The organism is Anaeromyxobacter sp. SG66, from assembly GCF_022690805.1.
GTDB lineage: Bacteria > Myxococcota > Myxococcia > Myxococcales > Anaeromyxobacteraceae > Anaeromyxobacter > Anaeromyxobacter soli.
In genome coordinates, this window is sequence record NZ_JALCZC010000021.1 from 1 (window position 1) to 57228 (window position 57228).

Annotated in this window: 46 protein-coding genes (1 of these 46 only partly in view); 25 read left to right on the forward strand and 21 right to left on the reverse strand. The window is 72.8% G+C overall.

Annotated elements, in window-relative coordinates:
• Positions 1 to 142: 142 nt before the first annotated feature.
• From MNZ39_RS08615 to MNZ39_RS08635, 5 genes are all read right to left on the reverse strand, one after another.
• Positions 143 to 688 carry a hypothetical protein gene (locus tag MNZ39_RS08615; protein WP_242337397.1) on the reverse strand — a complete coding sequence of 182 codons (546 nt, stop codon included), beginning with the start codon at positions 686 to 688 and terminating at the stop codon, positions 143 to 145.
• On the reverse strand, positions 685 to 1797 hold the full coding sequence (locus MNZ39_RS08620; RefSeq protein WP_242337399.1) for a CarD family transcriptional regulator: 1113 nt from the start codon (positions 1795 to 1797) through the stop codon (positions 685 to 687). The genes MNZ39_RS08615 and MNZ39_RS08620 overlap by 4 nt, the downstream gene beginning before the upstream one ends.
• 181 nt (positions 1798 to 1978) lie before the next feature.
• Positions 1979 to 2821, reverse strand: coding sequence for a CDP-alcohol phosphatidyltransferase family protein (locus MNZ39_RS08625; RefSeq protein ID WP_242337401.1), 843 nt, complete (start codon positions 2819 to 2821; stop codon positions 1979 to 1981).
• Between the two features lie 63 nt (positions 2822 to 2884).
• Positions 2885 to 3733 carry a site-specific DNA-methyltransferase gene (locus tag MNZ39_RS08630; RefSeq protein ID WP_242337403.1) on the reverse strand — a complete coding sequence of 283 codons (849 nt, stop codon included), beginning with the start codon at positions 3731 to 3733 and terminating at the stop codon, positions 2885 to 2887.
• A 73-nt stretch (positions 3734 to 3806) separates the two neighbouring features.
• Positions 3807 to 5564, reverse strand: coding sequence for a PQQ-dependent sugar dehydrogenase (locus tag MNZ39_RS08635; protein ID WP_242337405.1), 1758 nt, complete (start codon positions 5562 to 5564; stop codon positions 3807 to 3809).
• A gap of 127 nt (positions 5565 to 5691) precedes the next feature.
• On the opposite strand from MNZ39_RS08635, the gene queG reads away from it, so the two are divergent.
• The 3 genes from queG (at position 5692) to MNZ39_RS08650 (ending at position 8329) form a co-directional block, all read left to right on the forward strand.
• Positions 5692 to 6714 (forward strand): tRNA epoxyqueuosine(34) reductase QueG, encoded by a 1023-nt coding sequence (queG, locus tag MNZ39_RS08640; protein WP_242337407.1) that lies wholly within the window; start codon positions 5692 to 5694, stop codon positions 6712 to 6714.
• A 167-nt stretch (positions 6715 to 6881) separates the two neighbouring features.
• Complete coding sequence (locus tag MNZ39_RS08645) at positions 6882 to 7298, forward strand: energy transducer TonB (RefSeq protein ID WP_242337409.1); 417 nt, start codon at positions 6882 to 6884, stop codon at positions 7296 to 7298.
• Positions 7299 to 7414: 116 nt separating this feature from the next.
• Entirely contained in the window at positions 7415 to 8329 is a 915-nt protein-coding gene (locus MNZ39_RS08650; RefSeq protein ID WP_242337411.1) for a folate-binding protein YgfZ, read from the forward strand.
• A 48-nt stretch (positions 8330 to 8377) separates the two neighbouring features.
• On the opposite strand, the gene MNZ39_RS08655 is transcribed toward MNZ39_RS08650, so the two are convergent.
• Both MNZ39_RS08655 and MNZ39_RS08660 read right to left on the reverse strand, forming a co-directional pair.
• On the reverse strand, positions 8378 to 8596 hold the full coding sequence (locus tag MNZ39_RS08655) for a hypothetical protein (RefSeq protein ID WP_242337413.1): 219 nt from the start codon (positions 8594 to 8596) through the stop codon (positions 8378 to 8380).
• Positions 8596 to 9087: a peroxiredoxin gene (locus MNZ39_RS08660; RefSeq protein ID WP_242337415.1), complete on the reverse strand. Its 492-nt coding sequence runs from the start codon at positions 9085 to 9087 to the stop codon at positions 8596 to 8598. The genes MNZ39_RS08655 and MNZ39_RS08660 overlap by 1 nt, the downstream gene beginning before the upstream one ends.
• Positions 9088 to 9212: 125 nt before the next feature.
• Here MNZ39_RS08660 and msrB point away from each other — a divergent pair, with 125 nt between their 5' ends.
• Positions 9213 to 9635 carry a peptide-methionine (R)-S-oxide reductase MsrB gene (gene msrB / locus MNZ39_RS08665; protein ID WP_242337417.1) on the forward strand — a complete coding sequence of 141 codons (423 nt, stop codon included), beginning with the start codon at positions 9213 to 9215 and terminating at the stop codon, positions 9633 to 9635.
• A gap of 55 nt (positions 9636 to 9690) precedes the next feature.
• Here msrB and MNZ39_RS08670 read toward each other — a convergent pair whose 3' ends face one another.
• Both MNZ39_RS08670 and MNZ39_RS08675 read right to left on the reverse strand, forming a co-directional pair.
• Positions 9691 to 9867 (reverse strand): FmdB family zinc ribbon protein, encoded by a 177-nt coding sequence (locus MNZ39_RS08670; RefSeq protein ID WP_242337419.1) that lies wholly within the window; start codon positions 9865 to 9867, stop codon positions 9691 to 9693.
• A gap of 103 nt (positions 9868 to 9970) precedes the next feature.
• Positions 9971 to 10384 carry a hypothetical protein gene (locus MNZ39_RS08675; RefSeq protein WP_242337420.1) on the reverse strand — a complete coding sequence of 138 codons (414 nt, stop codon included), beginning with the start codon at positions 10382 to 10384 and terminating at the stop codon, positions 9971 to 9973.
• 120 nt (positions 10385 to 10504) lie between these two features.
• Between MNZ39_RS08675 and MNZ39_RS08680 the strand changes: the two genes are divergently transcribed.
• From MNZ39_RS08680 to MNZ39_RS08690, 3 genes are read left to right on the forward strand one after another with little or no spacing between them, the layout of a single operon-like run.
• A complete protein-coding gene (locus tag MNZ39_RS08680) occupies positions 10505 to 10945 on the forward strand; it encodes a hypothetical protein (protein WP_242337422.1) in 441 nt (146 codons plus the stop codon).
• A 19-nt stretch (positions 10946 to 10964) separates the two neighbouring features.
• Positions 10965 to 11993 carry a zinc-binding dehydrogenase gene (locus MNZ39_RS08685; RefSeq protein ID WP_242337424.1) on the forward strand — a complete coding sequence of 343 codons (1029 nt, stop codon included), beginning with the start codon at positions 10965 to 10967 and terminating at the stop codon, positions 11991 to 11993.
• A gap of 26 nt (positions 11994 to 12019) precedes the next feature.
• Entirely contained in the window at positions 12020 to 12448 is a 429-nt protein-coding gene (locus MNZ39_RS08690; protein WP_242337426.1) for a hypothetical protein, read from the forward strand.
• Positions 12449 to 12469: 21 nt separating this feature from the next.
• On the opposite strand, the gene MNZ39_RS08695 is transcribed toward MNZ39_RS08690, so the two are convergent.
• Positions 12470 to 13402 (reverse strand): zinc metalloprotease HtpX, encoded by a 933-nt coding sequence (locus MNZ39_RS08695; RefSeq protein WP_242337428.1) that lies wholly within the window; start codon positions 13400 to 13402, stop codon positions 12470 to 12472.
• 138 nt (positions 13403 to 13540) lie between these two features.
• Here MNZ39_RS08695 and MNZ39_RS08700 point away from each other — a divergent pair, with 138 nt between their 5' ends.
• From MNZ39_RS08700 to MNZ39_RS24355, 3 genes are all read left to right on the forward strand, one after another.
• Entirely contained in the window at positions 13541 to 15670 is a 2130-nt protein-coding gene (locus MNZ39_RS08700) for a DNA topoisomerase VI subunit B (RefSeq protein ID WP_242337430.1), read from the forward strand.
• A gap of 9 nt (positions 15671 to 15679) precedes the next feature.
• On the forward strand, positions 15680 to 16783 hold the full coding sequence (locus MNZ39_RS08705; RefSeq protein ID WP_242337432.1) for a DNA topoisomerase IV subunit A: 1104 nt from the start codon (positions 15680 to 15682) through the stop codon (positions 16781 to 16783).
• Positions 16784 to 16877: 94 nt separating this feature from the next.
• Positions 16878 to 17009 carry a hypothetical protein gene (locus MNZ39_RS24355; protein ID WP_255821210.1) on the forward strand — a complete coding sequence of 44 codons (132 nt, stop codon included), beginning with the start codon at positions 16878 to 16880 and terminating at the stop codon, positions 17007 to 17009.
• Between the two features lie 94 nt (positions 17010 to 17103).
• On the opposite strand, the gene MNZ39_RS08710 is transcribed toward MNZ39_RS24355, so the two are convergent.
• Complete coding sequence (locus MNZ39_RS08710) at positions 17104 to 17946, reverse strand: 3'-5' exonuclease (RefSeq protein WP_242337434.1); 843 nt, start codon at positions 17944 to 17946, stop codon at positions 17104 to 17106.
• Between the two features lie 56 nt (positions 17947 to 18002).
• The gene (locus MNZ39_RS08715; protein WP_242337436.1) at positions 18003 to 19103 is read right to left on the reverse strand and encodes a cytochrome-c peroxidase; all 1101 of its coding nucleotides are present in this window, start codon (positions 19101 to 19103) and stop codon (positions 18003 to 18005) included.
• A gap of 136 nt (positions 19104 to 19239) precedes the next feature.
• On the opposite strand from MNZ39_RS08715, the gene MNZ39_RS08720 reads away from it, so the two are divergent.
• Entirely contained in the window at positions 19240 to 19491 is a 252-nt protein-coding gene (locus MNZ39_RS08720; protein ID WP_242337438.1) for a DUF6132 family protein, read from the forward strand.
• A gap of 21 nt (positions 19492 to 19512) precedes the next feature.
• On the opposite strand, the gene MNZ39_RS08725 is transcribed toward MNZ39_RS08720, so the two are convergent.
• The 3 genes from MNZ39_RS08725 to MNZ39_RS08735 all read right to left on the reverse strand — a co-directional run bounded on the left by MNZ39_RS08725 (position 19513) and on the right by MNZ39_RS08735 (position 23574).
• Positions 19513 to 20691 carry an acyltransferase gene (locus MNZ39_RS08725; RefSeq protein ID WP_242337483.1) on the reverse strand — a complete coding sequence of 393 codons (1179 nt, stop codon included), beginning with the start codon at positions 20689 to 20691 and terminating at the stop codon, positions 19513 to 19515.
• A 270-nt stretch (positions 20692 to 20961) separates the two neighbouring features.
• Positions 20962 to 21990, reverse strand: a complete 1029-nt coding sequence (locus MNZ39_RS08730) for a CxxxxCH/CxxCH domain-containing protein (protein ID WP_242337440.1) — start codon at positions 21988 to 21990, stop codon at positions 20962 to 20964.
• Positions 21991 to 22200: 210 nt separating this feature from the next.
• Positions 22201 to 23574 carry a CxxxxCH/CxxCH domain-containing protein gene (locus tag MNZ39_RS08735; protein ID WP_242337442.1) on the reverse strand — a complete coding sequence of 458 codons (1374 nt, stop codon included), beginning with the start codon at positions 23572 to 23574 and terminating at the stop codon, positions 22201 to 22203.
• Positions 23575 to 23916: 342 nt separating this feature from the next.
• Here MNZ39_RS08735 and MNZ39_RS08740 point away from each other — a divergent pair, with 342 nt between their 5' ends.
• From MNZ39_RS08740 to MNZ39_RS08760, 5 genes are all read left to right on the forward strand, one after another.
• Positions 23917 to 24138 (forward strand): hypothetical protein, encoded by a 222-nt coding sequence (locus MNZ39_RS08740; protein ID WP_242337444.1) that lies wholly within the window; start codon positions 23917 to 23919, stop codon positions 24136 to 24138.
• Positions 24139 to 24204: 66 nt separating this feature from the next.
• Positions 24205 to 25419: a DUF1015 domain-containing protein gene (locus MNZ39_RS08745; protein ID WP_242337446.1), complete on the forward strand. Its 1215-nt coding sequence runs from the start codon at positions 24205 to 24207 to the stop codon at positions 25417 to 25419.
• A gap of 80 nt (positions 25420 to 25499) precedes the next feature.
• The gene (locus MNZ39_RS08750) at positions 25500 to 26027 is read left to right on the forward strand and encodes a GbsR/MarR family transcriptional regulator (protein ID WP_242337448.1); all 528 of its coding nucleotides are present in this window, start codon (positions 25500 to 25502) and stop codon (positions 26025 to 26027) included.
• Between the two features lie 91 nt (positions 26028 to 26118).
• Positions 26119 to 27033 carry an SDR family oxidoreductase gene (locus MNZ39_RS08755; RefSeq protein WP_242337450.1) on the forward strand — a complete coding sequence of 305 codons (915 nt, stop codon included), beginning with the start codon at positions 26119 to 26121 and terminating at the stop codon, positions 27031 to 27033.
• 40 nt (positions 27034 to 27073) lie between these two features.
• Entirely contained in the window at positions 27074 to 27424 is a 351-nt protein-coding gene (locus MNZ39_RS08760; protein ID WP_242337452.1) for a hypothetical protein, read from the forward strand.
• Between the two features lie 114 nt (positions 27425 to 27538).
• Here the strand turns inward: MNZ39_RS08760 and MNZ39_RS08765 are convergent, their stop codons facing one another.
• The 3 genes from MNZ39_RS08765 to MNZ39_RS08775 form a co-directional block, all read right to left on the reverse strand.
• Positions 27539 to 28087, reverse strand: a complete 549-nt coding sequence (locus MNZ39_RS08765) for a TlpA disulfide reductase family protein (RefSeq protein WP_242337453.1) — start codon at positions 28085 to 28087, stop codon at positions 27539 to 27541.
• Positions 28088 to 28130: 43 nt separating this feature from the next.
• Positions 28131 to 28499 (reverse strand): response regulator, encoded by a 369-nt coding sequence (locus tag MNZ39_RS08770; RefSeq protein WP_242337455.1) that lies wholly within the window; start codon positions 28497 to 28499, stop codon positions 28131 to 28133.
• 93 nt (positions 28500 to 28592) lie between these two features.
• Entirely contained in the window at positions 28593 to 29108 is a 516-nt protein-coding gene (locus tag MNZ39_RS08775) for a TspO/MBR family protein (RefSeq protein ID WP_242337457.1), read from the reverse strand.
• A gap of 188 nt (positions 29109 to 29296) precedes the next feature.
• On the opposite strand from MNZ39_RS08775, the gene MNZ39_RS08780 reads away from it, so the two are divergent.
• Positions 29297 to 30823 carry an ATP-binding cassette domain-containing protein gene (locus MNZ39_RS08780; protein ID WP_242337459.1) on the forward strand — a complete coding sequence of 509 codons (1527 nt, stop codon included), beginning with the start codon at positions 29297 to 29299 and terminating at the stop codon, positions 30821 to 30823.
• A gap of 21 nt (positions 30824 to 30844) precedes the next feature.
• Here the strand turns inward: MNZ39_RS08780 and MNZ39_RS08785 are convergent, their stop codons facing one another.
• Positions 30845 to 32119 carry a 4Fe-4S dicluster domain-containing protein gene (locus tag MNZ39_RS08785; RefSeq protein WP_242337461.1) on the reverse strand — a complete coding sequence of 425 codons (1275 nt, stop codon included), beginning with the start codon at positions 32117 to 32119 and terminating at the stop codon, positions 30845 to 30847.
• A 247-nt stretch (positions 32120 to 32366) separates the two neighbouring features.
• On the opposite strand from MNZ39_RS08785, the gene MNZ39_RS08790 reads away from it, so the two are divergent.
• Entirely contained in the window at positions 32367 to 33944 is a 1578-nt protein-coding gene (locus MNZ39_RS08790; RefSeq protein ID WP_242337463.1) for an aromatic amino acid hydroxylase, read from the forward strand.
• A gap of 12 nt (positions 33945 to 33956) precedes the next feature.
• Here MNZ39_RS08790 and MNZ39_RS08795 read toward each other — a convergent pair whose 3' ends face one another.
• Positions 33957 to 34457 carry a bacteriohemerythrin gene (locus MNZ39_RS08795; protein WP_242337465.1) on the reverse strand — a complete coding sequence of 167 codons (501 nt, stop codon included), beginning with the start codon at positions 34455 to 34457 and terminating at the stop codon, positions 33957 to 33959.
• Between the two features lie 151 nt (positions 34458 to 34608).
• A complete protein-coding gene (locus tag MNZ39_RS08800) occupies positions 34609 to 35703 on the reverse strand; it encodes a rhomboid family intramembrane serine protease (protein ID WP_242337467.1) in 1095 nt (364 codons plus the stop codon).
• A gap of 414 nt (positions 35704 to 36117) precedes the next feature.
• On the opposite strand from MNZ39_RS08800, the gene MNZ39_RS08805 reads away from it, so the two are divergent.
• From MNZ39_RS08805 to MNZ39_RS08835, 7 genes are all read left to right on the forward strand, one after another.
• Positions 36118 to 37395: a hypothetical protein gene (locus tag MNZ39_RS08805; RefSeq protein ID WP_242337469.1), complete on the forward strand. Its 1278-nt coding sequence runs from the start codon at positions 36118 to 36120 to the stop codon at positions 37393 to 37395.
• 17 nt (positions 37396 to 37412) lie between these two features.
• Entirely contained in the window at positions 37413 to 48329 is a 10917-nt protein-coding gene (locus MNZ39_RS08810) for a SpvB/TcaC N-terminal domain-containing protein (RefSeq protein ID WP_242337471.1), read from the forward strand.
• A gap of 474 nt (positions 48330 to 48803) precedes the next feature.
• Positions 48804 to 49721 (forward strand): peptidyl-prolyl cis-trans isomerase, encoded by a 918-nt coding sequence (locus MNZ39_RS24895; protein WP_242337473.1) that lies wholly within the window; start codon positions 48804 to 48806, stop codon positions 49719 to 49721.
• Between the two features lie 207 nt (positions 49722 to 49928).
• Positions 49929 to 54911, forward strand: coding sequence for an Ig-like domain-containing protein (locus tag MNZ39_RS08820; protein ID WP_242337475.1), 4983 nt, complete (start codon positions 49929 to 49931; stop codon positions 54909 to 54911).
• Between the two features lie 22 nt (positions 54912 to 54933).
• Entirely contained in the window at positions 54934 to 55983 is a 1050-nt protein-coding gene (locus tag MNZ39_RS08825) for a dickkopf-related protein (protein ID WP_242337477.1), read from the forward strand.
• Between the two features lie 554 nt (positions 55984 to 56537).
• Positions 56538 to 56861 carry a hypothetical protein gene (locus MNZ39_RS08830; protein ID WP_242337479.1) on the forward strand — a complete coding sequence of 108 codons (324 nt, stop codon included), beginning with the start codon at positions 56538 to 56540 and terminating at the stop codon, positions 56859 to 56861.
• 169 nt (positions 56862 to 57030) lie between these two features.
• Positions 57031 to 57228, forward strand: the start of a protein-coding gene (locus tag MNZ39_RS08835; protein WP_242337481.1) for an RHS repeat domain-containing protein. Its footprint extends 3240 nt past the window's final position; 198 of the gene's 3438 nt are visible here — the first part of the coding sequence; it begins with the start codon at positions 57031 to 57033; the stop codon falls past the right edge of the window.

The window sequence follows — 57228 nt, forward strand, 5'->3', positions numbered from 1 at the left end:
GGGCGCCGAAGGCGCGGAGCCGAGCGGAGAGCGCGGCGAGGCTCCGCGCGGCGCTCTGCACGCCGGCGCGCGCGAGGCGGCGCGCGAGGCCGGCGCCGCCGCTGCCCGGCGTGTTCGGGTCCGGGGTCACGCTGGCGCTGGGCTACGTCTTCGCGAGGCGGATGCGGCGCTCGCTCTTCTCGCGGCAGAACGTGTCGAGATCCATCTCGGGGTTCGCCGGCAGCGCGGGCGACCACGACGGGTGCATCGCGCACTTCGCGTCGTAGCAGTGGTGCAGGTCCCAGAGGTGCCCGATGGCGTGGATGGCCTCGCGGGCGAGCCGACGGCGCCACGTCTCGATGGACGCCTCGGTGACGCCGCGCTCGGGCAGCTTGGAGGTGGTGATCACCGCGCGCTCACCGCCGTACTGGGAGAACCCCCAGCACGGGGGCTCGCCGAGCGGGCCGGGCGGGAGCGCGAGCGGGGCGCTGGTGATGTACAGCACCTTGTCGTCGGCGAAGGTCCTGACCGGCGCCACGTCCTGCAGGAACCTCACGGCGTCGAGCCGGCCGTCGTCCATCTCGGCGTCGCGCGGCACGGGGCGATCCCCGGCGTGCTCGGTGCCGAGGCCGAAGGCCCGGTAGAGCGTGGCCGTGAGAAACGCCATGTCGGCGGGGTCGATCTTCTCGAGCGTGACGACGCGGATCACTTCTTCTTCCCTCCGCGCTTCGCCGCGGGCTTCGGGGCCGTCTTCTTCGCCGCCGGCTTCTCCGCCTTCTTCGCCGGCGCGGCGGCCTTCCGGGCGGCGGGCTTCTTCGAGGGCTTCTCGACCTTGGCCGGCTTCTCCGCCTTCCGGCGCGGCTCCTTCGCGGCGGCGTGCTTCGCCTCGCGCTTCTCGGCCTTCGGCGCGGGCACCTTGGGCGCCGCCGCCTTGCGCGCCTTCCTCGGCGCGGGCTCCTCCTCGGTCTCCTCGGCCTCCGGCGTTGCCTCGGCCCCTTCAGCGGCGCTCTCCGCGGGCGCCTCGCCTTCGGCTTCGCCCTCCGCGCCCTCGGCACCCTCGGCGCCTTCGCCCTCGGCGGCCTCGCCCTCCGGGACGGCGGCGAGCGCCTCGCCGAGGTCGAGGTCCCCGAGCCCGAGATCGCCGAGCCCGAGATCCTCGATGCCTTCCTCCTCGGTCGTCGCAGGGCGGCGGCGCTTCGGGCGCGACGGCAGCAGGACCGGCGTGGGCGGCGGCTTCAGGTCGAACTTCACCCCCGCCGGCGGCATGAGGGCGTAGTCGATGTAGTCCTCCGCGAGCGCGGGCGGGACGCCGAGCGAGACGGCGACCTCGTGCACGAGCAGGTGGCGCGCGTTGTCGTACTGCTCGCGCTCCTTGGCGGGCAGGGGGCGGATGCGCGAGAGCGAGTGGAGCCCCTTCACCACCTCGGCCACGCCGAGCACGCCGCCGGCGATGAGCCGGTCCGCGTTGTCCCGATGGCGGACCTTCCAGTCGAGCTCGGGGTCCTCGAACTGCGCGGCCAGGAAGTGAAAGACGCCCTCGATCTGCTCGCCCGTGGCGACGCGGCGAAGCCCGATGGACGGGACCTTGTTCTTCGGGACGAGGACCGCGGCGCCGTCCTCCTCGCGCCGCATCCGCACGAGCTGCAGCTTCTGCCCGGCGATGTCCTTCTCCTCGACCCCCACGACCTCGCAGACCCCCTGGTTCGGGTAGACCACGCGGTTGCCGGGCTGGAGCTCGGCGGCGTCGGCGATCACGCCCTCCACGGCGGGGAGCTGCTCGCGCTGCTCGTCGGGGTGGCGGGGGGGCGGGCCTCTCACGGCTTCCCCTCCTACCATGCGACCCGGGGAGCGGCAATCGCCGCGCAGCGGGCATCCAAGGGTGTGAAATCGGAGGTCGGGCGCATCGAACGTGCGAGCGGCGCGCCTGCGGGCGGCGCCGACTCGTGCAGTCCGATCTTAACGACGCCGCGCGGCGACGGCCGTCAGCGAGGCGGGGGGGCTACCGCGCAGCCTTCTTGCGGCGAGCGCTCTCGAGGCCGAACACGTCGGCCAGCCGGAAGGGCGGCTTCGCGGGGGTGGGGTCCTGCACGCGCAGCGCGTGGTAGATGGACCACGTCCGGCGGATGGCGGTGAGCGTGGTGAGCACCGCGAGCACCGCGAGGGCCAGCGAGACGACCGTCCGGCCGGCGCCGGCGCCGAAGGAGAGGTCGAAGATCGGCGTGAGCGCGCACGGAATGCCGGTGAGCACGATCCGCTCCGGCCGCTGCATCCCGCCCACCTTGACCATGTCGCCGGCGTTCACCGCCTCGCCGCGCGCCCGCGCGTACGAGACGACGGTCGAGGCGCCCGCGGCGAGCAGCGCGGCGAAGAGCACCCAGGAGTCCCGGTAGGCGACCGCGAGGCCCCCGAAGAAGAACAGCTCTCCGACCCGATCGAGCGTGGAGTCGAGGAACGCGCCGGCCCGGCTCACCCGGCCGGTCGCCCGCGCGACGCGCCCGTCGATGAAGTCGAAGCTCGAGCCGAAGAGGAAGACCCAGCCGCCCAGGGAGAAGTGGCCGAACGCGATGAGCACCGCGGAGACGGCCACGACGACCGTGGCCGCGGTGGTGATCGCGTCGGGGGAGATCCGCAGCCGCAGGCAGAACCGCTCGATCGGCGTCCAGAGCCAGATCCACCACTCCTGGAAGAGCTTCGCGAGGATCGTTCGCTCGCGGTTCTCGATGTAGGCCTCGCGCTTGCGCCCGAAGATCGCCGCCTTGATCGAGTAGTAGACGAGCGTGGAGAACAGGAACGCGACGAGCCCCAGGAGCGGAGCGAGGGCCTCTACCGCGGAAGGCGTCACGGGCGACAATTTATCCACTGGAAGGAAACCTGCGTCGAGACCGCGAGGGGCGCGCAGTCTACCTCATTCCGGGTCGAGCTGGGCAGCGCGCATTCGCCGGGCCGCCAGGTCGATGTAGGTCGGGTCGCGCTCCAGGCCGAGAAAGCGGCAACCCGCCTGGACCGCGGCGACGCCCGTGGTGCCCGAGCCCGAGAACGGATCGAGGACCAGATCGCCGGGCGCGGCGCTCGAGGCGAGCACGCGCTCGAGGAGCGTGAGCGGCTTCTGCGTCGGGTGGCGGCCGTGCACCTTCTCGCGCGGGCCCGGCGTGGGGACGCTCCAGACGACCTGCTCGCCCTCGGGCTGCGGCATCTGCCAGAGGTCCCGCATCTGCTTGCCGCCGTTCTCCGCCTTCATGGCCTTGTAGTTGAAGCGGTGGCCGAGCGGGCGCGTCTTCATCGGGCTCGCCCAGAGGAGGATCTCGGTGGAGTGGGTGAAGAAGCGGCAGGCGAGGTTCGGCGAGGCGTTCGGCTTGTACCAGGTGATGGTGTTGAGCAGGTGGTAGCCGATCTCCTGCATCGCGAAGCCGATCGAGAAGATCACGTGCTGCGTGCCCGAGACCCACAGCGTGCCGCTGGGCTTGAGGACGCGGCGCACGGCGGTGAGCCAGCGCGTCTGGAAGGCGTGATCCTCGACGACTCCGCGCGAGGCGTCCCAGCCCCCCTTGTTCACGCTCGTCCGGCGCCCGCTCTGGCAGGTCGTCCCGCCGTTCGAGAGCATGTAGGGCGGATCGGCGAACACGACGTCCACCGAGTGCGGCGGCAGCGCCTCGAGCGCCTCGATGCAGTCCCCCTGCACGAGCGCCCACCCCTTCCCCTGCTCTGCCGTGTTCGGCAGACCGTCCCACGCATGAAGCGCCAGCCGTCGAGCCATATCCACGAATCGTAGGGCCGCCGATCGATATCGCCAGTTTTCGGCCACACCCAGGGTTGATCGGCGCGCGCCCTCACCGCGCCCCGACGTGGACGATCCGCCAGATGGTCCCGTTCCCGTCCTCGCTGACGAGGAGCGCGCCGTCCCGCGCGACCGCCACGCCGACGGGCCTGCCCCACACGCGCGCGTCGTCCACGACGAAGCCGGTGAGGAAGTCCTCGTACTCGCCGGCCGGCACGCCGTCCCGGATCGGCATTCGCACGACCTTGTAGCCGGTGCGCTCGCGGCGGTTCCACGAACCGTGGAGCGCGACGAAGGCGTCTCCCGTCCACGCGTCCGGGAAGCGCGCCGCCGCGCCCTGCGGCGCCTCGTAGAACGCGAGCCCGAGCGCCGCGGAGTGCGCCTGGAGCAGGACGTCGGGCACCGTCGCCTTGCTCGCCAGGTCGGGGCGCGCGCCGCGGTGGCGCGGGTCCTCGTTCTGGCCGAGGTACAGCCAGGGCCAGCCGTAGAAGGCGCCCTCGCGGACGCGCGTCACGTAGTCGGGCACGAGGTCGTCGCCGAGGCCGTCCCGCTCGTTCACCGTGCACCAGAGATCCCCGGTGCGCGGGTGGACGGCGAGGCCGACGCAGTTGCGCAGCCCGGTCGCGAAAGGCCGCCGGTTCCGGCCTTCCGCGTCGAAGGCGAGCACGTCGGCGCGCCACGTCTCCTCTCCCCACGCGGCGCCGAGCCCGTGCTCCGCCTCCCACGCGCGGAGCGCCTCCGGCGTCTTTCTCGGGAGGTCCTCCGCGACGTTCGACGCCGACCCCACGGACACGAACATGCGCCGCCCGTCCGGCGAGAACGCGACGTCGCGCGTCGTGTGCCCGCCGTCCGTGTCCGCGAGGCGCGGCACGATGGTCTCCGGCCGGCCGCGCGCCGTGAGGTCGCCGCTCCGGTACGGGAACCGCACGACCGCGTTCTCGGTCGCGACGTACACCCAGCGCGGCTCCGCGCCGGGAGGGTGGAAGGCGATCCCGAAGGGACCGTCGAGATCCGACGCGAACACCTCGACGCGCTCCGGCCGCGCCGCGCCCTGCGCCGCGCGTATGACCCGCACGCGGCCCGCGGCGGTCTCCGCCACGAACAGGTCGCCGTTCGGCGCGACGCGCAGGAGGCGCGGGCCCTCGAGCCCCTCCGCGAACCGCTCCACGGCGAAGCCGGACGGTGCCCGCAGGCGCGCGTCCCGGGGCGGATCGACGACGCGGGGCGGCCGGCGCGCCGACGGGGTCGCGTTCGGGCGCGGCAGGCGGTCGGCCGTGAGGCGATGGCGGACGCCGGGCGCGTCGCCGCGCCAGTCGCCGCTCGGCGCCGCCTGCGGCGTCCGACCGGCGCCCGCGTCCGGAGGCGCTGGCGCGGGCGCGCCCGAGGCGGACTCCGCGGAGGGCGCGGCCCGTTCGCGGCGAGCCGAGAGGGTCGCGAGGTACGCCACGAGGTCGCGCCGGTCGCGCGCGCCCGGCGTCGCGAGCGACATGGTCGTCCCGCCGACGAGCTTTCCCGGCGCGGCGAGGTACCGGTCCAGGGTGCGCGCGCTCCAGGTGAGCCCGCGCGCGCCTGCGTCTCGCAGCCCGTGCGAGAACCCGAACCCGGGCGCGGAGCCCGCGCGGCGCCCGACGACGCCTTCGAGGTCGGGTCCCCGCCCGCCGCCCTCGCCGTGGCAGAGCGCGCAGCGCTCCCGGAAGAGCGTCGCCCCGCGCGCAGCATCCCCGGGCGGGCGCGCGCCGCGCGCCGCGAGCGGCACGGCGAGGAGGACGGCGAGGAGCGGGAGGGCGTGGCCCGGGCGCACGGAGCTCATGCCGAGCGTACTAACGGGAGGAGCAGGGGCGGCCAGGTTCGGGCGGGCCGCGCCGTCGAGGTGCCGATCGCGGAGGCGGCCGCGCGGCTGTCGAATCCGCGCCGTGAACGGGCTAAGAAGGACCCGCGTGAGCGCTCCCCTCGATGCAGCCGCGGTGAAGGAGGCCGCCCGCCGCTGCGGCTTCGCCGCCTGCGGGATCGCGCGCGCGGAGCGGCTCGATCCGGGGCCGCTCGACCGGCTGCTCGCCATGGGGGGCGAGGCCGACATGGCGTGGCTCGGGACGCAGCGGGAGGAGCGGCTCGACCCGTCGCGCCTGCTGCCCGGCGCACGGAGCGTCGTCGCGCTCGCGCTCGGCTACGACGGCGCAGGCGCCGAGCCGCCGCCGGGGGCGGGGGAGGTGGCACGCTACGCGCGCGGCCGCGACTACCACGCCGTCATGAAGAAGAAGCTCAAGCACCTCGTCGCGGAGCTGCGCGCGGCCGATCCCGACGTGCGCGCGTTCGCCGCGAGTGACGTCGCGCCCGTGATGGAGAAGGCCTGGGCGGAGCGGGCCGGGATCGGCTGGGTCGGCAAGAACGGCTGCCTCATCACCGAGCGGCACGGGAGCTGGGTGCTGCTCGCCACGGTGATCCTCGATCGTGAGCTCGCGCCCGACCCGCCGCACCCGGAGCGCTGCGGCACCTGCGAGGCGTGCCTCCCGGCCTGTCCCACGGAGGCGATCCCGCAGCCCGGGCTCGTGGACGCGCGCCGCTGCATCTCGTTCTGGACCATCGAGCGCCGCGGCGCGATCCCCGACGCGCTGGCCGGGCAGTTCGGGCGCTGGGTGTTCGGCTGCGACGCGTGCCAGACGGTGTGCCCGTGGAACCGCCACGCGCAGCCGGCGGTGGACCCGGACCTCGCGCCGCGGCCGGAGCAGGCCGCGCTCGCGATCGACGACCTCCTCGCGCTCACCGAGGAGGAGTACCGTCGCCGCTTCTACGGCACCTCCCTCGCGCGCGCCCGCCACGACGGCCTCGTGCGGAACGCGCTCCTCGCCGCCGGGCGTGAGGGCGACCCGCGCCGCCTCGGGGCCGTCCGGGCGTGGCTCTCGAGCCCGCACGAGGGCGTCCGCGCGGCGGCGCGCTGGGCGCTCGAGGCGCTCGGCGGGTGAGCGGCGTGCGGCCCGCGGCGGCCGGATGGTCGAGCCTCCGATGTGCTCGCGGGCGTCCTCCTGACCGTGCGCGGGCGAGCCGCCGCGCGACACCGCCCCGAGGGAACCCGAGTCGCCGTGTCACATGGCCCGCGGCAGAGCGTCGGGTACTGCAGGAGGGAAGGAACATGACGCTCTCACCGAAGCTCGCGCTCGCGGCGTTGCTGTACTCGGGAGTGGCCGCCGCGGCGCCGCAGATCTCGCTGTCTCGCCCCGTGGAGCAGCGCCCGGGCTGTCTCGCCGACGAGGTGCGCATCCCGAGGGGGCTCGTGGCCTTCCTGCCGGACCAGACCACGCTCGACTTCACCGTGACGCACGACGGGAAGATCGAGGGCGTCACGTCGGACGCGCGCGCCGGGCGCGAGGCGCTCGACACGCAGTTCCGCGGCGCGCTCTCGCGCTGCACCTGGACCCCCGCGACGGACCTCGCCGGCGTCCCGGTCACGCGCCGCGTGAGCGTGCCGATCCGCTTCGAGAGCCCGCAGGGCGGACCGCTCGTCGCGAGCGTCGGCGCCTTCACGCCGGTGGCCCTCGCCTCGCGCTGAGCGCCGCGTCCGCCCGCCCGGGGAGGGTTGCGAGGCCCGGCTTCGCGAAGGCCGCTCCGCGGGCGCGACGGGACTCGGCCTTGAGCGCCGCCCCCCGGGACGCTATTCGTTCGGGCGTGACGACGCTCTCAGAGAAGCTCCGGGCGGCCCGCGAGACGTGGGCGGTCGGGCCGGTCGAGGCGCGCGCGCTCGTGCGCGCGACCGGCAAGGACGCGAAGGACTACCTGCACCGGATGTCCACGCAGGACCTGAACCGGCTACGGCCGGGCGAGTCCGCGTACTCCACGTTCCTCAACGCGAAGGGCCACCTCCTCGCGGAGGGGCACGTGCTCGCGCAGGAGGAGGGGCTCCTCCTCGACCTCGCCCCGCAGGCGCTCCCCGACGCGCTCGCCCACCTCGAGCGGCTCGTCATCATGGACGAGGTCGTGTTCGAGGACCTCTCGTCGGCGCTGCGCGTCGTGCCGGTGCTCGGGCCGGAGGCGGCGCGCCGGGTCGAGGGGCGCGCGCCGGGAGCGCAGCGGCTCGCGCACGATCGGCGCGGCACGCCCGGCGTCGACGTGATCCTCCCGCCGCAGGAGGCCGAGGCGCTGCGCGCGGAGCTCGTCGCGGAGGGCGCGGTGGCGCTCGAGGACTCCGACCTCGAGGCGCTCCGCATCCTGGGCGGCGTCCCCCGGTTCGGCGCCGACGTGGACTCGACGCGCCTGCCGATGGAGGCCGGGCTCACGCGCGCGGCGATCTCGTTCACGAAGGGCTGCTACATCGGCCAGGAGGTCGTGCTCCGCGCGACCGCCCGCGGCCACCTCCAGCGCGGCCTCGTGCAGCTCGCCTTGCCGGCGGGCGCCGGCCCCGGCACGAGGCTCACCGCCGCGGGCCAGGAGGTCGGCGTCGTGACGAGCGCCGCGGACACGCCCGAGGGGCGCATCGGCCTCGGCTACCTGCGCCGCGCGCACTGGACGTGCGGTGCGGCCGTGGACGCCGGCGGCGAGCCGGCGACGGTGCGGCGGGTCCTCGTCGAGGAGCCGGAGCTGTAGTCCACGGGCCCCGTGCAGCTCGCGACGGTGCTGCGCGAACGGCGCTCGTCACGCCTCGGCGACGGGGATCTCGGGTCCGGCCGGGCGGTCCTGGCGCGAAGGCAGCGAGTCGATGTCCTTGCGGACGGCCTCGATCTCCTGCTTCAGCTCCGCGCGTACGGAGCGGATCTCCGAGCGCACGTCCTCGAAGGTGTAGCGGATCTCCTCGGGCGAGATGCCGAGGAGGCGGCGGCGGAGGTCGCGGACCAGCACGTCGAGGAGCTTCATCACGTCCCCTTCCTGAGCGGACAGGCCGCGATGGCGGCGGTCGGGTCGACGGCGTCGCCGCCCTCCACGATCTCCTTCACGGTGCCGTCCTGCCCGATGACGAAGTTGGCGCGGTTCGCGACGCCGATGACCGCCATGGTCCCGGCATACTGCTTCGCCACCTTGCCGCCCGCGTCCGAGAGGAGCGGGTAGGGCAGCTTCATCTCCGCCTTGAACCTGCGCTGCGTCTCGACGTCGTCGGTCGAGATGCCGACGACCTGGGCGCCCTTCGCGGAGACGTCCCCGTAGCGATCGCGGAAGTTCGCGTTCTGCTTCGTGCAGCCGGGCGTGAAGGCCTTCGGGTAGAAGGCCAGGATCACCGGTCCCTTCTCGAGCAGCTTCGACAGGCTGACCGGTAGGCCCTCGGTGTCGGGCAGGGTGAAGTCGGGGGCCTTGTCGCCGACCTTCAGGGCGGCGGAGCCGAGCAGCATCGCGAGGAGGGGGATCTTCATTCGGGGGTTCTCCGACGGCTTTCCTAGCGGTCCCCGGGCGGGCGGGCAATGCGCGCGCGGGGGCAGGCGCGCGGGCGCGCCGTTATGACCGCCGGGCGCGGAAGCGCCCCTGGAGGTCCGACCGCATGCCCGGCAAGCTTCTCCTGAGCGACGAGGAGTGGAAGAGGCGGCTCTCGCCCGAGGAGTACCAGGTGCTCCGGCACCACGGCACGGAGCGGCCGTTCACGGGCTGCTTCCTGGGCACGAAGGACCCCGGCACGTACGTGTGCGCCGCCTGCGGGAATCCGCTCTTCCGCTCGGGCGAGAAGTTCGAGTCCGGGACGGGCTGGCCGTCGTTCACGCGGCCGGTGGCCGACGACGCGCTCACCGAGGTCGAGGACCGCTCTTACGGCATGGTGCGCACCGAGGTCCGCTGCGCGCGCTGCGAGGGGCACCTCGGCCACGTCTTCCCCGATGGCCCTCCGCCGACGGGGCTCCGCTACTGCATGAACTCCGCCGCGATGAGGCACGTGCCGGAGGGTGAGCCGCTCCGGCTGGTCGAGCGCTGAAGCGAGGACGATTCGCGGAGCTTCACGCTTGGTCACCGCGACGTCACGGCGCCCCTCACAGCCCGGCGGACTTCCGGCTCGTCACCGCGGTGAACGTGGAGAGCCGCTTCTCGACGTCGGCCTTGCTGTGGCACTCCGGGCACTCGGCGACGCCGGCCTCGTGCTCCGACACGTGCATCACCTCGGTGAACGGCTTCTGGCACTTGCGGCAGAAGAACTCGTAGACGGGCATCGCGACCTCCTGGGCGGATGATCCGCTCCCGGTCCGAGGGCGCCATGCCCTTCGCAGGGCGACGCGCGGGCGAGCCGGCGCGCGGTCTGCTACCGCCCGGCGTTCAGGCGCGCAGCTTCTCGTAGCGCGCCACGAGCACGGCGACGTCGTCCCGATGCCAGAAGCCCACCTGGTCGGGCAGCTCGGGCAGCGTCCGCGCGGCGAACCCGGAGACGGTCGGGCCGAGCGCGGGCTCGCCGCCCGTCACGGCGCCCGCCACGGCGAGCGCGAGGTGGCGCGCGTCGCCCACCGGCGCGGATCGCGTGCCCACCACGACGGCGCCCTCGAGCTCGAGGCCCAGGTGCGCCTTGACGATGCGGCGGGCGGCGTCGCCGGGCTGCTCGTCCTCGCCGAGCAGGCCGGACGGGAGCCACCACCGGCCGAGCTGGGCCTGGCCGTGGTAGCCGCCGACGATCTCGGCGACGATCACGCGGCGCATCTCGAGGACGATCGGGACGACGTCGATGCGGACGATCACGCGGCGAATGTAGCGCGCGGGGGGAGCACGAGGGGGCGGGATCCCCACCCGGACCCACCGCCGCTCGCCTGCCCCCACGGGCGCGTGGCACCCGTGCGTGAGCCGTGTAATCGTGTGGAGATGCTTCCGCGCCGGCCCCTCGCCCTCGTGCTCGTCCTCGTCGCCGCGGCGTGCGGCTCGGGCCGCGAGGAGCGCGCGTTCGATCGCATCGCGGCGGACTGCAGGGGACTCGTCGGGGCCGGGGCGACCCTCCGCGACTCGAACCAGGCCTTCGACGTACGGAGCGGCAGCTACCCCGTCGTCGTCGGCCCGCTCTGCAACGCGGCGCTCGCGCCGATGGGCGGCAACGACACCTGCGCCGCCTCGAGCGCCGCAGACCCGCAGTGTCAGGTGCTCTACTACTGGTATCCCAACGACCCGGGCCTCTGCGGGCCGCTCGGGTGCTGGCTCGTGTGCGAGGCGCGGGTGATGCGGCAGGATCCGGCATGGACGTCGAGCGGCAGCGCGATCGACGCCAAGATCTGCGCGAGCCGCTTCCTGCGCGGGCAGCCCCCACCCTGACACCCCCGAGGACGACGACATGAAGGCGATCGCGATCCGCGAGCACGGCGGCCCGGAGGTGGTGAAGCTCGTCGAGCTGCCGGACCCGACCCCGGGGCCGGGGCAGGTGGTGCTGGCGGTGAAGGCGGCGGCGCTCAACCACCTCGACATCTGGGTGCGCAAGGGCTGGCAGGGCCTGAAGCTCGCGTTCCCGCACGTGCTCGGGTCCGACGTGGCGGGCGTCGTGGAGGCGGTCGGCCCCGGCGTCGAGGGCGTGAAGGCAGGCGACGCGGTGGTCGTGAACCCGAGCCTGGGCTGCGGGCACTGCGAACGCTGCCTCGCCGGCCACGAGAACCTCTGCCGCCGCTTCGCGATCCTGGGCGAGCACGTGTCGGGCGGGATGGCCGAGAAGTTCCTCCTGCCCGCGCGGAACGTCCTCCCGAAGCCCGAGAACCTCTCGTTCGTGGAGGCCGCCGCGGTCCCGCTCACCTTCATGACCGCCTGGCACGCGCTCGTCGCGCGGGCGCAGGTGAGGCTCGGGGAGACCGTGCTCGTGCACGCCGCAGGCTCGGGCGTGGGCGTCGCGGCGGTGCAGATCGCGAAGCTCCACGGGGCGCGCGTCATCGCGACGGCGGGCTCGGACGAGAAGCTGCGGCGCGCGAAGGAGCTCGGCGCGGACGAGGTGGTGAATTACGAGACCCAGGACTTCGTCCAGGAGGTGAGGCGGCTCACCGACAGGCGGGGCGTGGAGGTCGTGTTCGAGCACGTGGGCAAGAAGACGTGGGAAAAGTCGATCCTCTCCGCCGGGATCGGGGGCAGGATCGTGACCGTGGGGGCGACGACCGGGTACGACCCGCTCACCGACCTCCGCCACGTGTTCTTCCGGCAGCTCTCCATCCTGGGCTCCACGATGGGGACCGCGGCCGAGCTCGTGCAGGTGCTTCGCTTCGTGGGCGAGGGGAAGCTCCGGCCCGTGGTGGACCGGACCCTCGCGCTCGCGGACGCCGTGAAGGGACACGCGCTCCTCTCCGAGCGGGCGCAGTTCGGGAAGATCGTGCTCGAGCCGTGACGGCCGAGCCCAGGGAGGAACGGGACATGACGCTTCGACGCATCATCGCCATCGGCGCCTGCGCCGCCGCCGTCGGGCTCTCCGCCTGCGGCGAGAAGTGCCCCACCGAGACGCCGCGGGTGGACGCGGTCGCGGGCTGCACCGCCACGCCCGGCTCGACGGTGTCGGTGCCGCTCCGGCTCTGCCCGACGTGCAATCAGAGCGCCGCGAGCTGTGACGTGGACCTGTCGCAGGCGACCTCGAGCGGGACCATCCAGCTCGACCCGGTGGTGGAGGCCTGCGAGAACGCGAACTCGTGCCCGCCCGGCTGTGACCTCAACGCGATCAACTGCACCTTCGCCGCGCCCTCGCAGGTCGGGACCTACGAGATCCTCGTCTACAACCCGGCGACGAACACCACCATCTCGAGGAGGCTCGACGTCGTCGCGAGCGGGTCGACGAGCTGTGCCTTCTAGCGGGGGGCTGCCGGCCGGCGGCTAGGCATAACGGACGCCGCGCCGCATCTGGCGCAGCCTCTCCACGCGCGCCTCGATGGGCGGGTGCGTGGAGAAGAGCTGGAGCATCTTGCCGCCCGCGCCGCGGAACGGGTTCACGATGAACAGGTGCGCGGTGGCGGGGCCGCCGTAGGCGTAGGGCCGCACCTCGTTGCCGCGCTCCAGGGAGAGGAGGGCGTCGGCGAGCGCGTCGGGGTCGCCGGTGAGCTCCGCTCCGGAGGCGTCCGCGCCGAACTCCCGCGAGCGCGACACCGCGAGCTGCACGATCATCGCGATGATCGGCGCGAGCAGCGCCCAGGCGAGCGCGGCGAAGACGTTGCCGCCGCGGTCGTCGTCGGAGCGGCCGCCGAAGCCGCCCAGGATCGCGCCCCACTGGATCATGTGGCCGAGGGAGGCGATGAGGCCCGCCACCGCCGCGGCGATGGTGGCGATGAGCACGTCCCGGTTGCGCACGTGCGACAGCTCGTGCGCGAGCACGCCCTCGAGCTGGCGGCGGTCGAGGATGCTCAGGATGCCCTCGGTCACGGCGACCGCAGAGTGGCTCGGGTTCCTCCCGGTCGCGAACGCGTTCGGGGTAGGCGACGGGATCACGTAGACGGCCGGCATCGGGATGCCCGCCTTGCGCGTGAGCCGCTCCACGATCTCGTAGACGTCCGGGAGCTGCTCTCGCGTGACCGGCCGGGCGCGGTGCGCCATGAGCGCGATCCGGTCGGAGAACCAGTAGGAGAGGAAGTTGAACACCAGGCCGATCGCCCCGAAGAGGAGCATCCCGCCCGTGCCGCCCACCATCTGGCCGCCGATCGCGAGGATCGCGATGAGGAAGGCCATCAGCATGGCGGTCTTCAGGTAGTTGCGGCCGAATCCGCCCGTCGGTCGGTTCATTCCGCGCGGCGTCGTCGCTTCGTTCCAGGCCATATGGAGAGTAGGTAACCACCCGGGCGGCCGCGTCAAACGCGGCGGGCGGGCGGAGGCCCGCCGCGTCGATGCTTTCTCGCGCCCGTGGGGCTCCCGTGCTAAAGCCGGCCCAGGCGATATCGCGAGGTTAGCCCGGTCATGGCATCTCGGAAGGCGACAGCGGCGAAGGGGAAGGGGCGGCCCGCGGCGAGGGTCGAGAAGGCGCAGCTCGAGCTCGTCCAGGTCGAGCCGGCGCCCGCCCGGCGTGGGGGCGCGAGGACGACGAAGGCCGCGCCCGCGGCCGCTCCGCGCAGGGCGCGAGCCCGGCCGGAGCCCGAGCCGGAGCTCCTGCCGGCGATCGAGCCTGCGGCCGAGGCGGAGGAGGCGCCCGAGGCGCCCAAGGCGCCTCGCCGGCGGGCCACCGCCGAGCAGATGGCGTCGAAGCAGCGCGAGATCTCGATCTCCGAGTTCTTCACGAAGAACCGCCACCTCCTCGGCTTCGACAACCCCTCGAAGGCGCTCCTCACGACGATCAAGGAGGCGGTCGACAACTCCCTCGACGCCTGCGAGGAGGCCGGGATCCTCCCCGAGATCACGATCGAGGTCCGCGACCTCGGGCTCGAGAGCACCGAAGCGGAGGAGCCCGCCCCGAAGCGCGCGGGGGGTGCCGTTCCCCCCGCACCGAAGGCCGAGCTCACGAAGGGCGAGGGCCGCTTCGTGGTCGTCATCGAGGACAACGGCCCCGGCATCGTGAAGGCGCAGGCGCCGAAGATCTTCGGCAAGCTCCTCTACGGCTCGAAGTTCCACCGGCTGAAGCAGTCTCGCGGCCAGCAGGGCATCGGCATCAGCGCCGCGGCGATGTACGGCCAGCTCACCACCGGCCGACCGATCCGCGTCACGTCGCGCACCGGCAAGGGGAAGCCGGCGCACTTCTTCGAGATCCAGATCGACACGCGGAAGAACAACCCGGTCGTCACCGAGGACCGCCAGCTCGACGAGTGGCACCAGGAGCACGGCACCCGCGTCGAGCTCGAGATCGTCGCGAACTGGCAGGCCGGCCAGCGGTTCGTGAACCGCTACGTCGAGCACACCGCGCTCTCGAACCCGCACGCGACCGTGCACTACCTGCGCCCGCGCCAGCAGCTCCTCACGTTCCCGCGCGCGACCGAGGAGCTCCCCAAGGAGGCGGTGGAGATCAAGCCGCACCCGCACGGCGTCGAGCTGGGGGCGCTCATGCTGATGGCGGCCGAGTCGAAGGCGCGCGACGTGCGCGGGTTCCTGCAGAGCGGCTTCTCGCGCGTCTCGGGTCAGGTCGCGGACGAGATCGTGAAGCGCGCGGCGTTCAAGGGGCGCGTGCGCCCGCGCGACCTCGGCGAGGACCGAACGCTCGCGGAGAAGCTCCACCGGGCCATCGGCGCGACCAAGATCATGAATCCGCCGACGAACTGCCTGTCGCCCATCGGCGACGAGCTCATGAAGCGCGGGCTCATCTCGTTCCTGAACGTGGTCGAGACGGAGGGGCCCGAGGCGGACGAGCAGCTCGACCTCGACCAGGCCACGAAGAAGAAGGCCTCCCGGAAGGAGAAGGCGGCGAAGGCCGCCGCGCCGGAGGTGCCCGACGCGCCGCCCGAGGAGGGCGTCGAGAAGATCAAGGGGCACAACTACTTCATCGCGACGGTGACGCGGCCGCCCAAGGTCTACCGCGGCAACCCGTTCCAGGTGGAGGTCGGGCTCGCCTACGGCGGCTCCTGGCCGGCGGACAAGCCCATCGAGCTCTTCCGGTTCGCGAACCGCGTGCCGCTGCTCTTCCAGCGCGGCGCGTGCGGCACGACCGAGGCCATCGTCAAGACCGACTGGCGGAACTACCTGCTCTCGCAGCCGAAGGGCTCGCTCCCGGTCGGCCCCATGGCGCTCCTCGTCCACATCGCGTCGGTGTGGGTGCCGTTCACGAGCGAGGCGAAGGAGGCCGTCGCGCACTACCCGGAGATCATGCGGGAGATCCAGCTCGCGGCGCAGGAGTGCGGCCGCAAGCTCGCCGCGCACATCCGCAAGAAGCAGCACGCGGACTACCAGGCGCAGCGCCGCGGCATCTTCGAGCTCTACATCCAGGAGGTCGCGCAGGCGATCGGCAAGATCACCGGCAAGAGCCCGGAGCCCATCAAGCGCGAGTTCCTGCGGCTCGCCGACCGGGTCACGGAGGCGGAGCTCGCGGAGGTGGACGCGGCGCTCGAGGAGCAGTCGAAGAAGCTCACGAAGCGCCCGCGCCGGGCCGAGAACGAGGACGAGTAAGGAACGACCATGGCCAGGCTCGACGCCGTCTCCAAGCAGACCGCCCAGAAGATCGAGAAGCTCGCCGAGACGGTCGTCCGCTCGGTCAAGGGCGGCAAGAACCCCTTCGTCGAGATCCCCATCCGCTCGCTCGCGAACGTGAAGTTCAACGAGAAGCGGCGGCTCATCGAGCTCGGGTCGCAGCGCCAGAAGCGCTACTTCTTCAACGTCGCGATGGCGAAGAAGTTCATGCAGACGTTCCTCGTGTCGGACGCCTGCAAGGAGCTCATCGAGGGCGGCAAGACGACGAGCATCCGCGACCTCTACTACATCACCAAGCACACCATCGGCGACACGAAGCAGAACACCTTCGAGGAGCAGGACGAGTCCGACCCGATCATCGAGGACCTCGAGGTCGCGCTCGACGCGCTCCGCGAGGAGCTGCACCTGTTCGCCTCGCGGAAGGGCTCGATGGTCGGCCCCATCACCATCCGCGACACCGGGGACACCATCGATCTCCGCCGGATGGGCTCCGGCGGGTGGGCGGTCCCCTCGATCGTGGAGGAGAACGTCATCGAGTTCGTCCGCCACGAGGCGAAGTACATCCTCCTCATCGAGAAGGACGCCGTCTGGACGCGCTTCAACGAGGACAAGTTCTGGAAGCGGGAGAAGTGCATCATCCTGCAGGGCGGAGGCCAGCCGCCGCGCGGCGTCCGCCGCCTCGTGCAGCGCCTCCACTCCGAGCTGAAGCTCCCCGTCTACGTGCTCGTCGACAACGATCCGTGGGGCTTCTACATCTACTCGGTCATGAAGCAGGGCTCGATCAACCTCGCCTACGAGTCGATGCGCATGGCGGTGCCGGACGCCCGCTTCGTCGGGCTGTCGTCGTTCGACAAGGACAAGTACAAGCTGCCCGTGAACGTCGCGATCAGGATGGACGACGGCGACAACAACCGCGCGAAGCAGATGCTCGCCTACCCGTGGTTCCAGGCGAAGCAGTGGCAGCGGGAGATCCAGGAGATGGTGCGCTCCGGCCTCAAGTTCGAGCTCGAGGCGCTCTCCCGCCGCGGCATCAGCTTCATCACCGAGGAGTACCTGCCGCGGAAGCTGCGCGACCGCGACTGGCTCGAGTAGCCGCCGCCCGCTCCCCCGCGCCGCCGCGCGGAGTTGACGGCGCGCACGCTCGCGGCGACACTCCCGCGCTCACACGCCTCAAAAGGAGGGACGCATGCCCGCACAGAAGGGGAACCGCTCGAAGCGCAAGGTCGCGAACCGCTCGAAGACGAAGCGCGCCACCGCCACCCGCAAGCGCGCGCTGTCGGTGAAGCGCAAGCGCAAGGCGAAGCGCTCGCCCAAGTAGCGCCGAGCCGCGGAGACGACGGCGGGCAGGGCCTGGCGCACGACGCGATCGCGCTCTGGCCCGCTCGCTCCCGGCCGTCGAGTGGAGCGGGAGCTCAGCCCGCTCGCGCCGTGCTCGCCGGGATCCGGGGGCGAGCGTCATCGGGCCCCTCGCCGAAGTACCCCGCGCAGCGATCCAGGAAACCGTCGAGCGCCGACTGCTCCCCGAGCGGCAGCCGCCGCAGGAACAGCGGCGGGAGCGCGGTGCGCGCGAGCGCGGCGCTCTCGGCGTAGCCGTCGGGCGTGAGCGACCCCTCGACGAGCCGGTACCGCAGGAACAAGAGGAACGTCTGCACGACGTCGGTCATGCAGTACGCCGCGATGCGATCGAGCGCGCCCGCCGCATAGAGCGCCTGCACGTCCGCGCCGGCCACGTCCTCCTTGCCCGGCAGGCCGACGAGCTTCGCGTACAGGTCGAGCGGCGCCGCGCCGCCCGAGCCCTGCGCCGCGAGCAGCTCCTTCAGGTCGAAGTGATCGGCCGCGCCGAAGCGTCTCCCGCCGGTGAACCACGCCGGCGTCGGCACGGAGTGCTTGAGCGAGCGGAGCTCGAGCACGGGGAGATCGAACCCCTTGCCGTGGAACGTGACGAGCGCGGCGCCCTCGAGCCGCTCCCAGGTGCGCGCGAGGAAGGCCGCCTCGTCGCCGCGGCGATCCGTCCACGCGGAGACGTCCACGACCCGCACGATCCCGCCGTCCTCCACCGCCTCGAGCAGGCAGCCCGCCACGGGCCGGTGGTAGGGCAGGGGGAGGAAGTCGCTCCTGCCGCCGGTGCGGGCGCGGCGATCGGCGACCACGCGGCGGAGCTGCTCGGAGTACGGACGAGAAGGCTCGCCGTCCACCGCGCCGACGAGGGCTTCGTCGGGGACAGTCTCGAGATCCAGCGTCACGAAGCGCCGCACGCATCGAAGTGTGGCAAGCCGGTCTGACACCGCCTCGCCGGACTGCCGCGGCGCCGCTACTGCGGGAAGACCCCCGGCGCGACGTCGGCGTAGCCCTCGCCGTCGAGCGCCCGCAGGAACGCGACGAGCGCGGAGAGCTCGGCCCGCGTCATCGGCACCGGCACGATGCGCTCCGAGAGCCACGGGTTCGCGAACCCGCCGCGCCAGTAGTGCAGCACGGCCTCCTCCAGCGTCGCCATCGACCCGTCGTGCATGTAGGGCGCGTGCCTCGAGCAGTCGCGCAGGGTGGGTGTCTTGAACGCACCCACGTCCTTCACGTCGCGGGTGACCTCGTAGCGGCCCTTGTCCGCGAAGCCCTCGAGGAGCGGCTGGACCGCGTCCGCGGGCGGGCGCCAGCCGACGCCGAGGTTGTGGAACTGCGAGTCGGAGAGGTTCGGGCCGAGGTGGCACTGCGCGCACTGCGCGCGGCCGAAGAAGAGCTCCATCCCGCGCCGCGCCTCCGGCGAGAGCGCCGCCTCGTCCCCGGCGGCGAAGCGGTCGTAGGCGGAGTTCCCCGAGAGCCGCGTGGCCTCGTAGGCGGCGATCGCCTCGCTCACGCGCGCGACGTCGATGCGCGGATCGCCGAACGCCTCGCGGAAGTACGGCGCGTAGCCGGGGACGCGCGAGACGGTGAGCACCACGTGGTCGAGCGTGTTGCCCATCTCGACCGGGTTCGCGAGCGGCCCCTGCGCCTGCTCCGCCAGGGTCGCGGCCCGCCCGTCCCAGAAGTAGCGCGGGTACACGGGCCACGCGGCGTTCAGGATCGGCGGCGACTTGCGGCGGCCCTGCTGGCCGCGGATGCCGGTCGAGACCGCGGTGGGCTCCGAGAACGCGTGCTCCGGCCGGTGGCAGGTGGCGCAGGAGATCGTGCCGTCCGCGCTGAGGCGCCGGTCGTAGAAGAGCCAGCGCCCGAGCCGGACCTTCTGCGGGGTGACCCACGGCACCGTCGAGAAGTCCGCCGGGCTCCCGAGCGGAGGCGCCGGCAGCGGCCGGACCGGGTTGTCGGCCTCCCACGCGGGCGGCGATCCCGGCGCGGCGGCGGGCCGGACGTCGGCGGAGCGGCACGCGGAGAGCGCCAGGGCGAGGAGCGTGAGCGAGGCGAGGAGGGCGCGGTTCATCGGAGCCCCTACGAAAAGGCCCGCCCGCCCCGCGGTCAAGCAGAACGCCGTCGCATCCCCGTGCAGAGCCGCCCGCCGTGCACCCGCCCGCCCGCTCGCGGCGAACCGCTCCTCGACTCCGGGGCTCTCACGAGCGATGAACGCCCGAGCCATCGCGCGCGCCCACTGGCGGACCGCCGGTGGCGCGGCCGTGGGCGCCGCGGCAGGCGCCGCGTACGCCTACTTCATCGGCTGCAACACCGGGACGTGCCCGCTCACCTCGAGCGTCTGGACGGCCGCGCTCTTCTTCGGCTTCGCGGGCGGCGTGGTCGGGCTCCCCGGCCGGCGCGCAGGCAGCGACCGGGCCGACGCGTCCGCGCGCGAGCAGGGCCCCGGTGGCCCCGCCTAGGTGCGCGGCACCCCGGGGACTCTAGCGCCGTTCAGCCGGCGCGAGCCCCGACACCTCGGCGGGCGGAGCCCGCGTCCCGGCGCGCTCGCCACCGAGCAGCGCTCGCAGCGCGTGCCGCGCCGGGCGCTCGAGCGAGCGCGACACGATGATCGACACGGCGATCGCGAACCCCGCGAACCCGAGCACGAACGCGGCGCTCGGTGCCGCGCCCGGATCCTCCGGTACGAGCCGGCGCGCCCACCGCCAGAGCGGCTCCTGCAGCGCGTACAGCGCGAAGCTCGCGTCGCCGAGGGAGCGTGCCGCGGGCGACGCGAGGACGCGCGCCGGGCCGCTCCCGCCGGCCGCGAGCCCCAGCAGCGCGATCGCGAAGAGCGGCACCGCCAGCCCGTTGTGCACGAGCACGTAGGGCGCGCCGCCCCACGCGAGGAGGACGATCACGGCGCCGAGCGCAGCGGCGGCCGCCGCGCCCCCGAGCCGCCCGAGGCCCACCCCGCGGTGGTGGAGCAGGCCGAGCGCGACGCCGACGCCGAACTCGCCGGCGCGAGCGACGGGGTGGAACTTCAGCGCCTCCAGCCAGAGCGGCTCCTCCCAGGTGAGCGTGGCCGGCTCGACCTGACCGTCGGGCCGCAGCGCGAGGTAGAGGAGCGGGAAGGCGAGGCTCGCCGTCCAGGCGCCGAGCGCCGCGAGCGCGAGGCCGCGGCGCGACAGGCGCGAGAGCCGCGCCGCCACGAACGGGAACGCCGCGTAGAACGCCGCCACGACCGAGGTGGACCAGCCCGGCGGGTTCCAGAGCCGGGCGATGGGGGTCGCCCAGGCCTGCGCGAGCAGGAGGCACGCCGTCGCGACCGTCGCCGCCTTGGCGAGCGCCACGGGGCCGCCCCCCTGCCAGCGCTCGAGCGCGAACGGCGCGATGAGCAGGAACGCGAGCAGGTAGGCGGGGTAGAGCCGGGCGAAGCGCGCCACGTAGAACGTCCGCCGCTCGGCGGGCGCCATCGGCAGCGGATGGGCCCAGGCGAGCACGAATCCCGAGAGCACGTAGAAGAGCCCGACCCAGACGTGTCCGCCGACCCGGACGCGCTCCACCCACGCCGGGAGCCCCGCCACGAGCGGGGCGCCATAGTGGTAGAGGAGGATGCCGAGAGCCGCGGCGAAGCGGAGCCCGGTCAGGGGAGCGAGCCGGTCGCGCCGCGAGGCCTGCACGACCCGCAAGATGGGACCGTTCAGCCGGGGGCGGCAGCGCCGCGCGCGGGGGGTCCCGAGGGGAGCGCCGCGCCGGGGGGCTGATCTCGTCTCGGCTGGGGCTGGGCGAGCCATCCCAGACGCCGATGCCATCGCACGTCCGTGCGCGACCCGGCCGACGCGGGACGGCGTACGGCGGCGCGGCCCGTCGCGAGGGTGCGTACCGGCTTGGGGAAAAGGAGAGGGCCGGGGTCTCCCCCGGCCCTCGTCAGGCGCGCGCGAGGACGCGCGTCAAGGATGGCAGGCGGCGCAGTTCCAGCCCTGCACGCGAGCGTCGGCCACGACCGTGTGCGACAGGTCGGCGCCGATGATGACCTCGTTCACGTCGCGCACCCCGTTCACGTGCGTGTCCTTGTCCACGGAGGTGTTGGTGTAGCCGACGTGACACTCCGCGCAGGTCACCTTCGCGGCGTGGGTCGCGTGGTAGCCCGACGCCGGCGGGATGCCGTGGCAGGAGTCGCAGGAGGTGAGCGCCTGCGTCCAGCGAGGCGACGTCGCGGTGCCGCCCGCGAGCGTCGCGCCGTGGCAGTAGACGCTGCAGGTCTGCGTCCCCTTCGTGAACGCGGGCGTGGCGCCGCCGGCAGAGGCGAGCGGGAGGAACTCGAACGTCACCTCCGCCTTGCCCGTCAGGTGGTCGAGGCTGCCTCCCACCGGATGGCAGGTCTGGCACTGGAAGCCGTTCGAGAGGACGCTGCCGTTCCCGAGGTGCTTCTGGTGCGCGCCGACGCCGGGGTCGGTGGTGGCGGTGGCGCCGGCGACGCTTCCGGGCGGCGCGGCCTCGGCGAGGCGGTCGAGCGTGAAGGCCGTGTCACGCGTGCCGTGACAGAACGTGCAGTTCGACTGCCACCTCGCGAAGCCGATCACGCCGTGGCACCCGTTGCAGGACACCTGCGCGAAGCCGCCGTCGTAGCTCGCGCCGTGGCACTCGGCGCAGCGGCGGATGTCGCGGATCGCGTCGCTGCTGTGCTCCGCGAGGTAGTTCGCGGGGTGCCCGAAGCTCACGTCGGCCGGGTCGACCCGCCCGTTCTGGTGCGCGCCGCCGGGGATGATGTCGCTGTTCGCGTCGACCGTCTGCGGGTGGCAGACGAAGCAGCTCTGGGACTGGGGGTGCGGCGCGGGCGGCGGGAAGCCGTGGCACGCGGCACACGTCCCGGCGGTCGCGCCCTCCTCGCGGGCCTCGAGCGTCCGGGCGTCGTCGCAAGCGGCGAGCATGATGCCGCTCGCGGTGAGGGCGAGCAGGGCGAAGCGCGGGTTGACCATGTGTGTCGAACCTCGGGAGAGCGAGTCGCGGGCGCGATTGGCCCGGCGGATTGCCGGAGGATGCCGCGGGCGCGGACGAACCTCGTTGACCGCGCGCAAGAGTATACGCCGATGTACCCAGACGGCGTCGCTCTTCCGTGTCGCGTGCTCACGGGACCGCCGCGCCCTGGATTCACCCCGGGGCGCGGCGGTCCGTTCACCTGCCGAGGACTACCAGCTCTTCTGACCGTGACATCCCGTGGCGAGGCTCGAGCAGGAGCGCGAGGCGGAGGACCAGGTTCCCTTGACCGAGACCGTGCCCCAGGTTCCCCCGAACTGGACCTCCTTCGTGCCGTTCACGTGGAGCGCCGGGGCCGTGATCGCCCTCGCCGCGTCCACCACGCTCGCGTGGCAGTTGGCGCACTGGAGTCCCAAGCCGCCGACGTGGAACGTGTGCTTTCCGGTATCGGGCGGGCTGCCGTGACAGGAGGTGCAGGTCATCGGCGTCGTGCTCGTCCAGCTCGTCGTGGCGACCGTGCCGCCGCTGAAGTTGCCGTGGCAGTACGTGGACGCGCAGCTCGCGCTCGTCGCGCTCGCCCGCGAGTACACGGGCGTCTTGCCGCCCGTCTTCGCGAGCGCGCCGAACTGAACCTCGGCGACGCCGTCACCGTCCACGTGCGCCGCGTCGGTCCGGACGTCGCTCCCCACCCGCGAGGGGTGGCACGCCTCGCAGGCCACCGGGCTCGAGAGCGTCGCCCCCACGTGCGCGTCGTGGGCGCCGACCGAGACGTTCGTGACGAGGGAGAGCCCGTGGGTGTCCACGGGGGGCGACGCGCGTCCGCTCGCGCGGTCGCCGTGACAGAAGGTGCACTCCGTCGCCCAGCCCGCGTGGCCGGCGGCGGCGTGGCACGCGGTGCAGGAGATGCCGCTCGTCCCGCCCGCGTAGTCCGCGCCGTGGCAGGCGGCGCAGCCGGCGAGCCCCGTCATCGCGGCCTGCCCGTGCCGGGCCGGATCGCTCCAGCCGGTCGGATGCATCCCGCCCGCCTCGATCTCGCCGTCGAGGTGGAGCTTCGCCTCGCGGTTGAGCTCGCCCGTCGCGAGGACGGTGCCCGGATGGCAGGCGGAGCAGTCCTGCTTCGAGGGATCGTGCGGCGCGGAGGCCGGCGGGTGACCGTGGCAGCTCGTGCAGTCGAGCGTCACGTCCGCCGTCCAGGCCGGCGAGGGCGCCGCCCCGTGGCACGCGTTGGTGCAGGTGCCGCTCGCCGGGTCGTACGACGGCGTCGCGCCCCGCGCGCTGGCGAGCGGTCCCCAGGCGAAGTCCACGGTCTGGTTCGAGTGCGCGGCGCTGGTCGTCACCGGGTGGCACTCGGCGCAGGCGATGGGATCACGGAACGTGGAGCCCTGCAGGTGGGCGAGGTGGGCGCCGGTCGCCGGCGCGGCCTTCACGAGCGGTGAGTCCGTCACGCGCGTCGCGTCGCCGTGGCAGGTCGTGCAGCCCTCGCCCGAGCCGGGCTGGCCGTCGACGGGGCGGGCCGCGCCGTCGCAGCCGGTGGCGGCGAGAACGGCGAGGGCGACGCAGAGGATCAGGCGCTTCGGGTGGGCCATCGACTCTCCGGGCGGCGAGGCGCGCAGGACGACGGTCCGGACGCGCGGGGAGCTTCACTGCTAGCAACCGTTGTGCCCCGAAGGGGTGAGGCGTTGTGGGCGCTCAGGAGGTCGCAGATGTCGCACCCTCCTCGTGACGGGCACGTACGCTCGTTCTGGTCGCGAGCTGTCCACCGAGGTGCGCCAGGCGAGCGTGCGCCCGCGCGCAGGCTCCGCGCGAGGTGGAGCCCTCACGCAACCCTTGCGTGCAGCGCCGGGGTCCAGCGCCGAGGTCCATTTGGCCGCATGTCGCCGGCTACCCCGCTGGCGTACACTCGCCCTTCACCCTATCGGAGGCACGCCGTGACTCAGACGGAACGGCTGGCCCGCCGCGACGAGCTGCGGGCCGAGATCGCCAAGCACGAGGGCATGCTCGCCGCGCTGCGCGCGGAAGAGGCCAAGCTCCTCGACGAGTGCGATCACAACTACGCGGACGGCCGGCACGCCACGACCGGCGCGCGGGTGAAGATCTGCGCCATCTGCGGCCGCGTGCTGCCGACGCGCGACGACAAGCTCTGGGGCTAGGCCCGCGGCGTCCCGAGCGCGACGGCCGGCGTTCTGCTAGAACGACCGGCCTCGCCGGAGGACCGCATGGCCACCATGAAGCCGTTCCGGGCGCTGCGCCCGCCCGCCGATCTCGCCGCCCGCGTCGCCTCGCCCCCCTACGACGTCGTCTCGACGCGGGAGGCGCGCGCGCTCGCGAAGGGCAACCCCGACAGCTACCTGCGCGTCTCGCGCCCCGAGATCGACCTGCCCGAGGGCACGGACGAGCACGCGGACGCGGTGTACGCGAAGGGCGCCGAGAACCTCGCGGAGCTCGTCCAGAGCGGCGTGCTGCGCGCCGATCCCGAGCCGCGCTTCTACGTGTACGCGCAGCGGATGGGCGCGCACCGGCAGACCGGCCTCGTCGCCTGCGCCTCCGTCGAGGAGTACGACCGGGACGTCATCAAGAAGCACGAGAAGACGCGCGCGGACAAGGAGGACGACCGCGTCCGCCACATCGACACGCTCTCCGCGCACGACGAGCCGGTGTTCCTCACCTACCGGGCCGCGCCGGAGATCGACAGCGCGATCGAGGAGGTGAAGCGCGCCGCGCCCGAGGTGGACCTCGTGACGCCGGACGGCGTGGGCCACCAGCTCTGGGTCGTGCCCGCCGCCATCGGGGCGCGCCTCGAGGCGCTCTTCGCGGGCGTGCCGGCGCTCTACGTCGCCGACGGCCACCACCGCTCCGCCGCCGCCTCGCGCGTCCACGCGAAGCGCGCCGGTCAGCCCGGCGAGCACGGCGCCTTCCTCGCCGTCGTGTTCCCCCACGACCAGATGCAGATCCTCGCCTACAACCGGCTCGTGCGGGACCCGCGCGGCCGGACCGCGGGCGAGCTGCTCGGCGAGATCGGCAAGGTGATGGACGTCTCGCCGGCGAGCGACCCGCGGCCGCCCGGCCCGCTCGCCTTCGGCATCTACGCGGCGGGCCGCTGGTACCTCGCCCGTGTGCGGCCGGGCTCGTACCCGGCGCAGGACCCCGTCGCCTCGCTGGACTGCGCGATCGCGCAGGACCAGATCCTGGCGCCCATCTTCGGCATCGCCGACCCCCGCACCTCGAAGGACGTCGACTTCGTCGGCGGCATCCGCGGCCACGAGGAGCTCGAGCGGCGCGTGAAGGAGGAGGGCTGGTCGCTCGCGCTGCACCTCTTCCCCACGCGCATCGAGCAGCTCATCGCGGTGTCCGACGCCGGCAAGCTCATGCCGCCGAAGAGCACCTGGTTCGAGCCGAAGCTGAGGTCGGGGCTGTTCGTGCACCGGTTCTAGCCGTCCTCTTCTCGCCGTCGAGCCCGCCCCTCGCGGGGGCGTTGACGTCGGACGATCGTTCTCAATATTCTGAACGCACGATGCCGGCGGCGACTCCCGAGACAGTGCAGCGCTTCGTCGAGGCCTGGGGCGCGATGGGCTCGCTCTGGGGCATCAACCGGTCGGTGGCGCGCGTGCACGCGCTGCTCATGGCGACCGAGGAGCCCCTCGCGCTCGAGGAGATCGCCGAGCGGCTCCAGATCTCCAAGGGCAACGCCTCGATGTCGCTGCGCGAGCTGCGGACGTTCGGCGTGGTGCGGCAGGTCGAGGTGGCCGGCGAACGCAGGGACTTCTACGTCACCGAGCCGGACGTCTGGCTCATGTTCTTCCGCATCCTGAAGGAGCGAAAGCGGCGGGAGTTCGATCCGGCCCTGGAGGCGATCCACGCGCTCGTGGACGCGCCGGGCGCGACCGGTGCGGTCCGCGGTCGGCTCGAGCAGATGGCGGACCTCCTCACCACCGTGGAGGGCGTCGTGAACCGGTTCCTCCAGGACCCGCAGTCGTCCCGCTCGGCCCTGGCGTTCATCGCCGGGATGCCGTTCGGCCGAAGGCAGAACGGGAAGGGGTAGCTCGGGCCGCCTCGCGGGCGCGGAAGGGAATCGGCGTACCCACGACGTTCATAAAATTCTGAACTTTGATGGTCGATGAGGAGGAAAGCCCATGAGCCGCCCACACGTCCACGCGATCACCGGCGCCTTCGGCTACAGCGGGAGGGAGATCGCGCGGCTCCTCCTCGCGCGCGGCGAGCGCGTGAGGACGCTCACCGGGCACCCGGACCGCCCCGATCCCTTCGGCGGACGCGTCGAGGTGGAGCCCTTCCGCTTCGATGATCCGTCCAGGATGCGCGAGGCGCTCGCGGGCGTGAGGGTCCTCTACAACACCTACTGGGTCCGCTTCGATCACGGCGCGTCGACGTTCGCGCGGGCGGTCGAGAACAGCCGCGCGCTCTTCCGCGCGGCGGCGGAGGCCGGCGTCGAGCGCGTCGTCCACGTCTCCATCACGAACCCCGCGTCGGGCTCGCCCCTGCCGTACTTCCGCGGCAAGGCCGAAGTCGAGCGGGCGCTCCGCGAGTCGGGGCTCTCCCACGCCATCCTTCGCCCCGCGGTGTTCTTCGGCGGCAGGGACGTGCTCATCAACAACATCGCGTGGCTGCTGCGGCGGCTCCCCGTGTTCGGGGTGGCGCGCGGTGCCTACGGCATCCAGCCGGTGCACGTCGAGGACGTGGCGCGGCTCGCCGTGGAGCAGGGAGAGCGCGGCGGGGACGTGGTCCTCGACGCGGTCGGCCCCGAGGTGTTCGCGTTCGACGAGCTCGTCCGGCTCGTCCGCGCGGCCGTACGTTCGCGGGCCGCGATCGTGCCGGTCCCGCGGTGGCTGCTCCTCGGCGCGGCCCGCGCGCTCTGCGCGCCGCTCGGCGACGTCGTGCTCACGAAGGACGAGGTCGAGGGGCTCACCGCGAACCTGCTCGTCTCCGGCGGGCCGCCCACCGCCGTCACGAGCTTCACGGAGTGGCTCGCCGCGCACGCGGACGGGCTCGGGATCGAGTGGGCGTCCGAGCTCGGCAGGCACTACCAGTGAGCGAATCGACCGGCGTGCGGCAGGGAGAGGGGAGGAGAGGATGACTTCCGCGTCGATGTTCTCGATCGAGGTGCTGACGGCACTGCTCTGCAGCGTGGGCATCACCGCGGTGCTCACGCGCCCGCTGCGCGCCGTGCTCACCGACGTGTGCGGGACGCCCGAGCGCGCGGGGTTCTGGGTCCGCTATGCGAACGTGATGCTGTTCCTCGCGCCGCTCGTGGGGATCGTGGTGTTCGGACGGTCCGGCTCCCTCGCTGAACCGACCCTGGGTTTCTACAAGGCGGCGCTCGGCTCGGCGCTGTCCGGCGCATTCGTCGCGCTCGCGGCGATCGGCCTGCAGGTCTCGCGGTTCCTCCCCCGGCGCAACGACGGCGCACCGCCCGCGGGGTGACGGCCGCGGGACCCGCCGCTTCGTCGTTTCCCCGCCTGGCCTCGCGCCGCACGCGCTCGGGGCGACCCGCGCGCCTTCGACGCGCCTCGGTCGCGGCTCGAGCCGCGGGTCGCCTCAGAGGAGGAGCCGCAGCAGCATCCCGACCGTCGTGGTGTAGCCGGCGGCGGAGCGCTTCACGCGGCCCTGCGCGTCGAGGAAGTAGTACGTCGGGAACGAGTCGACGCGAAAGGCGCGCACCGCCCCGTCGTCCGCGAGGAGCACGGGGAGCTCGACGCCCTGCTCGCGCACGTAGGCCCGTACGTCGGCGAGGTCCTCGTAGGCCGCCGCGATCGTGACGACGCGGGCGCGAGCGCCGGCGAGGCGGCTCACCCAGGACAGGTTGCCGGAGGCGGCCTTGCAGACCGGGCACCACGGCGCCCAGAAGGCCACGAGGACCTGCTTGCCGCGCAGGGAGTCGAGCGCGACGCGCTCCCCGGTGAGCGACGGGAGGACGATCGAAGGCGCGGTTCCGCGCTCGAGGTGGCCGCGCGTCTGCCACGCTCCCACGAGCAGCACGGCCGCGAGCACGAAGGCGAGATCGACGGCCCACCTCGCAGCGCGGGTCCCGCGGAGGCGCCGGTAGGCGCCCGCGAGGCGCGAGGCTGCTGGGTCTGGAGAGCTCATGCGCTGGTGGGAGCCGCGGCGGGCGGGAGGGATGCGCCGCGCCTCATGCGGTCAGGCCGCGCAGCGCCGCGAGCAGCTCCTCCACGCCGAACGGCTTCGGCAGGAACGCGTCGAACTCGATCCCCTGCCGCATCCGCGAGGAGGTGTGGCCGCTCGACATGACGATGCGCACGCCGGCGAGGCGTGGGTTTTCGCGGATCCGGGCGACGAGCTCGCGCCCGTCCATGCCGGGCATGACGAGATCGAGGAGCACGATCGCGGGAGGCGGCCCTTCGGCGAGCGTCTCGAGCGCGCGCGCGCCGTCCTCGGCCAGCGTGACGAGGTAGCCCTCGAGCTCGAGGCACTCCTGCAGGTTCTCGCGCAGGGCGGCGCTGTCGTCGACGACGAGGATCCTGGCTGGCTCGGGGCTCATCCGCTCGCCCGGTTGGATAACGCTCGCCCCCGCGAGGGGCAAGCTCGACGAGGTCCCAGGATCGCGGGGCTCACCCCGCCGGGCGAGCGCCGGCTACGGGGCGTTTCGCCGGACGATGCTCGCGTTGAGGACGAGCGCGAAGCCGGACCAGCCGAGGTACGGCAGCATCAGCACCGCGGCGGCCCGGTCGGCGCGGCGCGCCGTCCAGGCGTACGCGCCGACGACCGGGAGGAGCGCGGCGAGCACCCCCAGCGCCGCGCGCGTTCGGCGCGCGCCGAAGAAGACCGGCGACCATGCCCCGTTCAGCGCGAGCTGCGCGCTCCACAGCGCGAGGGCGCGGCGGCGGACGGGCGACCTGCTCCGCCACACGCGGTACCCGGACGTCGCCATGAGCGCGTAGAGCGCGGTCCAGACCGGCGGGAAGGCGGCAGAGGGCGGCTGGTACCGCGGCTTCTCGAGGCGCCGGTACCAACGGCTCTGCACGGAGCGCCGCGTCGCTGCCGCGCCGAGCGCCGACACCGCTGCGGTCGCGCCGGCGAAGGTCCCGAAGGCGAGGAGCCGCGCGCCGGGGCCCGGCGGGGTGAGGTGGCGGATGTCGAGCTCGGTCATGCCTCGAACGTGCGCACGCGGGCGTCGCCGCGGCTGCGCCCGCTTGCGCGCGCCCGTTCGCCGGGCTACGAATGGCGCGCGCCGCTCGCGCGGCGCGTCCATGCTCGCCTAGCTCCGGAACCCGAGGCCTCTCTCCTCCCCGCGACGCGGTCACCCCCGCGCGCCCCGGTCCCTCCTGGAGCACGATCATGCCCTCCGTCCGCCTCGAGCGGCTCTCGTTCGCCTACGCGGACTCGAGCCCCATCCTCTCCGACGTCGATCTGCTGCTGCCGTCCGGCTTCACCGCCCTCGTGGGCGAGAACGGCGCGGGGAAGTCCACGCTGCGCGCGCTCCTCGCCGGCGCGCTCGCGCCGGGCCAGGGCCGCGTGTGCGCGGACCCGGAGGGTGCGCTCGTCGCGCTCTGCCCGCAGGAGGTGCACCTGCCGGGCGAGGCGGTCTTCGCGCTCGCCGGGCGCGACGACGGCGAGTCCCGCCGGCTGCGCGCGTCGCTCGCGCTGGCCCCGCAGGAGCTCGGGCGCTGGGGATCGCTCTCGCCCGGCGAGCGCAAGCGCTGGCAGGTCGCCGGTGCCCTCGCGGCGGAGCCCGACGTGCTGCTCCTCGACGAGCCGACGAACCACGCGGACGCGGACGCCCGCGCGCTCCTCGTCGCGGCGCTCCGGCGCTTCCGCGGAGTGGGCGTGGTCGTCTCGCACGATCGCGCGCTCCTCGAGGCGATCGCGCCGCGCACGCTCCGGCTCCACCGCGGCGAGGCGCGGCTGTGGCCGCTCCCGTACGGCGCGGCGCGCGCAGGGTGGGAGGAGGAGCTCCGCGCGGCCTGGGACCGCCGCGGCGCGGCGCAGGAGGCGGCGCGGAGGGGCGCGCGGAAGCTCGACGAGGCGCGCCGGGAGCGCGAGGCGGCGGAGCGCGCGATGAGCGGGAGAGGGCGCGATCCGAAGGATCGCGACGCGCGCACGCTCGGCGCGAAGACGCGGCGCGCGTGGGCGGAGGACGGGCTCGGCGCCCACGTGAACCGGCTCCGCTCGGCGGCGGAGCGCGCGGACGCGGCCGTCCCGGACGCGCCGGGCGCCGCGGTGCTCGGCGGGGCGATCTCCCTCGGGTTCGAGCGAGCGCCGCGCCCGGTGCTCCTCGCGCTCGACGCGGACGTCGTGCGGGCCGGGCCCGCGCCCGTGCTGCGCGACGTGCACGTGCGGCTCCGGCGCGAGGCGCGCGTTCGCGTCGAAGGGCCGAACGGCGCCGGCAAGACGACGCTCGTCGAGGCGCTCCTCGCCGGCTCGACGCTCCCGCCCGAGAAGCTCCTCCACCTGCCGCAGGAGCTCCCTCCCGGCGCGGGGGCGCGCCTCCTCGAGGAGGTGCGCGCGCTCGCGCCGGAGCCGAAGGGGAGGGTGCTCTCGCTCGTCGCCGCGCTCGGGAGCGACCCGGCGCGGCTCCTCGCCTCGCGCGATCCGTCTCCGGGCGAGGCGCGCAAGCTCCTCCTCGCGCTCGGGCTCGGGCGGCACGCCTGGGCGCTCGTGCTCGACGAGCCGACCAACCACCTCGACCTGCCCACCGTGGAGCGGCTCGAGGCCGCGCTCGAGGCGTACCCGGGCGCCATCCTGCTCGTCACGCACGACGACGCGTTCGCGGCGCGCGTGCTGGGCGAGCGCGCCGGCGCGCGGGGCGCGGACGCGCGGGCGGAGCGGTGGCGCATCGCGGGAGGACGGGTCGCGCCGGAGTAGCGCGCGCCGGGGAGGGGCCGCTCAGGCCCGCCGGCAGAGCGCCTCGAGGTAGCGCGACCGCACCTGCTCGGTCGCGAGGAGGCGCTTCGCGGGAGGGAGGCGGAGGACGACGCCGAGGAGCGCGGCGAGGGCCCGGTGGCTGAAGAGCACCCGGTCGTCGAAGACGAGCTCCTGCAGCTTGCCGCGCTCGATCGCCATGAGGACCGCGCGGTGCGCGCCGTTGAGCGGCGTGAGCCGCCGGCGGGCGCGCGGGCGCAGCGCGATGGCCCCGGGAGTGCAGGCGCGGACGCACACGCCGCAGCCGAGGCAGCGCTCCTCGTCGAGCCGCGCCACCGTCCGCTTCGGGTGGCGCGCGTCGTTCGCCGACACCGCCGAGAGCGCCTCCACCGGGCAGGCGCGGACGCATTTCTCGCAGCCGTTGCAGGCCCGCTCGTCCACGGCCGGGAGGAACGCGGTCGTGTGGATGGGGTGCATCACCGCGAACTTCCGCGCTGCGATCATCGCCTCGCAGCAGCAGCCGCAGCAGTTGCAGATGAAGTTCACCGACTCGCGCACGTTCTCGCCGAACTGCACGAGGCCGCGGTCGCGGGCCTGCTGGAGGAGGTCGAGCCCCTCCGCCACGTCCACGGCCCGGGCGTGGCCGTGCCGGACGAGCGAGGCCGCGGAGACGTTGAACGTCATGCAGATGTCCTGCGGCGCGTCGCAGGCCCGACCGAGGTGCTGCATCTTGTGGCGGCAGTAGCAGAGGCCGACGGCGCGGTGCCTCGCGGTCCGGATCACCTCGCTCGCGCGCTCGTAGTCGAGCACGTGCAGGGCGTCGTCCTCCGCGACCGCCTCCTCGTTCACGAACGTCCGCCCGAGCTGCGTCTCGCCGCCGGCGAACAGCGCCCGGACGAAGTCCTCCTCCACGTTGAGGTACTGGTAGAAGAGCTCCGCGAGCGCCTTCTGGTCCAGGTCGCCCCGCACGCGCATCATCGAGAACTCGAAGAACCCCGCCATCGGCGGGGGCAGCACGTAGCGGAAGCCGTCCTTGCCCTCGATGTCCACGAGCAGCGCGCGCGCCGCGAGCGCCTCGAGGACCTTGCGCGCCTCCGCCTCGGTGGTCTTCCAGACGGCCGCGGCCTTCGCCACGGTGAACGGCTTCAGGGGGAGGACGGACACGAGCTCCGCCTCCCGCTCGCTGAACAGGAGCCTCAGGATCTCGAAGAGGCTCCGAGAGGGCGGCGCCCCCTGCGGGGAGCGGTTCAGCCGCTCCGTGAGGCGCTCGTAGACGGATCGCGATGCGTGGTGGGCCATGGGCTCTGGTCTCCGGTCTCTCGCGCCGTGCCTGCCGGGGCAGCACAGCAGAATCGCGGCTCCTCCGGAGCGCTCGAACGGGGGTCGCGACGTTTGGCGCATCGCGTCGGGCCGATTCCGGGGAGGTTCTCGCGCGGGAGGACCTGGCGCCCGGCGGTCCGCCCGTTAATCGAGAGGCGCCGCGCGTGGCCCGTGCGCCCTACCGGCGAGGGGGCTGCAGTCGCAACGTTTCCACGGGAGCGAGACCATGACCCCCAGCGAGCGCGCCATCGCGAGCCTCCCGCCGCACCTGCGCCGGTTCGTCGTCTCGCAGGAGTACGACGCGTACACGCCGCGGGACCACGCCGTCTGGCGCCACGTCCTGCGCCGGCTCACGGCCCACCTCCGCGAGCGCGCCCACCCGCGCTACCTCGCGGGGCTCGACGCCACCGGCATCGAGGTGGAGCGCATCCCCAGGCTCGACGAGATGAACGTGAAGCTCGAGCGGGTGGGCTGGTCGGCGGTGGCGGTGCGCGGGTTCATCCCGCCGGCGGTGTTCACCGAGCTCCAGAGCCGGCGCGTCCTCGCCATCGCCGCGGACGTCCGCACCCACGAGCACATCGAGTACACGCCGGCGCCGGACATCGTGCACGAGAGCGCCGGCCACGCCCCCTTCGTCGCGGACCCGACCTACGCCGAGTACCTGCAGCGCTGCGGCGAGGTGGGCTTCCGCGCGATCGCCTCGGTCGAGGACCAGGCGGTGTTCGAGGCGATCCGGAACCTCTCCGTCGTGAAGGAGGACCCGACGGCGGGGCCGGAGGAGGTCGCCCTCGCCGAGCGGCGGCTGGCGGAGGCCGCGGCGAGCGTCCGCTACGTGTCCGAGTCCACGCGGGCGAGCCGCCTGTACTGGTGGACCGCCGAGTACGGGCTCGTCGGGGCGCTCGACGCCCCGCGGCTCTACGGCGCCGGCCTCCTCTCCTCGATCGGCGAGGCCGTCCACTGTCTCACGCCCGCGGTGAAGAAGGTCCCGCTCACGGCGGCGTGCGCCGACGTCGCCTACGACATCACGCGCATGCAGCCCCAGCTCTTCGTGGCGCGCGACTTCGACCAGCTCTTCGAGGTGCTCGACGAGTTCTCGAAGACGCTCTCGTGGCGGCGCGGCGGCGATCACGGCCTCGAGGAGGCGCGGCGCGCCCGCTCCGTGAACCACCTCGTCCTCTCCGGTGGGCGCGAGCTGTCGGGTCGGGTGGTGGGGCGCGTCGAGGCGCTCGCGAGGGTCGGGCCCGGCCTCCGCAGCGCGCTCGCGCGGCTCGACGGCCCGGTGCTCGTGTCGCGGGGCGGCATCGCGCAGGGGAAGCCCTGGCCCGGCGACGTCGTGGTCGCCTTCGGGCGCGCGGAGCTCCCGGAGCGCGGGGCGTTCGGCGTGACCTTCCCCTCCGGCCTCTCGCTCCAGGGGTTCGCGGTCGGCGGCGGCGAGGTGGTGAACCTGCGCGGCGCGATCGCGGGGCGGCCGCTCGACCTGCCCTCGTGGTCGCTCCTCTTCGTCTCGGAGGACCTCAGCTCGGTCGCGGGCGGCCCCGCGGATCCGGGCACGTGGGACCGCTGGTTCGGCGAGCTGGCGTCGTTCACCGAGGGAGAGGGCGAGGCGCGGGCGCGCGCGCGGAAGGCCGAGGCGCTCCCTGCGCCGCTCGCCGCGCTCTACGCCGAGGTGCGGCGCCTGCGGGAGGCGGGCGCGCCGTCACGCGAGCGGCTCGCGGAGATCCGCGAGGCCGCGGCGGCGTTCACGGAGGACTGGCTCCTGCGCGCGGAGGTGGACGAGCTCCTCGGCGTGCCCGCGCCCGCTTGAGCGGGGGAGCGCTCAGGAGACGTGGTGCGTGCCGGTGCGGTGCCAGCGCGCGACCCCCGGCTCGCCGGGGCGGCGCCGCGCCAGGTGCACGGCGAGCTTCGAGTCGTTCACGCGGATGTGGAAGCGCAGCCACTCCGGGAGGCGCGTGCCGAGCCAGACCGCGACGAGGGGCGTCGGGCCCTTCTCGCGGAGCTCGTCGCGCATGCTCGCGAAGTCCGCCATGAACAGCTCGTGCGCGGCCCGGTGGCGGGAGCGATCCGGGTAGAGCGTCTCGTCCATGAGCCGCTCCTCCGATGCGAGGTTCTCCACGATGGCGTCGGCGAGCCGGCTCACGGCGCGCTCGGCGCCCTCGCGCGTGCCGGCGAGCGATCGCGCGGCGTCCTCCAGCCGGCGGAAGATCTCGACGTGCTCCTCGTCGAGCTGGGTGTGGTTCACCGTGAGCTCTGGCGTCCAGTCCGCGGACATGATCGCCTCCGGTGGACCGACGATCTCGCGCCGCGCGGCGACGGACAAGTACCGCGAGCGCCTCACCCGTGAGTGCGGGACCGGCGCCTCGCCGCTCCGCCGGCGCCTCCGGGATTCACCCGATGACCGAGCGGGACGGATCCCCGTTCGAGGCGCGCGGTCGCACGCGATCGGGCGGTGTGGCCGGCGATCGCGTCGCTCACCGGCCCTCCGCCCGGATCCCGGCCGCGTCCCGGCAGCTCTGCTCCTCGCCGAGCGCGCACGACTCCTCGAGGTAGGCGAGGCCGCGGGCGGCGTCCGCCGGACGGCCGTCGCCGGTGGCGTGGCGGTAACCGAGCATCCGCGCGACGCGGGCAGCGGAGCGGCGGACGTCGTCGCGGAGCGGCGCGCCCGCCGAGGTCGCGAGCTCTCGCAGCGCCTGCAGCGCCCCCTCGAGATCTCCCTCGTGCGCCCGGACGAGCGCGCGGAAGTAGGCGAGCGTGGGCGAGCGCTGGCCGCGTGCCTCCGCGATCGAGAGGAGGCGGCGCGCCTCGGCGCCGTCCTCGCGCCCGAGCGCCGCGTGGACCTCGCGCTCGAGCTCCTCGGCCTGGAACTGGGTGGTCCCGGATCGTGGCCAGACGGCGAGGAGCACCAGCGCCACGAGGGCGAGGCCGAGCGCCGGCCACGGCCAGGCGCCGCTCGAGGCGGGCCGCGTGAGGAGCCACGCGGCCGCGACCCCGGCGGCGAGCCCGCCGGCGTGAGCGAAGTCGTCCGCCGGGAGGCGTCCCGGGTAGAGCCGCGAGGCGACGAAGCCGAGCGCGAGCGCGCCCAGGACGAGCACGACGTGCGGCGCGGCGAGGAAGCGCCGCACGCTCCCTGCCCGGCGCAGCTCCAGCACGAGCAGGGCGCCGACCATCCCGAACACCCCGCCGGAAGCGCCCGCCACGACCGCGTCGTGGCCGAGGAGCGAAGCGGCCGAGGCGGCGACGAGGCTCGCGAGATAGAGGGCGAGGAAGCGCACCCGCCCGAGCCGCCGCTCGACGATGGGACCGGCGAGGAGGAGCGCGCCCAGGTTCATGGCGAGGTGCTGCCAGCCGCCGTGCAGGAACCCGGCGGTCACGAGCCGCCACGCCTCGCCCGCCCACACGCGGCTCCGCTCCAGCGCGCCGAGGCGGACGAGCAGCGCGGGGTCGCTCGGGTCGCCGCGCGACAGGACGAGCGCGAAGAGGGCGGCATTCACCGCCGCGAGCGCCCAGGTGACGGCTGGCGCGGTGCGCGTACGAGGAGGCGGGGGAGGGGAGGCGAAGCCGTGCATCGGCGACGAGCATAGCGGGCGCCGCCGTGCGTGCACATCGCACAGGGGTAGGCGCGACCCTTCGGCGCGCCCGCGTGGAAGGCCGAGCTGCACCTCCAGTGATCTCGGCGCGTTGACTCGTCGTGCAATGCGAGCTGTGCGCCGGTGTGCGTTTGCGCCCCTGGTCGAGCGTCAGACGAGTGCCGCGCACCGGGAGTGACTGGAACCCAGGGTGATCCAACCGGTTGCGATGAAGATCGAATCCGGCGTTGACATCGAGTGAAATGAGCGCGCAGTCTATTCCCCGACGGCACGACAATAGCGACCTCGTCGAAAGGCGAGCAGGCAAAAGCCCGGACCCACGCGGTCCCAGGGCCGACCGAATGCCGGTGAGTGCGTGATCGCGCACCCCCGGATGCGATTTCAGGGGTGGGCATGGTTCGCGCAACGCGTGGGTACCTGATCGTCCTCGGCGGCATCGTCGCCGCGGCGTGCAGCGGCGGCTCGACGCGCGAGTCCGTGCCGTACACCGCGACGGCGGCGCTCGGCGCCTACGAGGACGGGTCGGGGCGTCTCGGCCTCGCGGTGCTCACCACGATCCGGAGCGACACGGGCGCGGGGCCGGAATCGGACTGGCTGCTCGAGCTCGGGCGCGACGGTGCGGCGCTCGGGAGGCCCGCCGCGTACGCAGCCGGCGCCGGCTACGCGGTCTCCCTCTGGCCGGACGTCGCGCCGGTCGAAGGTGCGGCCTTCCAGATCGTCGCATCCAGCGGCGGGCAGACGCTGGCGACGGCCGCGACGCTGGCTGACGCGATCCCGCTCGCGGTGCCCGGCGCCGCGCTCTCTCTCGACGGGACGCGCCTGGAGTGGGGCGACGTCGCCGGCGCGGAGGCGTACGCGTGCGTCCTGACCGCGAACGGGGCGATCCAGGAGCAGCAGGTCTCGGCGGCTGCCGGCTGCGACGTCTCGGCGCTCCCCGACGGCTCTTACCTCGCGTCGATCCAGGCGCTCGGCGCCGATCCGACGGCGCTGGCGCCTGGAGTCGCTCCAGCGATGCCGCGGAGCTTCCGCGTCTCGCAGGCACGGCTGGGGTTGCTCCTGCGTGCCTCTGGAGCGCCGCTCGTGCTTCGCGCCGCCGGCGGGCGCATCGACTACGGCCTCGTCCCCGGGCTGGCGATCTGGGTCGGTCTCTCGGCGCCGGACGAAGCGCCGGACGGGGGCGTCTGGTCGATCACCGTGACCGGTCCCGACCTGCCGGAGTCGGATCCCCTGCGCTTCGAGCTGCCGGTCAACTTCACGAAGCGGCTGGTCTGGGCCTACGGCCTGCCGCCGACCCCCGGGCTCTACACGCTGGTCGCGAGCGACGGGGTCGAGTCGATCACGACGCAGTTCGCCATCGCGCCGCCGCTCCCGCTGCCGCTCCCCGAGGGCGTGTCCGCCAGCGGCGACGTGAAGGGCGGCGCCCACGTGACCTGGGCCCGCGTCCCGGGCGCCCAGAGCTACTTCGCTTCCGTGTGGCTCGGGAGCTCCTACGTCGCCGGGCAGTGGGTGACGGGCACGTCCGCGGATTTCCTGGCCGGCACGTTCACCTCGGGGCTCACCTACGAGGTCTACGTCGCGGCGGCCGACTTCGACGTCACGGCGGGTCCTCCGCCGACGCGCGTCTCCGCATCCGAGAACAGCTACACCCCGGCGCGCTTCGCCGCGCCGTGAATCGGGGGCATGGAAGCATGGTCCGCACGAATCGAAATCTCCCGGCCGCGTGCCTCATCGCCCTCGCCGCCTTCGCCGGCTGCAGCCGGTCGTCAGCCCCGGAGCACATCGTCGGTCCGACGATGCGCCTGTCGCCCGTCAGCGTGCAGGGCGGCGCGGGGACCGATCTCTTCGCCGTCGCGGACCGGGACACGACGACGGGGACGCCCGTCAGCGGGCTGCTCGACGTCGTGGTGCGCTTCGACCACGCCGTCGAGATCCGGGCCGTGAAGGTGCGCGGCGACGGCCTCTCCGTAGCCGTCCCGGGGCAGGGCGAGCTCCCGCTCACGGGCAGCTGGGGGGCGATCTCGTTCCCCGCGCCCGTCGTGGCCAAGGAGCTGACCGTTCGCGTGAGCGGCGCGGGGACCGCGGCGATCCTCCAGGAGCTCGAGGTCTGGGGCGCCGGTCGGAAGCGCTCGCCGCGGAGCGTCGCGGCGATGGCGGAGGCGACCCGCGCCGACGCGACCGCCTTCGAGGACGTGCGCGTCCTCGGCGCCACGCCTGCCGCGGCGACGCTCGATCCCACCGAGAGCAACGGCGGCGCCCGGTGCCTGAAGGCCACCTTCCCCAGGGTCGAGGTGGCCGGCGCACGGCGGGCGTACCTCGCCTACGAGGCAAACGTCCCGCGCGCCTTCGCGCTCGAGCGGATCCTCGACGGCGACGCGGTGACGGGCGGATTCTGGGTGGGGAACGTCGCGACGCCGAGGACGCTCGTCGACGAGCTCGACCCGGAGCGGCTGGGGACGGCGAGCGGGGTCACCCTCTGCGTGCCACCCGACGCGACGGGGAAGGTGCAGGTGGCGGGGCTCCGCCTGCTCGTGGTGTCGGACGACGGGCTCGATGTCTTCGATCGAGAGACGCACCTGAAGCAGGCGGACGCGGTGGACGGTGAGGCGACGCCGTCGCCGGTCTCCGGGACCGTGGAGCTCACGCTGGATCGTCCGATCGCGCTCGACGACGGCTCCGTCCGGCTCGGATCGGCGCCGTTGACGCTCGCGGCGCTCGAGCTGCGGGACGCGAGCGGCTGGGATCGGGTGCCGGACGTGGAGCTCGCGACGGAGTCGAGCACGCTGCCCGTGGCGGGGCGCGAGGCGAGCGCGCTGCGGCTCGTCTTCCCGTCGTCCGCGCGCGCCGACGTGCCGGCGGCCAGCGTGGCGGAGATCTCGGTGGCGGGCAGCGGCGTCGGTCCGAGGGTCGGCGCCGCCCGCATCGTCCTGACCGCGCCCCACCTCACGTTCGAGGGGGGACGCGAGGTGGGTGAGCGCTTCGGCGATCGCGCGTGGATCGCCGGCTGGGCGGAGTCGCCCGCCGGCGTCGGGCGCGTGGAGATCGGGGGCGCGGAGGTGGGCGTCGCGGGAGTGTTCGGGGTCGCGCTCGACCGCCCCGCGGCGGCACCGACCCCGTGGACGGTGGACGTCAAGGCCACGTTCCCCGACGGGACGACGGTGGTGCGCACGGTGGTCCTCGAGCGGGACGGCGCCGCGGAGCTGCTGACCGGCGCCTCGGGGAGCGCGGCGCTGCTCTCCGATGCCGCGCGCTTCGGGCAGGAGAACCAGACCGGCTGGGGTACCATCGATCCCGACGCCGGAGGGAAGGTGATGCTCGGGACCGACGTCACCTTCGAGGCGGGGCCGGGCGCCGTCGGAAAGCGTACGAACGTAGGCATCACGCGGAAGGGGCCCGAGTTCATCCCGCCGCTCGACGCGGGGATGGTGAACGTGACGGCGCCGGCCAACGGCGCGTACCGGTTCCTGCCGAAGGGGCAGAAGTTCGCGAAGCCCGTGCGCGTCGGGCTCCCCTACGACCCGTCGCTCCTCCCGGAGGGGATCGCCCCCGAGGAGATCCAGACGTGGTTCTACGACGAGGCGGCCGAGCAGTGGACGGCGCTCCCGCGCGCCGAGCTGCAGCGCTCGACGAACCGCGTCGTCAGCGAGACGACGCACTTCACGTTCATGATCAACGCTGTGCTCGTGCTCCCCGAGCACCCGGGGCCGTCGTCGTTCAACCCGAACTCCATCAAGGATCTGAAGGCCTCGGATCCGTCGGCCGCGATCGACCTCATCGCGCCCCCCGGCGTCAACAACCTGGGGACCGCCCAGCTCGCGTTCCCGATCCGCCTGCCGGCGGGTCGCGGCGGCTACCAGCCGGAGCTGCGCCTCGCGTACGACTCCGGCGGGTCCAACGGCTGGCTCGGCGTCGGCTGGGAGCTCCCGTCGTCGAGCGTCCAGATCGACACGCGCTTCGGGGCGCCGGAGTACGGCGCCAGCGAGCCCCGCTACCTCCTCGACGGCGAGCAGCTCGTGCCGACGAGCGAGTCGCCGAGGTGCGAGGACGGCTCGGCGGGGACGCGCTATCGCGCCCGGGTGGAGAAGAGCTTCCGCAGGATCCTCCGCTGCGGGACCGGCCCGACCGACCACTGGTTCCAGGTCCAGGACAAGCAGGGGAACCTGTACGTCTACGGCAGGAGCGGCGCGGCGCGCCTCACCAGCTACGAGGGGCTGGCCAACATCGGCGCGTGGTACCTGGAGCGTGTCGTCGACACCAACGGGAACCTGACGCAGTTCGTCTACGACACGGACGCGAAGGCGCGTCCCACCGTCCGGCACCCGCAGCAGACGGCGGCCACGCACGAGGAGGACTTCCGGCAGCTCTACCTGAGCAGCATCCAGTACACGGGGCGCGCGTACGACGGGGCGCGGGATCCCTTCGGGACGGCGGAGATCGGCCACTACCACGTCGAGCTGCGGAGCGAGCAGGACACGCGCGGCCGTTACCTCGATCGTCCCGACGAGATCACCTCGGGCCGGCTCGGCTTCAAGACGGTGCTCCGGCGCCGCCTCAAGTCGATCCTCGTCCAGCTCGACCGGGACGGCAGGACCGACACCATCCGGGAGTACCGGTTCTCCTACGAGCGGAAGGCGGAGAGCTTCTGGAAGTCGCGCCTGACGAAGGTCGAGGTCTTCGGAGCGGGAGAGGGGACCGCGCGGAAGCTCTTCCACACCCACGCGTTCTCCTGGTTCGACGCCGACTACAGGAACTCCTTCGCTGCGCCCGTCGCCTGGAGCTTCAAGGAGGCGCCGGACGACCTCTCGCTCTCGCACGCCGAGGAGAGCGGCTGGTCGATCCACGGCTACGGAGGGATCGGCTTCACCTACGACAAGATCACCGGCACCGTCGGCGCCCGCGTCGGCCGCACGCAGCACCGGTCGGTGACGAACAGCCTCTTGCTCGACGTGAACGGCGACGGGCTGCCGGACCGCGTCACGGGCCGAGGCGGAAGCTACGACGTCCGGTTCAACAGCGGCTCTCTCGTCTCCGGGTCGCGCGAGCTGCGGCGCGCGCTGCCGGCCGGGGATCCGGGCGACGGCGAGGTGGCGTCCGTGCCGCTCCCGACCCTGGGCAAGGAGGAGGGCAAGGGGTGGAACACGGCGGGGCAGGCGTCGTACGGCCCGGTCTCGGTCAACGCCGGCTACTCGCACTTCTCGTCCAAGACGACGGAGTTCCTGGGAGACGCCGACGGGGACGGTCTCGTGGACGTCGTGCAGGAGTCCGGTGTCCTCCTGAACCAGCACCGATCGGGCACCGCGAAGGCGTTCGCCTTCGCGCCGATGGTCACCGGCACGAGCCTGGCGTCGACGCCCACCGGCGCCAACCCGGACCAGGAGGCGCTCGAGCAGAGCATCCGCGAGCAGCTCAAGCCCTCCGACGCCGTCCTGGAGTGGATCGCGCCGTTCACGGGACGCGTCGACGTCGCCGGGAACCTCTTCTTCGTCGATCACGCCCAGCCTTCCCCCCTCCCGGCGGAGCGGGACGGAGTCCGCATCCAGGCGTTCGTCTGGGACGGAAGCCGCGATCACGCTGCGGTGAAGGTCTTCGAGCGCGTGAAGACGCTCGCGGACGCGGGCGTGCCGACCCCGGTGGGCATCGCGAACCTGGACGTGTTCCCCGGGTTGCGCGTCTTCTTCGTGCTCTCGACGCTCGCGGACTTCCCCGTGGATCGGGCCGTTCCGTCGCCCCTCGAGGACGTCCACTTCTCGCCGACGATCTCCTACTCGCACCTGGGCCCGTGCAGTGTCGGGGCGTGCCGTCCCCTGAGCGACGAGGAGCAGGGCCGCGTCGACCCGAGCGGCGCCGCGACGTTCCAGTTCGACCAGGCCAGTGACTTCAGGATCGCCGGCCAGCCCGCGCCTTCCGTCGCGATCCCGGCCACCGGGGCCCTCCGGATCGAGACCTCGCTCGTGAAGAAGGAGTCGACCGACGACGTCCGCGTCTGCGTCCAGCGCTTCGCGCAGAAGGCCGAGGTGAAGGACCTCCGCTGCGAGGAGAAGGACGGGGGGTTCGACACCCTCATCGACGAGATCCTGCCCGCGGACGCCGTCGGGAAGTGGGACCTGGCGGCCACCGCCTCGGTCCTCGCCGGCGAGAAGCTGGTGTTCCGGATCCAGACGGACCTGCCCGTCGATCCGGCGGTCGTCGACTGGACGATCGGCGGCCGGATGGAGACGGCCGGCGGCCTGGGACCGAACGGCTGCGAGGCGCCGCCGCCCGAGCTCGCCGAGGCGATGTCGTTCACGGGCGACGCCTGGTTCCCGGTGCACAACGCGATCTCGCCGCGCTGGTACCTCCTCCCGAACGCCGACGTCTCGGCGGCGCCCGACGATCGCCCGATCGAGCCGTGGGTGGCGCCGGAGCCCGGCACCATCCGGGTCTTCGTCAACCCGAAGTACCCGGATCCGCGAGATCCACGCGGGTACATCCCGGCGCTCCGGGTCGGAGACCACGCGTCCGACGCGCTCTACGTCGCGGCTCGAACGGCGAAGTCCCTGATCGTGAAGCGGCGCTTCGACCAGCTCTACGGCTCGCCGTACGAGTCCATCATCCAGGAGCTGCACGTCGACGCCGGAGAGCGGGTCTTCTTCGAGATCTTCTCCGACGCCCAGTTCGACGCGACGTGGACGCCGGTCGTCACGTTCGTGCGGGACGCGACGGGCCTGTCGTCGACCGAGAGCGTGAAGGTCAACGAGCGGTACTCATCGTACCGGAGCGGCTCGAACACCTACGCGGTCCGCTCGCGCTTCGGCGGCGGCCATCACCTCTTCCACTACGGCACCTGGCGCGCCGCGAACGACCAGGACCTCGATCCCCGGCGGCTCTACAAGAAGGTGGACGCCTACGAGCAGGGGGAAGTGGACGTCGAGCACCAGGACCCGGACGTGAAGGACACGACCGAGGTCGCGTCGCCCCTCGTGCCGAGGCGGCTCGGGACCTGGGTCTCGCAGGCGGAGCCGGGGCTCGCGCCGCGCGTCCCGTCCTTCGTGAGCAGGGAGGGGACCACCTTCATCTCGGCGGGGATCTGGCACGCCTCCCGCGAAGGGGAGTTCGTCCAGCAGGGCGGCGGGGCGGGGGAGACCACCTCGCTCATGGCGATGTTCGCGCTGGGGCCGGCGCTCCGGCAGAGCGAAGGCGATTCCACGTCGCTCTCGGCGGGGGTTTCGGTGGGCCCGGTCGGCGTGAGCCTCAACGTGGCGACGGGCGCGAGCTATCAGAAGACGGACGTCCTCGACATGAACGGCGACCGCGTTGTCGACGTCGTCTCTCGCGCCGACGACGGAACGGCCGTTCGCGTGACCGACATCCGCGATCCGGGCAGGCCCGGCATCCAGAGGGGCACCGAGGGCTTCCGGCTGCGCGTGAGCAAGGACGGCTCGGCGAGCCTCGGGCTCGGCGTCTCCGACCCGTGGCGACGCATGTCCGACGACGGCGTCGTCAAGGCGCTCGTCGCCATGTACCCGTCCGTCGGCGGCGGCATCGGCGTCAACTTCAGCTCGACGGAGCGTGAGCTGGCCGACGTCAACGGCGACGGCCTTCCCGACGAGGTCTCCCGGGACGGCGGCTACTTCCTGGTCCGCCTGAACCTCGGCTCGCACTTCGCGGCGTCCGCGGACCGCATCCCGGTGGGCAGCTGGAGCGAGGGGAACCTCGACGAGCTCATCGGGAGCCTCGGGAGCGCCCTCCCGGACGAGATCGTGTCGCCGGAGCGGGTGCGCAAGACCACCTCGATCAGCCTCAACGCCAACGCCGGCTTCACGCTCTACGAGAACTACGGCGCCTCGGTGAACTGGGACTCGAGCGTCGCGGCGACCGGCATCTCGCTCGCGGACGTCAACGGCGACGGCCTGCCGGACTACGTCCGAAAGACCACCGGGACGAGCCACTTCACCGTCCGGCTGAACAACGGCTTCGGGTTCGACGACGAGGTGCAGCTCCCAGTGCAGCCGTGGCCGGCCTCGGTGACGAAGCCGTGGCTGCGCGACACCGGGCTCGCCGCCGGCGTCAACAAGGTGCTCCGGCTGGTGAACGGTGACACGCCCAGCGTGGACGCCGTCGAGGCGAGCGGGACGTACGGCGAGCTGCCGTCCATCGGCTTCGTCGTCTCCTGGGGTGTCGGGCCGCTGTCGCCCGCGATGACCCCCTGGCTCCACTTCTCCGTGGGGGGCGACAAGACCTTCAAGCGCGTCTCCGGCTTCGCGCTGGGGCTCCAGGACATGGACGGCGACGGCCTCGCCGATCACGTCCTCAAGGCGGAGAAGAACCCGGGCGGTGACAACGAGGCGGTCTGGGTCCGGCTCAACCAGCTGCGGAAGGGGAACCTGCTCAAGGCGGTCTCGCGGCCGCTCGGCGGGAGCTTCGAGCTCGACTACGCGCGCAAGGGGAACAGCGTCGCGATGCCGGAGAGCCGCTGGGTCCTGTCCAGCGTCGTCGTCCACGACGGGCGCGCGGACGGCACCCCCGGTCACGACCTCGCCACCTCGTTCGACTACGGCGACGGCCGCTACCACCGCTACGAGCGCGACTTCCTCGGGTTCGACGCGACGACCGAGACCCGCGGCGACGGAGCGAAGGTCGTGCGCACCTACTGGAACGACTCGGTCCTGAGGAAGGGCCTCGTCGTGACGGAGACGCTCTCGGACGTCTCGGGGCGGGTGCTGACCACGACGACCAACGCCTGGTCCGCGCCGTCACGCTTCGCGGACACCGAGGCGAGGCCCGCGCCGGCCGTCGACCCGTGCCGGGAGGCGGCGCCGTTCTTCCTGAGGCCGACGCTCGACGAGTGGTGCGGCTCGCACGTCATCACGCTCGACAGCGTCACGCAGGAGCTCCACGAGACGACCGGCGACCCCAACGCCAAGCTCGTCACCTACCAGAGCTACACGTACGACCGCTCGAACGGGAACGTGCTGACCTTCACCGACCTGGGTGACGCGGATCCCCTCGACACGGGCGACGACGTCCACGCGACGGTCAACTACGCCGACGACGAGGCGGCGAGGGCCTTCTACTCGATCGCGCGCCCGGAGCTGCTGCTGGTGAAGGCGCACGCGACCGACGCCGACGACGCCTTCCTCCGCAAGCGGATCGGCCACTACGACGCGAGGGGAAACCTCAAGGACCTCCAGTCCTTCGTCGACGCCACGAGGTACGTGCAGGTGGACCTGGCCTGGAACGCCGACGGAAAGCTGTTCGAGGTGCACCAGCCCAGGGTGAAGAGCGGCCGGTACTGGGTCCGCTATCTCTACGACACGAGCGGCGTGACCCGGAACTTCCCGACCCGCGTCGAGGACGCGCACGGGTACGCGTCCTCGGCCGTGTATGACGAGCGCTTCGGCGAGGTCGAGACGGCGACCGACCTCAACGGCAACCTCACGCGCCGCGTCCTCGACGCGAACGGCCGCATCTTCCAGGTGTTCGGGCCCTACGACAGCACGATCCCTGCGGTCCGCGTCGAGTACGCGCCGGACGCGAGCCCGGCGCGCGCGGCGACGCACAACCTGCTGCCGAGGAACGGCGGCTGGCTCGACACGTTCGTGTACACGGACGGGCTGGGGCGCACCCTCCAGACGCAGAAGACCGTGCTGGCCCACGGCAAGGGGCTGGGCGTGACCGCGTCGGGGCGCCAGCGCTTCGACGTCATGGGACGCGTCACGGAGCAGGGGATCCCCTACTTCATCGGCGGCCGGGACCCGGGGTTCCGCGAGGACGCGCCCGTCTACGAGACCACCACGACCTACGACGTGCTGGGCCGGAAGACCCGGACCGTCGAGCCGAACGGCGGCGTCTACGAGCTGACCTACGACCTCGCGCGCGCGGCGAAGGATCCCTTCCTTCGCCGGCGGGCCACGGTGGTTGACCCGCTCCGCAAGACGCGGGTCATGTACCGGCGCCTCGACGAAAAGATCTCCGCGGTGGAGGAGCACATCGACTCGCTCGTCCACACCACGCGGTATCAGTACGATCCCCTGGGCGACCTGCGCGCCGTGATCGACGCGAGGGGGAACGAGACGCGCGTCGAGTACGACCGGCTCGGCCGGCGGAGGCAGCTCGTCAGCCCCGACGCAGGGACGACGGACTTCGCCTACGACGACATGGGAAACCTCGTGTCGCGCCAGGACGGGAACCTCGTCCAGGCCGCCAAGGGTGGCAAGCTGCCCGCAGACCAGGCCTTCGTGTTCTACGAGTACGACCTCGACCAGCTCATCGCGGTCAACAAGCCCTTCGGCACCGACGTGAAGTACGAGTACGGGCCGCCGGGAGCTCCCGAGAACGGCGCGGGCAGGATCGTGCGGGTGGTCGACGACGCCGGCGCCGAGACGCGCGGCTACGGGAAGCTCGGAGAGACGATCCGTTTCACCCGGACGGTGAAGCCGCTGAAGCCGAACGACTCGCCCCAGACCTTCGAGACGCGCTTCGAGTTCGACTCCTTCGGCCGGATGCTGCGGCTCTGGTATCCGGACGGCGAGGAGCTCACGTACCTGTACGATGCCGCCGGGCTCGTGAACCACGCGGAGGGACACCGGCCCGCCACGAAGCACTGGGAGGAGGCCACCGAGGTCTACCTCACCACGCTCACCTACGACGAGTTCGGGGCGCGCCGCCACGCGGTCCTCGGGAACGCTGCGACGACCACCTGGACGTACGAGCCTGACACGCAGCGGCTGAAGCACGTGGACACCGCGTCGCAGGGGCGTACGCTCCAGGCGCTGACGTACACCTACGACCTGGTGGGCAACGTCAAGACGCTCACGAACGCGCTGGGCGAGGCGACCGGCCGGCGCTCCGGCGCCGTCTCGTACACGTACGACTACGACGATCTGTACCGGCTCACCACCGCGACCGGGACCGCGCTGTCGCGTCCGGGCGTCGTCGACAGGTTCAAGACGACGTACGAGTTCGGCGACGAGATCCACAACATGACGCGGCTCCACCAGAAGCACTGGCTGACCACCGCGAACGATCCCGACGACGAGACGGCGCACCCGCCGCACACGAACCACGACTTCGACTACGCCTACGGCGATGCCGGGCCGCACCAGGCGACGAAGATCGGGGATCGTAACCTCGTCTACGACGCGAACGGCAACACGCTGCGCGAGTGCCGCGACCACGGCGATGCGGCCTGCCAGGCGAACTCCGACAAGCTGCGCCGGTACTTCTGGGGCGAGGAGAACGAGCTGAACGCCGTCATCGACGGCGGCGGCTGGAACATCACCCGGTTCATGTACGACGCCGGCGGCCAGCGCGTCGTGAAGCTGGGGCGCGGAGGCGAGTCGATCACGATCGGCCAGTTCTTCGCGCTGAAGGGGCGCAAGGCGGCGACGAAGCACATCTTCATCGGGGAGACGCGCGTCGCCTCGAAGCTCTTGCCGTCTCCCGGCTGGGAGCCGAGCTGGAGCGAGGGGACGGCGGTCTCCGGGCCGATCCTGGCCGGAACGGCGGTGGAGACGGTCAGCGGGTGCGATCCGAGTACCTACCAGCCACAGAAGTGTCCGATCGATCCCGCCGCGAACCCGGTCATCGACCGGCGTCCGGATACGACGAAGATCAAGCCGGCGACCTACTACTACCACTCGGATCACCTCGGCTCGACGTCGTGGGTGACCGATCAGAACGGCCGCGTCCACGAGCACGTCGAGTACTTCCCGTACGGCGAGGTCTGGCGCGACGCACGGTACGACTCCGACGGCGACCCCGTGCATCGGCAGCAGTTCCTCTTCTCGTCCAAGGAAATGGATGAGGAGACGGGGCTCTACTACTTCGGCGCGCGGTACCTGGATCCGGTGAGGGCGAGGTGGGCGAGCAGTGATCCGATGCTGGCTTCCTATCTTCCTGGCCAAGAAGTTGGCGAATCCCTTCCTGGGCGTGGAGGGATCTTCAGAACGGAGAACCTGTCTCTCTACCTCTACGCCCACGCGAGTCCCGTTGTTCTCCAGGACCCTGACGGCAACGAGGTGCGCGTCGACTTTCATGAAGTGGCTCGGGGGTCTTTTCACTCGCTTGTTCGCATCACGCCGGAAAATCAGGCGCGGTGGGCGAACGATCCGCGTTTTCGCGATCCGGCGACAGGTCAGCCACTTCGAGACGACCAGGGTCGTGTATTCATGACCCTCGGAGCTGGGCCCGTACCTGCGATCAACGGCAGTCTCGTGAGTGAGCACAATCGGACGCGGGACGCACGGCCTCATCAGGGCGGGATTGTGGTCCCGAATCCTGCGGACGTGAAGGCCGGGCCGCTCGGGCCAGGAGATCCAGTGGGCGAGGATCAGTTCATTGATAGACTCCTGACACTCGACGCCAACTACGCCGACGACCTGGATTACGACCTGTTTCCTGAGGCCAACCCGGCAAATAGAAGCATGTTCGTGGCCGATGATGGATTCAATTCGAACTCCTACGTCTCCGGCCTGCTGGAGGCGGCCGGCGTTGCGCCTCCGGTGCTGCCGGTAAGCACGCCGGGTTACGACCGCCCAGTCCCAAGGGCGTCGTTTGCGCCTAACGGAGCCGGTCAGGGAGGGGGAGCCCAGCCCGGTGTCCCCGTGCCGCAGGGGAGGGCAAGGTGACGATAGTGGCGTCAACGATCGGATTGATCAGTCGACGTATCGTGACGAGTTATGTCGCGTTCGGGCTGGTGTTGCAGTGGTTGGGCGATGCTCTGGGAACGCGGTATGACGATCGCGGGGTTCGCGGTCTTTTGAATGTCGTGTCCTTGTTGTTCAGCGCCGTGACGTGGGGCATCGGAGAAATAGCGCGCGCACTCAATGGTGGTCACTCGGCGCCAGGGCAACGCCTGTGGGTCCCGGTCGTGTCACTGGGTCTCGCGGTGGTGCTCGATCTAGGTATTGCGACCCTGAGAAGGAGAATGAGGCATCCCGACCGAGAGTAATGAGAGCCCGTCGTGGAGCGGTCATGGCATCGCGGTCGGGCAATTATCAGCCGCAACGCCACATTGACCGCGGGTCTAGCTGGCCAGAAACGGTGATCGAGTGAGCGACAACGAGACTCCTGCAGGACTCACCAGCTCCAGGCGACAGGTCGTGACCGCCGTCATCGCGGCGGTGATCGCCGGTGTCGCGGGCTATTTCATCGGCCACGCTGGCGGTGGCGGCAGCCCGCTCGACGGCCGCCCGTCGAGCGGCGCCGTCCTCGCGCGGTTCGACGGTGAGAAGGTGACCGCCGACGAGATCGAGGCGCTCGCCGGGCCGAAGGATGGTCCGCTTCGCGCGCAGCTCACGGACCCTGCGGCGCGAAAGGAGTTCGTCGAGGGCTGGACGCGGACGCTCCTGCTCGCGCGTCGAGCCGAGGCGGAGGGCTTCCACCGCACGGGCGAGTTCGCGCGGAGCTACGCGCAGGAGCTGTCGAGCGCCTTCGTCGAGAAGAAGGTCGAGGAGTCAGCCGCCGGCCGGCCGTTGAGCGACGATGAGGTGCGGGCCTGGTTCGCGGAGCACGAGATGGAGCTTCAGCGGCCGGAGCGGGTCCGGCTCGCGGTCATCACCTTCGAGGCTCCGGACGCCGCCGCGCGGGCGCGGAAGCTGGGCGCGGCCCAGGCCGCGCTGGCGGCGGCGCAGCAGCGCCCGCTCGACCCGCTCGCGTTCGGAAACCTCGCGCGGCTCCGCTCGGAGGACCCGCGCACCCGGGCGCTCAACGGCGAGCTGCCGCCGATGAGCCGCGAGGAGCTCACGTCGCTGTACGGGCCCGAGCTGTCCGCCGCCGCGTTCGAGCTGACCGAGGCCGGGGCGATCCTCCCGCGCGTGGTCGAGACGGCGAGCGCGCTGCACGTCGTGAAGCTCGTCGTCCGGGAGCGAGAGCAGCGGCCGTCGTTCGACGACCTGAAGGAGGTGCTCCGACAGCGGCTGACGTCGGAGCGGCGCTCCAGGGCGCGCAGGGAAGTCGTGGAAGCGGCGGTGAGGGACGCCGCGATGAAGGTCGACGAGAAGGCGATCGCCGGGATGTAGGCAGGCGGGCGCCGAGCGGCGCCATCGGCTCCTACGCAGGGACGGGCGCCGGTCTTCGCGGGCGGCCCTCGGGGAGAGGACATGTCCAGGCATTCAACGGTGAGTCTAACGGCAGCTCTCGCGCTGGCGCTCGCCGCCGGTGGCGGCTGCTCGAGCCGAGGTAGGTCCTCGGAGGCCGCCCCCGCCGGAGCCGAGCGGATCGCGCGCGTGGAGCAGCCGATCCCGGATCAGTACCTCGTCGTCCTCGCGGCTGGCGACGGCGCAGCGGACGTGGCCGCGGTCGCGGCGAGCGTCGCGAACGATCACGGCGCCACCGTGCTGAACGTCTACCAGCACGCGCTGCGCGGCTTCTCCATGCGCGCCGGGCTCGCCGCCGCCGGCGCCGTCGCGCTCGATCCGCGCGTGGAGCGCGTCGAGCAGGACGGCGTCGCCCGGGCGGCCGCCGTCGCCTGGCAGTACGGTCCGACCTGGGGTCTGGACCGCGTCGACCAGCGCGGCGCCGCGCTCGACGACAGGTACGGCTGGGACGATCGGTGGACCGGAGTAGGCGTGGACGCGTTCGTGCTGGACACCGGCGTGCTCACGTCACACGCCGCGTTCGGCGGGCGGGCCTCCTTCGCGTTCGACGCCCTCGGCGAGGGCGTCGTCGGGGACTGCAGCGGTCACGGCACCCACGTCGCGGGGACCATCGCCGGAGGGCCCTACGGCGTCGCGAAGGGCGCCAGCATCCGGTCGGTGCGCGTCCTCGACTGCAGCGGGAACGGCAGCGCCTCGAGCGTCGTCGCGGGGCTCGACTGGGTGATCGCGAACCACTCCCGGCCGTCCGTCGCGAACCTCAGCCTCTTCGCCAGCCCATCCTCGGCGATCGACGCGGCTGTGGAGGCGGCGACCGCGAGCGGCATCGTGGTCGTGGTGGCCGCGGGCGACGGTGGCAAGGACGCCTGCGACGTCTCTCCGGCGCGCGCGCCCGGCGCGCTGACCGTCGCCGCCCTGCAGCAGCGGACGCCTCCGGTGGTCGGTGGAGCGCCGGTGGATGAGCTCGCGCCCTTCTCGAACGTCGGCGACTGCGTGGACTTCGTCGCGCCCGGCGCCGGGATCGTCTCTGCGTGGAACACGACGGCGGTCGCCGACCTGCCGCTCTCCGGCACGTCGATGGCGGCGCCGCACGTCACCGGCGCGGTGGCCCTCCTCCTCTCGCGGAACCCGGCGGCGACCCCGCAGGACGTCGTCCGGGTGCTCGTCGCGAGCGCGACCCGCGCTCCGGCGGGCGCGCCCGGGTTCACGCCCGATCGGCTCGTCTACACGCGAGGTGTGGAGCTCACGCCCACCGCCGACGACGCCGCTCCGACGGTGGCCGTCACGGCGCCCGTGGAAGGCGACGCCCTCACGGGCGCCGTGAACGTCACCGGCACGGCGAGCGACGACCACGGGCTCACGCGCATCGAGCTGCTCGTCGACGGGCGCTGGCGAGGCAGCAGCGACTCGAGCTCGTTCGAGATCGCCTGGGACACCTCCACGTCGCTCGACGGCGCGCACTCCCTCGTGGTCCGGGCGTACGACTCGGCCGGCCACGCGACCGACTCGACGGCGATCTCTGTCACGGTGAGCAACCCGGGCGTCGCCCACCTCGACCCGGGGCTGCGGATCGCGCGGTGCGAGACGCTCGCCGCCTCCTGCGACTCGCGGGACCTGGTCCGCGGGCGCGCGGCGCTCGGCCCGGAGCGGTACGCCCCGAGCGTGCTCCGCGACGGGTGCGACGCAGATCCCGCGGGCTGTGTCTGCCACGACGGCGAGCTCGGGGTGTACCAGCTGGACGAGTCGATCGAGCAGCTCCGGATCTCCTCCGACGACGGGAAGCCGCTCGTGGTCGGCGGAAACGTGAAGCTGGAGGTGGACGCGATCGTCGGCGGCGAGCTGGGTGACTCCCTGGACCTGTACGCGTCGCCGGCGGTGAGCCCGCCCTCGTGGCGCCACCTCATCACGCTGACGCCGGTGGCCTCCGGCCCGCAGACGCTCACGGCCTGGTACACGCTCTCCGCGGGCGGCACGCAGGCGGTCCGCGCGGCCTTCCGTCGCGGCGGGGACGCGGCGGCGGTCTGCACCTCGGGCGGCTTCGACGACCGGGACGACCTCGTCTTCGAGGTGGGGGGCGGCACCGCGGACGGCGCGCCGCCGACGGTGGAGATCGTTGCGCCTGCGGCCGGCGGGGTGCTGGCGGAGAGCACCACGGTCGAGGTCGCGGCGGCGGACGATCGGCTCGTGTCGAAGGTGATGGTGACCGCCGACGACTGGAAGGGGAAGACCTACGCGATCGCCCAGCTCACCGCGACGCCGTACACGGCGGCTTGGAACCCGGCGCTCCTTCCGAACGGTGAGTACGTGCTGCGGGCGGTCGCGCACGACGGCGCCGGCAACATCGCGACCGACGAGGTGGCGGTCACGCTCGCCGATCTCACCGGGCCCACGGTGGCGATCCTGGAGCCGCTCGACGCGGCGTCGCTGCCGTCCAACCTCATCGAGGTCGCGGCGAGCGCGACCGACGCCGGAGCGGTGGCGAAGGTGGACCTGTTCCTCGACGGCGTCTTCCAGGGGAGCGACGTCGTGGCCCCGTGGGGGTTCGAGCTGCGGGCCCCGGCGAACGGCACGTACGCGCTTCGCGTGCGCGGGACCGACCTCCAGGGGAACGTGACCGAGTCGGCGCCGGTGACCCTGACGGTGAACGACGTGACGCCTCCGGACGTGAAGGTGCTCGCACCGGAGGAGGGGGCGGTCGTCCCGAACGCCGTCACGTTCTCGGTGGACCCGACCGACGACAGCGGGATCCGCAAGGTGGAGTTCTTCCTCGACGGCGTCTCCCTCGGCACCAACACGGGCGCGCCTTGGGAGATCCCGTACGACTTCTCGCGCGCTCCCAACGGCAGCTACGTCTTCTCCGCGAGCGCGTACGACGGCGTCGGCAACGTCGGGACCGCGAGCGTCACCGTGAGGCGTGAGGACCTGACCCCGCCGACGGTGAGCGTCACGTCACCGCCGTCCGGCTCCTATCTCAGCGGCGAGGTCCAGCTCACCGCCGACGCCGCCGACGACAGCTCCGTGAAGCGCGTCGAGTTCTGGCTGCACGTGCCCTACACGACCTACGGGTTCAAGGTGGGCGAGACGACCTCCGGCGCGCCGTGGACGTTCACGCTGGCGAGCAGCACCGTTCCGTCGGGGACCTATCTCCTCTACGCCAAGGCGTTCGACTTCGGTGGAAACGTCGGGGACTCGAAGTCGGAGCCTCTCGTCTGGGTGAGGACCGGCGACATCACGCCGCCCACCACCACGCTGCGGGCGCCGGTCTCCGGGCTCGCGCAGGTCGCAGGCACGATCCGCGTGGCGGCCGACGCCGCCGATCCGGGCGGTGAGCTGGCGAAGGTCGAGCTGCGCGTGGACGACGTGCCGTTCGCCACGTTCACCGCCGCGCCGTTCGAGGCGACGCTCGACACGACCTCCGTTGCCAACGGCGATCACGTCCTCACGAGCAAGGCCTACGACACCGCGGGCAACACCGCCGTCAGCGACCCGGTGACGATGAACGTCCAGAACCCCGGCGCCGCGTTCGATCCCGTGGCGGGGGCGCCGTCCTGTGACGTGGTCTCGCCGTTCTGCCACACGGGGATCCTGCTCATGGGGCGCGGGCCTCTCGGCCCGGAGGCGAACGCCTCGAACACGGTGGACGGGTGCCCCGACGGCACGGAGGGCGTGTACCGGAGCGACGAGTCGATCGAGCACGTCGCGATCTCGTCGCTCGACGGCGCGCCCCTCACCGGCGGCAAGCTCGCGCGGGTGGAGGTGCGGGCCTTCGTCGCCGATCCTGTTTACGACCGGCTCGACGTCTACGTCGCGGCCGACGCTGCGGCGCCGCAGTTCGTGCTCCGCGCCACGGTCGAGCCGACGCTCACGGGCGAGCAGATCCTGTCGGCGACCGTCCCGCTCGCCTACTCGGAGCGGCAGGTCGTCCGCGTCGCCCTCCGGGGCGGCGGGCTCCCGGAGGCCTGCGGGACCACCGGGTACGACGACCGGGACGACGTCGTGATCGCCACCGAGCCGGGCACGCCGGACACGACGCCTCCGTCCGTGTCCATCTCCGCTCCCACGGCCGGCGCGAAGGTGCGCGATGCGGTCGCGGTGTCCGCCGCCGCGAGCGACGACGTCGGCGTGGAGCACGTCGACTTCGAGGTGGACGGGGGCGCCCTGTCCTCCGACGGGTCCGCGCCCTTCACGGCGAGCTGGGACACCACGGGGCTCGCGCCGGGGACCTACAGCCTGACGGCCGTGGCGTTCGACTACTCGGGCAACTGGACGAGGAGCGCGCCGGTCTCCGTGGAGGTCGAGGACGTGGTGAAGCCGACCGCCACCATCACGGCGCCCGTGGACGGCGAGACGGCCTCCGGGGCGATCACGGTCCAGGTGGCGGCCACCGACAACGTGGCGGTGACGGAGGTGAAGCTCGTGCGGCTCGACGCGGCAGGCGTCGAGACGCTCGTCGCCACCGACACTGCCGCGCCGTGGGCTTTCCCGACCAGCCTCGCGGGGCTCGCGGACGGCGCGGACTACCGGTTCGTCGCGCGCGCCTACGACGCGGGGAAGAACGTCGGGGAGAGCGCACCGGTGACCGTGCACGTGGCTCAGACGGGGCTCGCGTCCTTCGACAGGAAGCTGAAGGCTCCGAAGTGCGCGCTCGCGGGGGCGAGCTGCTGGACGGGAGGGCTCGTGGTGGGACGCGGCCCGCTCGGCCCGGAGCCCTCGGCGCCCAACACGATCGCCGCGAGCTGCCCGGACGGCGGGTCGGGCTTCTTCCACCAGGACGAGTCGGTGGACGTCGTCACGGTGCGGGCGCTCGACCCGGTCGCGGGTCTCAAGGAGGGCGGCGCCGTGCGGATCGAGGCGAAGGTCTGGGCGACCGCGAGCTACGTGACCGACGCGCTCGACGTCTACGTCGCGCCGAACGCGCTGTCCCCCTCCTGGCGCTGGGTGGCGACGCTCACGCCGACCCGCGCCGGCCTCCAGGTGCTCGGCGTCGATCACGTCCTCGAGCCGGGGGCGCTGCAGGCGGTGCGAGTGCAGCTGCGCCACGCGGGGACGCAGCAACCTTGCAGCACCGGAGAGTTCGACGATCATGACGACCTCGCGTTCGCCGTCTCGAAGTGAAACGCTGGAGTCGGGAGGACACATGACGTCGAAGAGGATCGCGCTTTCGTTCCTGCTCCTCGCCGCCGCGTGCTCGAGCTCCGGCGGAGGCGACCCCGGCGGCGGTGGCGGCCCCGGCGGCGGATCGGCGCCCGCGACGGTCTCCGAGTACTGCGACGCATACTGGGGCGCGTACGCGGCCCGCTGGGCGGCCTGCGAGCGGGCCTCGGCGGCCGAGGCGGCGGCGGTGTTCGCGCCGGCGGCGCGATGCGCGGACCCGGTGCAGGCCGTGGCGGCGGGACGCGCGACGTACGACGGCGCGCGCGCCGGTGCGTGCCTCTCCTTCCTCGAGACGGCGAGCTGCGACGTGCTCGAGGCGTTCATGAACGGGACCTACCCCCAGGCGGACTGCGGGGCGGCCGTCGCCGGCAAGCTCGCGGACGGCCAGGCGTGCTTCTCGGACGAGAGCTGCGCGTCGGGCGTCTGCCTCTGGTCGCCCGACGCGTGCCCCAGCACCTGCTGGACGCCGATCCCTTCCGGATCACCGTGCGAATCGGGCCTGCCCTGCGCCGCGGGGACCTCCTGCAACATCCTCCTGGCGACGCCCGTGTGTACGCCGCTGGCGGGGGTGGACGGCCCATGCCTGAACGACATCTGGTGCGGCCCCGGCCTCTTCTGCCAGTGGAACTCGTATTACGACAGCAAGTGCCGCCCGCGGGCCACGTCGGGGAGCTGTACGCGGGATGAGGAGTGCGCGATCGGCTACCGGTGCTCGAGCGCCTCCACCTGCGTCGCGTGGCGCGGACCAGGCGAGAGCTGCACGCAGGGGGAGAACGCCTGCGGCCCGGGGCTCTATTGCAGCGCGGGCGGCACGTGCGTGGACGGTCCGAAGCCGTCGGAGCTCTGTAGCAACGTCAACGGCGAGGGCCGCCCCTGCATCGGCGGGTGGTGCTCCTGGAGCGGCGTGGCGTACGTCTGCACGGCCTGGCGCGCGCCGGGCGAGACCTGCTCGCTGCAGTCGCAGTGCAGGCCGACGGACGTGTGCGACTACGCGAGCAGCGGACAGTGCACGACCCTCTGCGCGGAGCCTTGACCGGCCCGCACCCACGGGAACAAGGACGTGACTGCCCCTCCAGGCCGGCAGACGCAGCCTCGTGCCGCCTTCACGACCTGGGGAGGCGAGCGGCGCTGGCGAGCGTGTCTGCGGCAATGGGGTTGGCCATCGCATCGCTCTCCGCGGCGTGGATCAGCGCCATGGATCTGGGTCGCCGGTGGGGTCGCGTTCCGGCCGGCTGCTACGAGCTGGACCACTGTGGCCGCTCGTCGTGGTGGACGCTTGGGTTCCTCGTCGTGGGGTGGGGCCTGCCCGCCATGGCTTTCGCAGCGGCCGGGTGGAGGGCACCGGGAGCTCGTTGGTGGGTCCGTATTCGCGCTGCACTCATTCTCTCGGTCGGGGTGCTTGCTTACCATTGCGCTTGCGAGTCCATTTTCGTCTTCGTCGCGTATAGATGACCATTGGGACGGTGACGGCGAATGAGGAGGTCGGTCCGTGCCCGGCGCAGTACCAGGACGAGCAGCGGTCATGGCACCGCGGCCGGGCAACCCACTGATCATCTCGAATGACCTGCGCCTGGCGCCGGAGTTGCCATGAGCAGCAGAACCTGGAAGGTGTTTGCAGCGCTCCAGGTGGCCGGGGTGGCGTGCTACCTCGGGTCGCCGTGGGTGCTGTGCTGCGGCCCGGAGATCTTCTTCTCGGGCGTTGCCCTTCTCTTGCCCGGAAGCCCCGTGGGCCTGTTCGTCGTGGAGAAGCTGCTGCCCGAGCTGTTCTCCCCGAGCAAGCTCGCTGGAGCGATTGGCGAGGTGTCCGTCGCCGTGATCGTCAACGCGCTTCTGTGGCTCGGGGCTGCCAGGTGGGCGCGGCGCGTGAGGCACGGGCGGTTGCGTGTCGGCCCGAGGCGGCGACAGGGGTAATCGCGCTGCCATGCATCGGCCACGAGCATGGCGGGCGCCGCCGTGCGTGCACATCGCACAGGGGTAAGCGCGACCCTTCGGCGCGCCAGGGCGGGCGACGAGCCGCACCTGCAGTGATCGCGTAACGTTGACTGTTCGTGCTTGACACTGACGGTGCGCTCCCGCGAACGTGGGGCCCTCGGCACGGACGAACCCCGACGCGTCGAGGCTCGTGCAGCGCTTCCTCGTGGACGACTTCCGCTCGAAGGGGCTCCTCGAGCGCGAGGTCGTGCTCGACGCGCAGGGCGCGACGCTCGTCGAGAGCCTGAACCAGTACGAGCCGGAGCTCGTCGGCACGCCGGCGGGCGAGTGCCTCGACCGCACGCCG

Excerpts from the sequence above, each read along its gene's own strand:
- MNZ39_RS08630 (WP_242337403.1), bottom strand. The coding sequence starts at position 3,733 with ATGGCTCGACGGCTGGCGCTTCATGCGTGGGACGGTCTGCCGAACACG.
- MNZ39_RS08635 (WP_242337405.1), bottom strand. The coding sequence starts at position 5,564 with ATGAGCTCCGTGCGCCCGGGCCACGCCCTCCCGCTCCTCGCCGTCCTC.
- MNZ39_RS08645 (WP_242337409.1), top strand. The coding sequence starts at position 6,882 with ATGACGCTCTCACCGAAGCTCGCGCTCGCGGCGTTGCTGTACTCGGGA.
- MNZ39_RS08655 (WP_242337413.1), bottom strand. The coding sequence starts at position 8,596 with ATGAAGCTCCTCGACGTGCTGGTCCGCGACCTCCGCCGCCGCCTCCTC.
- MNZ39_RS08660 (WP_242337415.1), bottom strand. The coding sequence starts at position 9,087 with ATGAAGATCCCCCTCCTCGCGATGCTGCTCGGCTCCGCCGCCCTGAAG.
- msrB (WP_242337417.1), top strand. The coding sequence starts at position 9,213 with ATGCCCGGCAAGCTTCTCCTGAGCGACGAGGAGTGGAAGAGGCGGCTC.
- MNZ39_RS08670 (WP_242337419.1), bottom strand. The coding sequence starts at position 9,867 with ATGCCCGTCTACGAGTTCTTCTGCCGCAAGTGCCAGAAGCCGTTCACC.
- MNZ39_RS08680 (WP_242337422.1), top strand. The coding sequence starts at position 10,505 with ATGCTTCCGCGCCGGCCCCTCGCCCTCGTGCTCGTCCTCGTCGCCGCG.
- MNZ39_RS08685 (WP_242337424.1), top strand. The coding sequence starts at position 10,965 with ATGAAGGCGATCGCGATCCGCGAGCACGGCGGCCCGGAGGTGGTGAAG.
- MNZ39_RS08690 (WP_242337426.1), top strand. The coding sequence starts at position 12,020 with ATGACGCTTCGACGCATCATCGCCATCGGCGCCTGCGCCGCCGCCGTC.
- MNZ39_RS08695 (WP_242337428.1), bottom strand. The coding sequence starts at position 13,402 with ATGGCCTGGAACGAAGCGACGACGCCGCGCGGAATGAACCGACCGACG.
- MNZ39_RS08700 (WP_242337430.1), top strand. The coding sequence starts at position 13,541 with ATGGCATCTCGGAAGGCGACAGCGGCGAAGGGGAAGGGGCGGCCCGCG.
- MNZ39_RS08705 (WP_242337432.1), top strand. The coding sequence starts at position 15,680 with ATGGCCAGGCTCGACGCCGTCTCCAAGCAGACCGCCCAGAAGATCGAG.
- MNZ39_RS24355 (WP_255821210.1), top strand. The coding sequence starts at position 16,878 with ATGCCCGCACAGAAGGGGAACCGCTCGAAGCGCAAGGTCGCGAACCGC.
- MNZ39_RS08715 (WP_242337436.1), bottom strand. The coding sequence starts at position 19,103 with ATGAACCGCGCCCTCCTCGCCTCGCTCACGCTCCTCGCCCTGGCGCTC.
- MNZ39_RS08720 (WP_242337438.1), top strand. The coding sequence starts at position 19,240 with ATGAACGCCCGAGCCATCGCGCGCGCCCACTGGCGGACCGCCGGTGGC.
- MNZ39_RS08730 (WP_242337440.1), bottom strand. The coding sequence starts at position 21,990 with ATGGTCAACCCGCGCTTCGCCCTGCTCGCCCTCACCGCGAGCGGCATC.
- MNZ39_RS08735 (WP_242337442.1), bottom strand. The coding sequence starts at position 23,574 with ATGGCCCACCCGAAGCGCCTGATCCTCTGCGTCGCCCTCGCCGTTCTC.
- MNZ39_RS08745 (WP_242337446.1), top strand. The coding sequence starts at position 24,205 with ATGGCCACCATGAAGCCGTTCCGGGCGCTGCGCCCGCCCGCCGATCTC.
- MNZ39_RS08750 (WP_242337448.1), top strand. The coding sequence starts at position 25,500 with ATGCCGGCGGCGACTCCCGAGACAGTGCAGCGCTTCGTCGAGGCCTGG.
- MNZ39_RS08755 (WP_242337450.1), top strand. The coding sequence starts at position 26,119 with ATGAGCCGCCCACACGTCCACGCGATCACCGGCGCCTTCGGCTACAGC.
- MNZ39_RS08760 (WP_242337452.1), top strand. The coding sequence starts at position 27,074 with ATGACTTCCGCGTCGATGTTCTCGATCGAGGTGCTGACGGCACTGCTC.
- MNZ39_RS08765 (WP_242337453.1), bottom strand. The coding sequence starts at position 28,087 with ATGAGCTCTCCAGACCCAGCAGCCTCGCGCCTCGCGGGCGCCTACCGG.
- MNZ39_RS08770 (WP_242337455.1), bottom strand. The coding sequence starts at position 28,499 with ATGAGCCCCGAGCCAGCCAGGATCCTCGTCGTCGACGACAGCGCCGCC.
- MNZ39_RS08775 (WP_242337457.1), bottom strand. The coding sequence starts at position 29,108 with ATGACCGAGCTCGACATCCGCCACCTCACCCCGCCGGGCCCCGGCGCG.
- MNZ39_RS08780 (WP_242337459.1), top strand. The coding sequence starts at position 29,297 with ATGCCCTCCGTCCGCCTCGAGCGGCTCTCGTTCGCCTACGCGGACTCG.
- MNZ39_RS08785 (WP_242337461.1), bottom strand. The coding sequence starts at position 32,119 with ATGGCCCACCACGCATCGCGATCCGTCTACGAGCGCCTCACGGAGCGG.
- MNZ39_RS08790 (WP_242337463.1), top strand. The coding sequence starts at position 32,367 with ATGACCCCCAGCGAGCGCGCCATCGCGAGCCTCCCGCCGCACCTGCGC.
- MNZ39_RS08800 (WP_242337467.1), bottom strand. The coding sequence starts at position 35,703 with ATGCACGGCTTCGCCTCCCCTCCCCCGCCTCCTCGTACGCGCACCGCG.
- MNZ39_RS08805 (WP_242337469.1), top strand. The coding sequence starts at position 36,118 with ATGGTTCGCGCAACGCGTGGGTACCTGATCGTCCTCGGCGGCATCGTC.
- MNZ39_RS08810 (WP_242337471.1), top strand. The coding sequence starts at position 37,413 with ATGGTCCGCACGAATCGAAATCTCCCGGCCGCGTGCCTCATCGCCCTC.
- MNZ39_RS08825 (WP_242337477.1), top strand. The coding sequence starts at position 54,934 with ATGACGTCGAAGAGGATCGCGCTTTCGTTCCTGCTCCTCGCCGCCGCG.
- MNZ39_RS08830 (WP_242337479.1), top strand. The coding sequence starts at position 56,538 with ATGAGCAGCAGAACCTGGAAGGTGTTTGCAGCGCTCCAGGTGGCCGGG.